A 57,671-nucleotide genomic window follows, 5' to 3' on the forward strand; every position below is an offset into this window, starting at 1 on the left:
TTTAAGCCGCCATCTGGTCAAACGGCTGGAATCGATGGGGTTCGAGGTGACGCTCCGGCCTTTCCAGGCAGCCTGAACGACGTCACGTCACCTAAACACAAATAATCCACAAGCCGATATTTAAGGCCTTGTCCATAAGAGCCATCGCTATCGGTCTGCCCGCACCCAGCAAATTACCGGATGCCGTTTTCGGAGCAGCGTAGCTACAGGGCGTAAGTTTGCCTGCGGCAAGAGGTGTATGATGGACTTCCTCGTCCGTCAATGGTGTATTTCGACGGACGAGGACGTCCGTCGTACGACTTAATCAACAGCCCGTAAAGCATTTCTTCGTAGCTGTCGTTGTCAGAAGATGGTGATTCGTATTTGGGTGGCAACCTTCCACGCTCTGGCAAGCGTAGCTACAGGATGTAAGTTTCCTGCGGCAAGAGGTGTATGATGGACTTCCTAGTCCGTCAACGGTGTATTTCGACGGACGAGGACGTCCGTCGTACGACGCAATCAACAGTCCGTAAACCATTTCTTCGTAGCTGCCGTTGTCAGAAGATGGTGATTCGTATTTGGGTGGCAATCTTCCACGCTCTGGCGAGTGTAGCTACAGGGCGGCAATGCCATCATTTGAGACCTGGTTTTCCCGCTTGGTGCCGGTCGCCGAATCGGCTGGGAGAGGTTTTTGGGAACATTTGAAAATTTTGTGAAGTTTTCTCGAAACACTTGCTCGCCAAACTCGTTCTATAGAGTGCAGTGTATAAGGTCCCACCCTGGATCGTCCGATCCGCTTCTACATTGATGTCACATCGGAAGTGTAAATCCTGTTTGAGGTTTCGATGTCGCTTCTGAATCTCTAGCGTCCTGGACGTCATGCCTTCGCCTTCGTGATGGCGGTTTCTTCGTAAACGCCCCCGAGATCGCGGGCTAAAGGTCTGCGCAAAACGCGAGTCCCTTGACCGCAATCCGCCCCAAACGCCACCGGTCTGACACCGGAACGCTGCCGCCCTAGATCCGTATTCTTTCTGTCTTTCCCGTTACTCCCCAGCACAAGGACATTGTTAATGAAAACACGAATGCAAAACTCAGGTTTCACCTTGGTGGAACTGCTTGTTGTGATCGCCATTATTGGCGTGCTCGTCGGATTGCTGCTTCCCGCCGTGCAAGCGGCCCGTGAAGCCGCCCGGCGAATGAGTTGCAGCAACAACTTTAAGCAGCTTGGTTTGGCACTGCATAATTACCATGCGGCTTACAACAAGTTTCCGATGGACGGCACGGGGACTCAGCCTACTGTGCGGACCGACGCGTGGGCTGGCGTGGCCACCGGGAACAACCTGCGTTTGAGCATGCTGGTAGGATTGACCCCGTTTATGGAACAACAGGCGTTGTGGGAGCAGATTAGCAATCCATTGGCGTTCAATTCCGACGGTACCAGCAAATCGCCGCCTTGGCCGGCAATGGGACCGACCCCAGAGAATATCAATTACGGACCTTGGACGACGGAGATTGCGGGGCTGCGTTGTCCCAGTGATCCAGGGGTTGGACTGCCCGCACTGGGACGCTCAAACTACGTCGCCTGCTATGGCGATTCGGTCATCAATTCGATCACGAGCGTCTATAGCATTGGCTCGACCGTCACCTTCCCCTACGTGATCACCACGACGAACTCAGAGAATTGTCGCGGTGGCAATCGAGGCATGTTCAACCGCGGATTGCAGCTTGGCGTTCGTGATTGCTTGGACGGGACCGCCAACACGATCATCATGGGAGAAATCGCGACCTACCTTGGGGACAAGGACATTCGTACGATCTCGACGGCAGGCACCGCCAATGTGACCAGCCTGATTCGCGACAACCCCAGTTGGTGTCGTGACCAAACCGGCGGCACGGCAGCCCACATTGATCCAGCGCGTCCGCAATTCTGGAGCGGCAATACCGTGACGGCTGGAGTGGGGCGTGGTTTTCGCTGGGCCGATTCAATGCCTAGCTTTGGTATGTGCTCGACCATTCTGCCACCCAACAAAGAGTATTGCGGACACGGCAGCGACACTCGTCCGAACGTCACTGTGATGTCCAGCCAGCATCAGGGCGGTTGTCACGTGCTGATGACCGACGGAGCGGTGAAGTTCGTCACCGATTCGATCGAAGCCGGTGATTCGCACGCGGGAATGGTTTACAACGGCGGTACGGGAGCACAGGCGCCCGGCAGCAAGAGTCCTTATGGGCTTTGGGGGTCGCTGGGGACGCGGGCATCCAAGGAAACCGTTCAAGACTTCTAATCGGCTGGCCGCCAATGGCGGCTTCGCATGCGAAGGTATCAAACGCCTCAGGCCGAATTCGGCCTGAGGTTTTTTGATTGGCGAACCATGGATCGAACCGGTGATCAAAACATTAATCGATGCATTGATCGGTACGTTCGATGTTGCTCGTCAATCGAGTGAAACGGCTGCGTCGTGTACGACACGGCCCGTTGCAAAGGGCTACTTCTTTGCGGCGGCTTTCATGGCAGCCGTTTCGGCTTCTTCGATCGCCTTTTGCTGAGCTTCGTATTCCTGAATCGCGGTGGGATCAGCATCCTTGACCACATTTCCATCGCCCGCTTTGTCGCCACAGCCGGCGACCACCAGAACCATCAGCATCCACAATACATTCAGTAATCGATTCATTATGTTACCATGTTACAAAGAGAGACGGATCACACTGCTCGGCTTCGGTTTGCTTGCACCTAATAGGCTAGCACGCCCAGCGTTAGAATACGAGCAAAACGAGCAGGTCGGTAGATGACAACGACTCATTTGGTAAATCAATAGATTCGGTTTCCCTGTCATGGCTTCCCGCAGCACTAGCTTGGTTTCTTCAAGCAAGGTTCCCCGCAAGAGAATTTGGATGTCCCATCGTCGCTACGATTGCTTGCAGCTCTGGATTGCGTCGTGCGGTTTGGCGATTGTGTTGCTTTGCGTTTCGGCGGGGTGCAGCGATGTGTCGTCAACGGTGCCGTCAACCAAGCCGGCATTAAGTTCCACGACGGCAGACGTTAATTTATCTGATTCGAAATCGACCGCTGCCGCAGCACTAGTGACGCAAGATGCAGCCGAGCAACAGGCGTTTCTGACGCGAATGCGGCCTCAGGTCGAAGCGTTCTGTGGCGATTGCCACGTGATGCCCAAGTTCGCAAATGTGGACCGCGAGCATTGGCCGCGAGAAGTCGCCAAAGGCTTTGAGTTTTATCGGATTTCAGGGCGTACGGATTTGCATGTCCCCGATGTCCAAGAGGTCACCGACTACTTCGTCTCGCTGGCTCCTGAAAAACTGGTGATGCCCGCCACCATTGCGGGGAATCCCTTTTCGGTGGTTGATTTCCAGCCGACGCCGATTCACAAGTCGGTGGGCCGCAGCGTTGCAGCACAGCCGCCGTGCATCAGTTCGCTAAAATGGGTTGATTTGGATTCAAACGGTCGCCGGTCGCTTGTGTATTGTGACCTTGGGACGGCGACGCTCTACAAATATCAACCGGATCAAACGAACAGCGCACCGCAAACGTTGGCCGTGCTGTATCAGCCAGTGCAATTTGAACTGTGTGATCTGAACGAAGACGAACGGATGGATCTGCTGGTCGCCGACCTCGGCGAGTTCTTGCCAGCGGACAGCGATCTGGGGCGTGTCGTCTGGTTAAAGCGACAGGAATCCGGCGAGCGTTTCGAGTCGATTGTTTTGCAAGAGGGTCTCGGGCGAGTGACCGATGTGAAGCCTGGCGACTTTGACGCCGACGGAGATACGGACATCCTGGTTGCTGAGTTTGGTTGGCGAAAAACCGGTCGAATTTTGATGCTGGAAAACACCGGCGTGGACGAACAGGGGCAACCCACATTTGAGATGCGGGTGATCGACGAACGACATGGAACCATCGAAACGCCGGTCGTTGATCTCAATGGCGATGGGCATCTCGACTTTGTCGCGTTGATCAGCCAAGAGTTCGAAATTGTCGAGGCATTCATCAATCAAGGGAACGGTCAGTTTGAAACGCAAACCATTTGGCGAGCCGATGATCCGATGTACGGGTCGGCCCGAATTGAATTGGCGGATGTGGACGGCGACGGCGATACCGATGTCGTCTACGCAAATGGTGATTCCTTTGACACTGGTTCGAAACCCTATCACTCGGTGCAGTGGCTAGAGAATCAGGGCGTCTTTCCGTTCCAGCATCATCACATCACGTTCATGCCGGGAGTGCTGGCAATCAAGCTGGCAGACTTTGATCAGGATGGCGATTTGGACATTGTCGCCGGCGCGTTGGTGCCCGAGCGATTCGATGCGTCATTGGAAGCTGCCGGCGTTGAATCGTTGGTTCTGCTCGAACAAGTTTCCTCGGGTGAATTTAAACGCACCAAGATCGAGGTGGCGTCGAATTACCATGGTGCCATCGAAGTGGGGGATTTCGATGGCGACGGACGCACCGATATCGCGGTTGGGAATTTCTTGCATTTCCATCCCCATTTGCCTTCACGCCAGGACTTTACCCTGTGGATGAACCAGGGTAAACGGTGACCTTGTTTTAGTTGCGATGTGCGACCGCTGGTAACGCCAAATGCGAAAGATCGATTTGCAGTTCAGGGTGCCCTTGCTGGACTTGCCACGGGGTCTGTTTGCTCATTTTCGAGACCACTGCGTCGCGGGCCGCTGTGACGTCCGTGCTTGGGTCTTCGGGTAATGTCAACGCGACGGTCAGCCATGCTTCCGCTTCCCAAAGTCTGCCGAGCTCCGACAGGATCAAGGCAATCTCCACCGCGGTCGCACGCGATATGCTTCTTGATCTTACAAACCGATGGCGTGCTTGGCGAAGTCGTTTGAGTCGTTCAATGCAGCGGTCAATCGACTCGAGCGTTTCCGAAGTGACGTTCGCATCACAATTCTGCAATTGATTGAGTGCGGTACGAAGCCCAGTCCAGGCATCCAAGACGTACGAGTCACGTTGGGTTGCTTCCCAATAGCAGCGGGCGGCGCCGCAGTGGTCATTCTGGTGCGAAGCCCAGTCGCCTACGGTCTGCCAATAGCCGACCTCCTCTTTGTAGGCACCCTGCAGCCGAGCTGCCCAAGAATCGAGCGAGTCGTATTTGCCCGCTTCCACGATGGCTTCGCCTAGCAAGATTTGCGACTGGACTGATTCGGGATGAGCATCCAAGATCTCTTCGAGTTTCATGATCGCGTCGGCGTACAGTCCTTGATCCATCGCAATCATGGCCTGTGGGATGAGTGGCCTTTTGTCATTTGGGTTGCGGGCGACAATCTTCGCCAACGAATCGGGTTCCGGTGGATTTCGGCCGGTGTTGCATAGTGACGTAAGTAATTCGACGTCGAACCGACGATTCAGGACTAAGTAACGGCCATGGGGTTCGGCCAGCGTGCGATTTTCCATTCCCATCAACAGGTCAAAAATCAGTCGCCGCGTTTGCAGCTGTTCCGGCTGGGCCGTGACCGCGGCGGTCAGAAAATCGATTGCGTCAAACAGTCGTCCGACAAAGATCGCTGCGACGACCGCTTGCTGTATTCGCGTTTCATTCTTAAACGCTTCGGCTCGACATGCTGCCATCAACAGGTCAGCTGATTCATTCGGGTGATCGCTTTCGAAAGCCACGCGAGCGAGTTTGGCGAGGACTTGATGATCGTCGCGGTGGTCGGTTAGGACGGCATCGGATAAACGCCATGCCTGGTCCCATCGACCTTGTCGTATTTCCTCATTCATTGCCGTCAACGGCGATGTTGGTTCGTCGTCTTGCGGTGCGTGATTCTGCTTGCACCCTGCACAACAGGCCGCCGCGACGCTGAGAATCAGGAGGCCTAACGCAATCGACGTTCGCATGTTTTGAATGCTCGATGCAAATTGGAATGGAGGGTGAGATAAGACAATCTCGTCTGCCTCATTTTATCACGAACCGTCGCATTGTAAGTCGGCACTGTGCGGTGGCTAAGTCAGAATCCCATTTTGCAACGCCACCGGACAATCGAGCCTTTGACTCGCTAGGGTTTACACCCCGGTGATCCCTCGTCGCTTAAGTTCTGTCTCCATTCGTTTGATGCTCAGCGCGTCGTAGACGACCATTTCGATACGCTCATCGCCTTGCAGGAATGTCCATTTTCCCGGATTGACGTGCTCGCAACGAAGGTCGCTGGACCACCACACGATGCGTCCGTCGGGCAGTCTCATGCCGTGTTCACCGACGGTGATGGTGGGAAACCAGTACCAAGCCGAGGTCAGCCCCGCCGCCATCGCCAGCAGCACTGCGATCACGAAACGGTAACCCCAAATAAAGTTGCCAGCGGACAAGCGTCCCACGTGACGAACGTAGATGGTGCCGCTGGATTCCAGATCCCAAACACACCAGATCCCAAACGCCAACATCATCATGCCGACGATTCCAGCGATCCATTTGGCGGCCGCAACGGGCGTGGACCAGAGGACTGGCCCGATGTCATTCGAATTTTGCGGCTTCAATGGATTCCTCGTGGTAAAAGGCGGGTATGACGCTGAGCCCCATCGTCAACGCTGTAAAGCAACTTTTCTTATCGAGTTTGGCTAATTTAGCGTAGCGGAAGTCGTCAACGGCTTGTTGGTTTAGTCGTACGATGGACTTCCTAGTCCGTCGAATCCACTATTGACGGACTAGGAAGTCCATCCTGCACCCCTTGCCGCAGGAAACTTCATTAAATCAACAAGCCGTCAAGACTTTCGTTCGATCGGCGTATGCCCCCCGAAACTCTTGACGAGTTCCGCTACAGAATATGCTTCACAGTGCTGCCACATCATCGATGGCGACCTTCTAGCTGGACATCGCCACGTCGGCGTGAAAGTCGCGTTGCTTCGGGTTGTGATGATCATGCCAAGATATCGTGAATCACGTTGCCATGGACATCGGTCAAGCGAAAATCACGGCCGGCATACCGATAGGTCAAACGCTCGTGATCGAGCCCCAAGCAATGCAGCATCGTGGCATGCAAATCATGCACACTGGTGCGATTCTGTTCTGCTCGGAAGCCAAATTCGTCCGTTGCGCCGTAGACCGTTCCCCCTTTGATTCCACCTCCAGCCATCCAGACGCTGAATCCCCAGTGATTGTGGTCACGACCTAGCAGCGAGGCGCCGCCGGAGCCCAATTCCACCGTCGGCGTGCGTCCAAATTCGCCGCCCCACAGCACCAGCGTGTCGTCCAACATGCCTCGCTGCTTCAAATCGGTAAGCAGTCCCGCAATCGGCTGGTCCAACTCGCCAGCCAGTTTGCGGTGGTTGTCTTCAATCTTATCGTGGTTGTCCCAAGGTTGACCCGCGCCGTGCCACAATTGCACATACCGCACTCCGCGTTCGAGCAATCGCCGCGCGATCAGCGTTTGACGCCCGTGGACGCCAGAGCCATAAAGATCCAAAATATGCTGCGGTTCGTCCGCCAGCTCAAACGCTTCTCGGGCATCCTGCTGCATGCGAAACGCCAGCTCATACGACTGAATCCTGGCTTGCAATTGAGCGTCGTGGCGGGGCTGTAGGTGTTGGTGGTTCCAGCGGCGAAGTAGATCCAATTGCCGTCGCTGGACATCGTTTGACACCTGAGGATGTTCAATGTTTTCAATGAGCTTGCGAAACTCACGATGCTGCGAATCGATGTAGGTGCCCTGAAACGCGCCCGGCAGAAACGCGGACTGCCAGTTCTCGTTGTCTTTGATGGGCAAACCTCCGGGGCACATCGAAATAAATCCGGGTAGGTTCTGGTTTTCGGTCCCCAGGCCATACATCAGCCACGATCCCATACTGGGTCGCGTTTGAACGGAGTCGCCACAATTCATCAGCATCAGCGACGGTTCGTGATTGGGGACCTGGGCGTACATCGAGCGGATGACGGCGATATCATCAATATGTTGCGCGGTTCGCGAGAACAATTCGCTCACTTCGATCCCCGATTCTCCATATCGTTTAAACGAAAAGGGGGATGGAAACGCGGCACCGGTTTTGCGTTCGGTCGTCAGCGTGTTAGCGAGCGGTTGGCCGGCGTACTTCGCCAACGCGGGTTTCGGGTCAAACGTGTCGACATGCGACGGCCCTCCATTAAGAAAAAAGTGAATAACACGCTTTGCACGACCAGGAAAATGAGGCGATCGCGCAGCCAGCGACCCCGGCGTGCCTGTTTCGGATGCCAGCAATTGATCGTCGCCCAACACGCCCGCCAGCGCCAATGAGCCCAGGCCAAGTGCGGACCGCGACAGTAAATCACGGCGGTTGATATGCGGGTTTGTCATCAAATTAATCCACAAATAAAAATTCGTTGGTGCACAACAACACCTGAGCAAGCTGCTCGAGTTCGTCGAGTTGTCCGGTGGTGTCTTTCGTGAAGTCGGACGTGGCATTCCAACTTTCGCCTGACGAAGCTTCGAGCGTGATCTCCCAGAGGTACTGATCGCTATTGAGTACCTTGTTGATATCCACGATGAAGTCGATTGTTTCGCCTGGTTGCACGGCCAACGTGTCAACATTCATATCGACGACGTCCTTGTGGAGGCTGGCCGATGCGAGCAGTCCGCCAGACGAGCTGAAGATACTGGCGCGAATTCCATCACCGGGGGTTGCTTGATGGGTTACTTTAGATCGAATCGAAACCGTCATCGCACGCGGGGCGGTCCAGCGACGAACCGCGGCATGCTGAACATCGTTTCCCGGATGGCCGCCGGTCGCGGTGAGTTGAACCCAGCCGAGTTTGGCATCAGGCCAAGCGGGGCCGCCCTGCCAAGCTAGGCCAGTAAAATGTGGCAATTGCGTGAATCCCTCAAGCCGCTTTGTTGCGGAATCGTAGTGCCCGAAACCATAGCTCCACTCGAGTTCTCCGGTTTCGATTTTAGTCACCTCTTTGGAAATCGGATGGGCTAACAACGTCATCGCGTCGGCCAGCTCAATTTCACTCGGCGGTCGCTGGTAGGCAAGATCGAACATTCGGGTGACCGCTTGCTGTGGCGATTCATGCCGAAAAAGATTCGCCAGCGCTCGAGCACGCTCGAGCACCAACGGATGATTCATGAAGAACAATGCTTGTTGAGGAACCGTCGTTTGGTTTCGCTTGGGGACATGTAAGTCCGGGTTCGCAAAATCGAACATCCGCAAAGCTGTCGGAAAGTATTGTCGATCGATTTGTCCATAGAGGCTGCGGCGGTTCGGAAAAGGAGCCGCAAACATATCGACGGGTTTGCCTCCGACGCTTCGATCCAGCGACTCGGAAGCTTGCAGTAGCGAATCGCGAAGTTCTTCAAACGAAACCCGCCGCGGATTCATTCGTGACAGCAAGCGGTTTTCGGGATCCACTCGGGTCATACGTTGCCGATGTTCGGCGTTTTCAGGCATCGTCGAGCTTTGTCGATACGTCGCGGATAACACGATCAAACGATGCAGCGACTTGAGGCTCCAGTCTTTCCGTATCCACTCTGCGGCCAGCCAATCGAGCAATTGCGGATGCGAGGGGGGATCCGCTCGCACACCAAAATCGCTGGGTGTCAACACCAAGCCGGTGCCAAAATGATGCATCCAAACGCGGTTGACCATCACTCGTGCGGTTAGCGGATTTTGCGGATCGATGATGGCTTGGGCTAGTTCCAATCGTCCGCTGCCAATTTGGAAGGGTTGCTGCGTTGGCCCGCGAATCACGCTCAGAAACTGACGCGGCACATCGTCGCCCAGCTTCAATGGATTGCCGCGCAGAAAGACCCGTGGTTCGACCGGCGTCGCCAAGTCCACGAGCGAAACGGCGACAGGAATCGGTTCGGCGGCATTGATCAACCAGCGGTCGATTTCACCTTGAAGCTTCCACAGCGTGGTCACACTGCTACTGTCGAAGAACGTTTCACAGTGCGAGATCGGGGTCTCTGGAACGCGGCACACCGGCGAATTTAACACTGCCCGCAGGGCTTCGGTATCGGCATCGTCCGACACGACCTCTGGATTGATTTGGGCAAAGACTTCACCGTATCGATCACAGACCTCGCGGAATGTTAGCGGCGGAGTACCAAAGGCTGCGGCAATTTTTGAGTTGACGTTTTGATTCCTGGCGGACGACTCGTGCCAACGTCGAGTCGCTTCGACTGCCTCGCTGGCAAACGTGGCCGGTTCGAGATCCGCGTATGCATGCCACAGCGCGAAGATTGGATCATGATTTTGTTTCGCAGCACGCAAATAGCCTTTCCACTGCCGCACGAACGCCGGCAGCAGATCGGATTTCTGGAAAATCTGATCAAAACCATCAGCCGGATATTTGTGCAATTCGGTTTGCGCAAACAAGTAATCGGCAATGCGTTCACGGGCTCGTTGTGAAGATTCGCTGGCTAGTTTCTGCATCGTTTCCTGCAGCGCCAGTTGTCGCTTTGCCAATTCGGCTTGAAACGCTTCGTCCCCAGGATGGTCGGTCAGCACGGTTTGTTTTTCGTAACAGCTGTCGAAAACGCCGTATAACGAATAGTAGTCGGCTGTCGGAATCGAGTCATATTTGTGGTTGTGACAGCGAGAGCAAGCGACTGTCAAACCCATCGTTCCACGGGTGACGACATCGATGCGATCATCAATCACATCACGTCGCACACCCAGAAAGCGACGTCCCAATGTCAGTAGCCCCATCGCCGCCAAGTCCTCCGGTTGGCTATCGGCGACCTGATCCGCCGCGATTTGTAGCAACAGAAAACGATCGTAAGGCATGTCGTCGCGAATCGCTTTGACAACCCAATCCCGATACGTCCAGGCCTGGGTCCAAAATCGTTCTTCACGCGCATACACGTAGCCTTTGGTATCCGAATAGCGAGCGACGTCGAGCCAGTGTCGACCCCAATGTTCGGCATAGTGCGGCGACTGCAGTAATCGTTCCACAAGTTTCTCATACGCCAACGGATCGTCGTCATGAATGAACGCAGCAACCTCGTCGGGCGTCGGTGGCAAACCGGTCAATGAATACGTCACGCGGCGGATCAACGTGCGACGATCCGCAGGGGGCGATGGCGGTAATCCATACTCGTTCCGTCGGGCCGCGATAAACGCATCAAGCGGTGTCTGAATCCATTCGGCGTCGGCAAGGTTTTGGGCGTCAGGAATCGCTGTTTGCTTAACCGCTTGAAACGCCCAGTGATCCTCGCGGTGGCGGGGTGTTTGCTCAACGGGCTGCATCGAATCCGCAGGCCACCGAGCACCACTATCGATCCAGGTCTCGATGGAGCGTATTTCGTGTTCCGGCAGTTCTTTGTTGGGCGGCATTTCCAGGCCACCGTCACGACGGATCGCCGAAACGAGCAAGCTGGCAGCGGCATCCCCTGGCACGATGGCCGCGTCGCTATCACCACCGGTTAGTAGCGATTGCAGAGAATCGACTCGCAAACCTCCTTGCTGCTTTTTGGGGCCGTGACATTGACCGCAGCGTTCCAGCAGAACCGGCCGCACTTGTTGCTCGAAAAAATGTTCTTCTTGGTCCGTCATCGCAACTGTGTTTTCACCGCCACACGCAGTGGCAACAAATAGCAATGCCGACAGAGCCACGAATCCGGTTAAACAGATGGCATCCGCGGAGCGCAGGTTCCCAGACAAAAGTCTCGAGGGGGTCACGAGAAACATGATTCGTAGGTGGGGCGAGAGGCGGGGCTGGCAAATCGCAAGCAGGCTTCAAATGTACCCGATGTGAGGGGGCAATGCTAAGATTTAATCTCCTCCCCCAACTGTAGTGGCACTAAATAGACTTTGCGATTCGCTCTGTATACACTGGTGCGTCCCACTCTGTGTCTCCTGCCCGTGTGGTGCTTCCCCCTCCCTTTTCCTCCACTATCCCAGCAGATTTTCGATGCTACTGCGCTCCTTCGTTCCCTCTTTACTATCTCTTTTCCTTGCCGCCACAGCCTGTTTGGCAGATAATCCCTCGGACAAGAATGCCTCCGACAGCGAGAAATTCCAAATCCTATTCAATGGGAATGATCTTTCGGGGTGGAAAGGTGTCGATGGCTTCTGGTCGGTCTCGCAAGGCGCGATCGTAGGTCAAACGACCGAGGACAACCCCACCAAAGGCAACACGTTTTTGGTGTGGCAAGACGGCGAAGTTGCCGATTTCGAATTCCGCTGTAAAGTTCGTTTCGAAGGCAACAACTCGGGCGTCCAGTACCGTAGCGACATCGTCGATTCCGAAGGCTTTGTGTTGGCGGGCTACCAAGCGGACCTGCACCCCAGCCCCAACTACTTTGGCATGATGTACGGCGAAAAGTTTGCTGGTCGCGGCATCATCGCTACTCGTGGCCAGAAGATTCACATTCTGGCCGACGGCGAAAAGAAAGTGCTCGCCAAGTTACCCACCACGGAGCAACTTACTGACACGCAGTGGAACGATTTGCGGATCGTTGCTGTCGGCAATCGCATGATCCATCAAGTCAACGGCGTGACCACGGTCGATGTCACCGACGATCATCCCAAGGCCATGCAGAAAGGCGTGCTCGGATTGCAGTTGCATGCCGGTCCGGCGATGAAGGTCGAGTTCCGCAATCTGCTATTGCGAAATTTGGATGCTGAATCGGGCCAGCAGCTTGTTCGCCAAATCACGGAGTCCGCTGCGGCGCCAAGCAGCGACGACGCAGCGGCGGATCCGCAATCACCCGACGCAAAGAAGAAGTGGTTGACGGGGGCCCCGGAAGCTCAGTGGATTTGGAGCAAGCAATCGACGAGAAACCAAAAGCTATACTTTCGCAAAACGTTTTCGCTCGCGGCGGCCGCAAAATCGGCTCGCTTGTACACCACTTGTGACAACCATGTGAAAATTTGGATCAACGGGCATTTGGTCGGTCAAAGTGATGCGTGGCAAGAGCCGGTGGAAGCGGAGGTCGCAAAACATTTGAAGGCCGGCGAGAACGTGATCGCAGTCGAGGGCCAGAACGACGAAGGGGTTGCGGCATTGGTGCTGAAAATGACCGCAGAATTGGCGAACAATACCAATGCAACGATCGTTTCGGACAAATCATGGAAGATCGCCGATAGTGTCAGCGAAGGCTGGCAGACCGGCGCGGCCAACGCGGCAGCTTGGACCAGCGGCACGGTGCATGTGGCCGGTAAATTGGGCGTCGGTCCTTGGAACGTTCCGAACTATGGCAATGCAGCCGGCGGCAGCAACGATCCGCTAAACCCACGCCACATCATCACACAGCCTGGGTTCGTGATCGAGCGTTTGTACGAAGTCCCCAAATCCGAAGGGAGCTGGGTGTGTTTGACCACCGATGCAAATGGTGGTTTCTTTGCCAGCGATCAAGGCGACAAGGGGCTGTTTCACATCACCATCGTCGATGGCCAAACCAAGGTCGAGCCGATCGTTGTCAAAGATCCTGAAAGCGGACAAGTCCTCTCGGGAGCTCAAGGTTTGCTGTGGGCGTTTGATTCATTGTGGGTGCACCGCAATGGCGGTCATCTGTATCGTGTGACCGATAGCGATCAAGATGGCAAACTCGACACTGCCGAGCGTTACCCGAGCCGAACCGGCGGTGGTGAGCATGGCAATCATGCTCTGATTTTGACCGAAGACGGCAAGGGCATTTACATGGTCGGCGGGAACCATGCTCCGATGGGTGACGTCGCGTCCAAGCGAGTTCAGTCATGGGACGAAGACTTCTTGTTGCCACGGATGTGGGACGCTCGCGGTCACGCACGCGGACTGTTGGCTCCCGGCGGCTGGGTCACGCGGTTGGATCCTGAAACCAAAGAACAAGAATTGATCTGTATCGGATTCCGCAACGAGTACGACGTCGCGCTGAACCGATTCGGTGACATGTTCACGTTTGATGCGGACATGGAATGGGACATGGGCATGCCGTGGTACCGCCCCACTCGGATTTGCCAAGTCGTCAGCGGTGGCGACTACGGTTGGCGAAGCGGCAGCGGAAAATGGCGTCCTTATTTCGAAGACAGCCTGCCACCGGTCGTCGATATCGGTCCCGGTTCGCCCACCGGCGTTGCTTCGGGAATCGGAGCCGCGTTTCCGACGAAGTACCAAGACGCACTGTATGCACTGGATTGGACCTTCGGAACGATTTACGCCATTCACATGACACCAAACGGTGCGGGGTACATTGGCGAAAGCGAACCGTTTGTCTACGGCACGCCGCTTCCGGTAACCGATGCGATCGTCGGAGCGGATGGGCATTTTTACTTTACCGTCGGCGGACGTGGCACCGCTTCGGCCTTCTTTCGGGTGCGTTATGTCGGTGACCAATCGACGGCGGCTCCCGAAGCCATTGCGAATGATGCCGCGGCAAAAGCACGTCAAACGCGGCGGATGCTCGAAGCGTTTCACGGCCGCGTTGATGCCAAAGCAGTCGAGACCGCTTGGCCCTATTTGGCGAGCGAAGACCGTTTCATTCGCAATGCGGCACGTGTCGCGATCGAATCGCAACCGGTTTCCCAGTGGGCGGATCGGGCGCTGAGCGAATCGGATTTGCAAAGCAAAATCACCGCGGCCGTGGCGCTGGCACGACTGGGCGATTCCACTCACCAAGGACCGCTGCTAAACAGCTTGTCGGCAATGGAACCTGCCGAGCTTTCGGAAATGCAGCTATTGGGTTTGCTGCGAGCTTACCAATTGACCTTCATCCGCTTGGGTAAACCGAGCGAAGAACAGCGAAAACAGGTCATCGCAGAACTGGATGGTTTGTTGCCCCATGAATCTTCGGACGTGAACCGCGAACTCGTCACCATCCTGGTTTACTTGCGTTCGCCAACCGTGATCAGCAAGGCGATGAAGTTGATCACCGAAGGATCCGAACCCGTGATTCCGGATTGGGAAGAGTTGGCGAGCCGCAACCGTGGCTACGGAGCGAGCATCGACAAGATGCGTGAAAATCCACCGCCATCGCAAGAGATTGCATTGGCGTTCGAGTTGCGGAATTTGGCAACCGGTTGGACGTTGGATCAACGACGAGCCTATTTCGAATTTCTGAACCGCGCGGCAAAAGGTTCCGGTGGCGCCAGCTATCCAGGGTTCTTGGAGAACATGCGAACCGAGGCGTTGCAGACCTGTTCCAACGAAGAGCGTGAAGCCCTGCAAGACATCACCGGCGAGGACTTCAATCCTGTACCCGACTTTGAAATCACTCCGCCCAAGGGTCCTGGGAAAAAATGGACGCTTGACGAAGCGTTGGCTGCGACCGCTGGCAAGCCGGATTTCGAGCGAGGCCGAAGTTTGTTCTTTGCGGCGGAGTGTGGCAAGTGTCATCGCTTGGCCGGTTTGGGCGGCGGTGTCGGTCCCGATTTGACCAGCATCCCCAATAAGTTTGACCAGCGGTATGTGGTCGAAGCGATTGTGCACCCCAGCAAGGACATTTCGGACCAATACGGTTCGACCAATGTGCTGGTCGACAGTGGTCAAGTGGTCACGGGCATCGTGGTCGACAAGGGCGACAAGATCGAGGTCTATCCGGTCAAAGCGACGGACAAACCCGTCGTGGTCTCAAAAGACGAGATCGAAGCGATGGAGCCATCGACCGTGTCGCAAATGCCCGAGGGTCTGCTGGATGCACTCAGCAAGGAAGAGATTCGCGATTTGATCGCCTATCTGATGGCCGCTGGTAACCCCGAGGACCGTCGCTACCAAAAGTAGCGTCAAAGACATTCGCTGTAGCGGAAGTCGTCAACGGCTTGTTGGTTTATTCGTACGATGGACTTCCTAGTCCGTCGAATACACCATTGACGGACTAGGAAATCCATCATACACCCTCGCCGCAGGAAACTGCACTAAATCAACAAGCCGTCAAGACTTTCGACGTCGCGATGGTTCGGTGTCACAACATGACCCATGCAATCAGAATTCTGATTGCATGGGTAAAACGTTAACGGCTAGTTGATTTAGTGAGCCGCGACGCGTCAGCGGCCGGGTCCCACACGCGACCCGGTGTCTTACGGCCCACGGCTCACCATTGCGATTTCCATCCGGATTAAATCAACATGCCGTTGGAATTCCGCTGTCTCGGAATCATGCTTGCTGACCGACTGGCAGCCTGTGCTACGTTAGCGGACGGTAGCAGTGCCGCTAGCGTTTGCATTGACGGCGGCGTTGGTCGATGCCGCACTTTGGGCTGCGGCTTCGGCCGTTCCTTGAGCCTGAGCGATCGCTTGTTGCTGTGCCGATGCAAACGCAGCGAGCTGTGTTTCCATCGCGTCGGCGTGGGCCATCAATTCCGCGTTGGCCGATGCGATCGCTTGATCACGCATCTGCGAAATCTCGGCACGTCGTTGGCGTGCAGCAACGGCAATCATCGCCGACAAATCGACATTCGCGTCCAAGATTCCTGCGACACCAAATTCCCCGCTCGCTTGGCTTTGCGTTTGCGACGATGCTGAACCGTGCCCTTCGATGGCGGCTTCGCCCGAGGTCAACAAGGTTCCGCTGGTCGCTGCGGTGGTGCTTGCAGCTGCATCCGCGTGACTTTGGCCTTCGGCGGCAATGCCCGATGCCATGCCCGTTGCGGTGTGAGCGTGCTCTTGTGCGTTGGCCTTGATCACCGCTGCGGTGCGAAGTGGATTGAATTGACCAAAGATCGAATCGTAAACCGCCACGTCGCTGTGGGTGATTTGGATCGAGGTGGCCGAGACACCGATACGGGCTTGCGAGTTGCTTGACGTCGCGATCTGGTTTTGACCGACGCGAGCGTTGCCGTTGACATTGGCTTGCACACCGGCGTCAACGTTGGCGTTGGTGGCGGCCGAAAGGGCTGCCGAGGAGGCTGCTTTGCCAGTCGCTTGAGCACGGGCGGCCAAACGGGCTGCTTGGCGTGCGGTCGCTTCGATTTGGTTGTTCACTCGCGCGGTCACGTTGCCCGCGATTTGAGCTTGCACACGCTGCTGGACCTGAGCTTGGACTTGAGCCTGGACCTGCGATTGAATTTGATTTTGTACCTGTCCCTGCACTCGCTGCTGAACTTGTGCCTGGACCTGTTGTTGGACACGTTGCTGCGTTTGAGCTTGGGCTCCTGAAAGTGCACCGCCAAGGCCCTGAGCCTGTGCCGTGGTTGAGATCGCAGCCCCTGCGACGACGACTGCGATGATTCGTCTGATTCGTTTTTGATCGTTCATCCGTAAAACAAGCTCCATGCGAGGGAATAGAGAAGCGATTGAAAGTTTGTTGGCGATGAGATTCACGACCATCGTGAATCGGGGTGGTAATTCGCGGGGACCGCGTGTTACTAAGTGTTTGGAACGCCAAGCTTCGTTCACTTCACCGGCACACTACCTCATCCCGGTCGCAATACGCCAGACAGATTCGTTGGCCATTGCGATTTTTTGATCGTTGCATCGATTTAATGCTTTCAAATTCTTCACTCTCGACCGGCTCGCGATTCGCCTTTGGCGTCACATGGTGGTGCGTTTGTTGGTGCGCATGGTTGGGTGGCACCTTGGCGAGTTGTCTGTCGGCCCAAGATCAACCCACCGCTTTTGCCGCGTTTCCGCCGCAGAACCAGGTCAGCCCCAGTCAGAATCAAGTCGGCCCCAGTGACGCACAGGCCAGTGCAGCACCGCCCAGAGAGGGGCAGCTCGCTATGTTGTCAATGTTGCAACAGCGGGTCGCCAAAACCCCCAATCATTCCGATTCATGGCGGTCGCTCGGGCGATTGCAAAATACGCTCGGCGATCCCGATGCGGCTCTTGTTTCGATTCGCCACGCGATCCAGCTGGACCCCTATAACGCGGCAGCCCACTTCGATTTGGGGCAAATGCTTCGGACCGCGGGACAGCGTGACGAAGCTCAAACTCATTTCGACCGCGTCTATCAGATCGCTCCCGCCAGCTTGTATTCGGACCAATTGCGACAGCAAGGCGTGGTGAATCGTGGATCGAGCCAAGTTCAGCTGGGGGTACCTCGTGTGCAGCCATCCGCGGTGATGCCGGCGAATTCCACAGCGGCAAACGGTGAACTCGTTCCTGCCGCATCTGCCCTGCCCTCGCCTGCGGCAGCGCCAACGGTCCAGCCTGCGAGCTATTCGATTCAGTCGTTTGACGGATCGGATGATTTGGAGCGGAGATTCGACGAACTGGAAAGCGAGGTCGAGGCACCGCTTCATCGTCTGCGAGTCTTTTTCGAGACGGGCGTCTTGTACAACTCGAACATCACCTTGACGCCCATCAGTCGTGAATTGGCCCAAAGCGATGGTTCAAGTTTTCAAGCCTTTGCCAACCCCGATCTTGATTGGAAGTGGATTCGCACCGAAACGATGCGGATGGGGCCAATGTTCCGCGGCTACTTTACGGCGAACGAACAGCAGTTCGAACAGTTCAATCTGGCGAGCTTTCAGCCGGGAGCGTTTTTGGAACGTGATTTTCAGCTCGGAGCCAATGAGGCGATTGGGCGATTGGAATACATTTTCGCGAATGATTTTTTTGATGGTGACCAGGTCGGGGACCGTCATTCGGCAACCGCCTCGCTGACCTTGATTCGGCCTGATTTGGATGCCATCTATGGTTATTTGACGGTGGCTCAATCGAATTTCAATGACGATGGTATCGACCCTGCGACCACGTCCTTGGATGGCACGACGGTGACCGCGGGGATCAGCCGTTTCTTTCAAAGCGGTTGGGAGCGTTTGCCGATGTATTCGCTTGGGATCGATCTGGAATCCGCCGATACCAAGGGAGCCGATTACCGTTACCATTCGGTCAACTTGCATGGTTCGACGGAATGGGCGATCAGCGATCGATGGAAATTCATTCCGACGTGGGGAGTTGGCTATCGCGACTACGGCGACTTCACGGGCCCGGTGGCGCGCGATGAGTTCTTTTGGCGACTGCATGGCCGAGTCGAATACGCAATCACTGAATCGATGGCCATTGGGTTGGTGGCCGGGCACGACCGTTTCGCTTCGGACAATCAAGACTATGACACCGAGCGGACCGAAGGCGGCGTCGTGTTGACGTTCACTCGCTAACGAGCTTAGCGGCCGCTCAACCAGGGTGCCGCAAGTCCCGCGACGCCCATCACAAACAAGATGCCCAGTGTGATCCGTCGCAGCCGCGCACGTCCAAGCCAATTGCCAAAACGCAGGCCTGCAAACGTGACCAGCAACAACAGCGGCGTCATTGCGGCGGCCAGCAATCCAGGCTGAATGATCCGCGTGCCGAACGTGTAATACAGCAGCCCGATCGCCGGGAACATGCTGATCAAAAACATGCCAAACAGAAATCCGCGAATCCGTCGGGTGTCCCAATCATGAGCCTGCACCCAAAACACAATCGCCGGGCCGCCCATTCCTACAAGTCCCTGTAAGAAACCAGAAAGGGGAAAGGCAAGCCAAGCCCAGCCGCGATGCAGCGAGGTTTGCGGGCGAGGGTTCAATACCATCATGGCAATCGTCACGCTCAACACGACCCCGCCCACGACTTGCCGAAGCGTGATCACCGAATAGGACTCGAGCGTTTGCAGCACCGCGATGCCGATCGGCAGGAACAGAATCCGGGTAAAGCCAGGCACCTTTAGTTTGGAAAAGGAAATCGCGTCACGCAGTGTCCAAACGCCCCACAGGTTTTGCGGAATCGTGGCGACCAACAACGATGTTTGAGCTTCGGGAATCGAATAGCCACACCACATCAGCGAAGGGACAATGAATAGCCCCGCGGCAAAGCCGGCAGCCGATTGGACGAAGATTCCAATACATAGAATCAACGCGAACGGAAGGAGGGAAACGAGTTCGTTCATGATGATTCGCAGTGTAACCAGCCCGAGGCTGGTCCAGAAGGAGCGAAATCGAAAACGACTCGGAACCCGTCCGCTGGCTTCCCATCGAGGCTAACGCGGTCAAAATCGTCGTAGCGAAACTCGTCAACGGCTTGTTGTTTTAGTCGTACGATGGACTTCCTAGTCCGTCGAATCCACCATTGACGGACTAGGAAGTCCATCCTACACCCCTTGCCGCAGGAACCTTCACTAAATCAACAAGCCGCCACGCGTTTTGGGGGATGCGTCAATCGAACGAAAGTCTTGACGACTTCCGCTACGCTTAACTCGGACAAGCTCGATGGAAAGAAAAAACGCCAACGGGAATGATCTCCCATTGGCGTTTCCGTTTGATAACGATCCGAGCGAAGCGGCTTATTCGTGTTGCATCAAAACACAAATCGCCGAAGGGGCATGCACCACGTTTTGGTTGTACGTCAATTCGCCGGTCGTTGGGTTGACCGCAAACGAGGCCAGCGTGTGCGAGTTTTGACCGGCAGCCAACAACCATCGCCCGCTTGGGTCGAGGTTAAAGTTGCGAGGCGTCGCCCCACGCACGTGTTCATGCTCGATCACCGATAACTCACCCGTTTGTGGATTCACTTTGAAAACGGTGATGGTGTCGTGACCACGGTTGGCGCTGTATACAAATTTGCCGTTGGGATGGACGCGAATTTCCGAGGCACTTTTGAACAGCTCTTTGGCAAGTTCGGACTTGGAAACGGTCGGAATCGTTTGCTTGGGCGTCATCGTTCCGTTTTCGGCATCGTAATCAAACACGGTAACGCTGAGATCAAGTTCGTTCAGCAAAAAGATCCACTTCCCGTTGGGGTGGAATTTCATGTGTCGCGGTCCGCCGCCCAGCGGAGCTTGGCCGAACCCGTGAGAGGTCAAGGTGGCGGTGTCGGTGTCGACTTTGTAAATCATCACCTTGTCCAATCCGAGATCGGGAACAAAGGCGAATCGCTCGTCGGGCGAAAAACCGGCCCAGTGGGCATGGGGTGCTTCTTGACGGTTTGGCACGATGCGAGAACCCCCTTCGTGTTTCATCAGCGACGTGCGTTGGTTAACCGAACCATCAGCGTTTAGCGAAAACGCAGCAACCGATCCGCTGCCGTATTGCGCGGTCATCAACATCTTGCCTTTCGAATCGACTGCGACATGCGCGGCGCCGCCGTCACCGATGGCGACCGAGTTGAGCAGCGTCAACTTTGCGTCTTTACCACTGCCGTCGATCTTAAACGCCGCCACCGATGCGGTGCCGCCTACATCGCCCACGGCGTACAGCACCGATCCATTGGGATGCATCGCAAGGAACCCGGGGCCGCCCATTTCAGCGGCCAGCGTGGGGTCGGACAATTTGCCATTTTGAGTGTTCAGAGTGCAGTGATAGATCCCTTTGCTGGGTTTGGCGTTGCTGGTGCCGATCCAAACGCTAATGACAGCATTTTCGCCAGGTTGGGCTGCAAATGAGGGTGTAGCAGAACTCATGATTTGCCCTGTGATAAAAAAGCCAAGCAACAGGGGCCAATAGAATGCGCGACGCGTCACGATGTTAGTTTCCTGGGTAAGTTTTTAGGTGGGTGGGGGCGGATTGAGTTTGATGGGGTGAACTGAATTGCTACTAATCTAACCGACTTGATTGCCGTTGGGGTGTGGCCGATGTGAGACTGGGCAAGCTGCGACAACCTTTGCGAATCTTCTTTTTTGATTAAAGATTGGCCGCTAGCAGGCCGATTCATGATAAAGCTAAGTTGAAAATTCGAGGGGGGATTCCTCGAAATAACGCGATCACGCGGCGGCGTTGCCAGCTCTTGTCCGCTCGTACTTTTAGACCTCGCTGACCTATGGGAACTCCACAAGCCCACAGGGGGCGCGATGCGGAAGTCGAGCGGCAATCGGAAACGCATCGCACACGATCGCGAGTTTTGCCATGTTGCGATCCGCACCGACAAAAACACTCTTTCTCGTGCTCGGCCTTGGATTGATCTCGATCCAAGCAGGTTGTGTCGCACTGAATATCCCCAGCGAGCGTCTGGCGGATCCCGAGGACGGCGGCGGCGTGCTGGGCGATTGGAAACACAATCGTTCCAAACGCATTGCTTCTAAATTGCATCATGCATTTTCGGACCCGGTCGACATCGAATCGACCGCCGTGTTCTCAGGGGCCGACGAATTTGATCCCGCTTGCTCTCCCGCGTTCCCAGGGCACGCCCAACCGCTGGATGCATCCGGTTTTCCGATTGAGCAAGGATTTGACGGGGGCGCGTTGACGGTGGATCCGTTCGATTCGTCCGTCGGGCAAGATGGATCGATCAAGCCGCCCGAGATTCCTTGGCCGCGATTCCATCCCGTTCCCACGCGTCCCGTTTTCGGTGGCAGCACGCACTAGCGGTCTTTCGCAGCTGTGGTGGCCGGAAGCAGCCGCCCCCCCAATCTCGACCGCCGACTCGGAATGCATATTGCGACTGCAGCCGTTTGGAATGTGATCCAATCTTTTGGCTAGCGTGCCGGCCCGCCACGTGGTTGCAAATGCTCGAGAAACTCGAGTTTTCTGCCGAGAATCGCTCACTTTTTCGCAGCTTCGGATCGGGGAAGAACCGGTTTCGCTTTCCAGATGTTAAGCCTGGTAAACCTTGCGGCGCGCCTTCAAAACGCATCAAGCGAATGAGCGGATTGTTCCGATGCAAACAGCCATACCGGTGATACCGGTGTTTGGGCAGCGGGCGTTGTGGAGTCCGCTGATGATTGTGCATCCGAAAGATTCGGGTCTAGGGATATATGCTACCAACAACCCTACGTTGTCCGGCTGTCGGCCGCTTGATGTTTGCCAGCTTTGCTTTTTCGCTGGCCACTTCGACGCTGTCGCTGCCAGCTCAAACACCGAGTGATTCGGACAAAACCAGCAACCGTGCTCAGGTCTCAACCACGCGTCAAACGCCAACGGTTTTGGCGATTCGCCGCGCCGCTCCGGCGGTGGTGAACATTCATGGTCAAAAGACGGTGCGTGCAACAGCCGCCGGAATGGCTGGGGCCAGTGGTCCCGATTCGTTCCGTCAAGTCAACGGGATGGGAACCGGAGTGGTCATTGATCCACGCGGTTACGTGATCACCAACTTTCATGTTGTCGAAGATGTCGACGACATCTTGGTGACGCTCGATGATGGCCAAACCACGACAGCCGAGTTGATCGCAGCTCGAGTTCGCAACGATTTGGCTTTGATCAAAGTCAACGTGGACCGTCCATTGCCGACGATCCCACGTGGCACCAGCAGCGACTTGATGGTCGGTGAGAGTGTGATTGCGATCGGCAATGCATTCGGATACGTGCACACCAGCACGCAAGGGATTATCAGTGCGTTGCATCGCGATGTGCCTGTGAATGAGTCCCAAGAGTATCACGATCTGATTCAAATCAGTGCCGGGATCAACCCTGGAAACTCGGGTGGTCCGCTGTTGAACATTGACGGAGAGATGATCGGTGTCAACGTTGCCGTTCGCGTCGGAGCTCAGCAGATCGCGTTTGCGATCCCGATGGATCAGGTGGTTGATATCGTGACCGAGATGATCGACGAGCATAACGAGAAGCGTTTATTGACAGGTCTGCGAACAAACGGCGGACCCCGCGACGGCGACGGCGTGACTGTTGCCAATGTCTCCGCTAGCAGCCCCGCCGCACGGGATGGGCTGAAGCCGGGTGACCGCGTGGTCCGCGTTGGTTCTCAGCCGGTGGATGACCGACTCGATTTTGCTTTGGCGATGTTGAACGTCAGCCCCGGAGAGCAGTTGGAGTTTGCAGTCGAGCGTGGCGGACGTCAAATCGATTTGGCGATGCGTACCGAACAACCGCCTGCGTCGTCGACCGCATCGACAGTCGAAGAAATGGCTTGGTCGCGAATTGGTATCCAAGTGCGTCCGGTTGCCGAATCCACGATTCGCCGGCTGAACACTCGGATGCGTACGAAGTACCGCGGCGGTTTGTACATTGCAGGCGTTCGCCCTGGATCACCCGCTGATCAACAGGGGATCACCACCGGGGATGTGTTGTTAGGGATTCACGGGTGGCAAACGTCGAACATGGCCGATTTGGCCGGGATCCTCGAACACCCCGACATGCAACGCGGTCCCAAAGCAAAGTTCTACATCGTGCGTCGTGAACAAACCTTGTTCGGACACCTGCAAATCGCAGCTCAAGCGGACAGCTCGGCTCGCCGTTAAACGTAGATCAAAAAAAGCAGAATCACTCGCATCGATTTTCGATGCGAGAGCCCGACGTGAACGTCCCGGGGCGAACTTGAGCTAGGTGACCCGCATCGCACTTCAAGTTTGCCGACCCAGCTGGGACGCGTGCGTCGGGCTTTTGTCGTAATGCTCTACCAGGTACGAGCGGTTTCGTAGGCCGAGATCTTGTCTTCGTGCTGAAGTGTCAACGCGATGTCGTCCAGCCCGTTCAGCATGTTGTGCCGACGGCTGGCGTCCACTTCAAAGCTACGCTCAAAACCAAGCTTGTCCGACACGGTTTGCTTTTCCAAGTCGACGGTCAGTTCGTAATTCGGATTCTCTGCGGCGCGTTTGAACAATTCGTCGACATCGGCTTCGGACAACGCGATCGGCAACAAGCCGTTTTTGAAGCAGTTGTTGAAAAAAATGTCGGCAAACGAAGGAGCGATGACCGCGCGAAAACCGTAGTCGTCCAACGCCCACACAGCATGTTCACGACTGCTGCCGCTGCCAAAGTTTTGGCGAGCCAACAAAATCGAAGCTCCGGCGGCTTCCGGTTTGTTCAGTTCAAACTCAGGATTCGGAGTCGTTCCGTCGTCCAAAAAACGCCAATCGAAAAATAAGAACTGGCCAAACCCCGTTCGCTCGATCCGCTTCAGGAACTGCTTGGGGATGATTTGGTCGGTATCGACGTTGGCGCGGTCCAGCGTAACGGCTTTTCCGGTGTGTACGGTGAAGTTTTGCATGGGTGAGGTCGGAAATCAAAAGCGGGGGTGAGGTGTTTTACTGTTTGCAGTGACGATGGCGATCGGCGGTGAGCAGAAGTCTATAGCGACTTGAAGTCCCACTCGCGGATGTCCGTAAAGCGTCCGGTGATTGCGGCGGCCGCTGCCATCGCGGGGCTCACCAAGTGCGTTCGCCCCCCTTTGCCTTGGCGTCCTTCGAAGTTGCGGTTGCTGGTGCTGGCACATCGTTCACCCGGTGCCAATTTGTCGGGGTTCATCGCCAAGCACATGCTGCAGCCTGCTTCACGCCAATCGAATCCCGCTTCCTTAAAGACCTTGTCGAGACCTTCTTTTTCAGCTTGCAATTTGACTTGGCCGCTGCCCGGTACCACCATCGCGCTGACGTTGCCCGAAACATGATGGCCTTTGACCACTTCGGCGGCCGCTCGCAAATCTTCGATTCGGGCGTTGGTGCACGATCCGATGAAGACTCGATCAAGGGAGACATCTTGGATCTTGGTCTTTGCGGTCAAACCCATGTACTCGAGTGCTTGAGCGGTCGATTTTTGCTCGGTGGCATCAGCGAAATCAGCGGGGTCGGGAACCGACGCACTGACGCTGAGCACTTGGCCGGGGTTGGTTCCCCAGGTCACTTGCGGTTCGATGTCCTTGCCTTGGTAGACGTTGGATCGATCGTAGGTGGCACCGGCGTCGGTGGGCAATGATTTCCAGCGAGCGACGGCGGCGTCAAAGTCGCTAGGGACTTCGGGCAATCCACGCAGGTAATCGAAGGTGACTTGGTCCGGAGCGATCATGCCGGCTCGGGCGCCCGCTTCGATCGACATGTTGCATACCGTCATCCGTTCTTCCATGGTCAGATTGCGAACGCAATCCCCGGTGAACTCCAACACATAGCCGGTCCCGCCTGCGGTGCCGATCTGGCCGATCAAGTACAGGATCATGTCCTTGGCCGTGACGCCTCGCGAGAGCGATCCGTCGACACGAAGTTCGAATGTCTTGGGTTTGAATTGCAGCAACGTTTGCGTCGCCAACACATGCTCGACCTCGCTGGTGCCGATGCCGAAGGCCAACGCACCAAACGCACCGTGAGTCGCAGTGTGGCTGTCGCCGCAGACGATCGTCATGCCAGGTTGGGTGTAGCCGTTTTCGGGGCCGATGACGTGCACGATGCCTTGGCGGACATCATCGATGTCGAACAGCGTCACGCCGAATTCTTTGCAGTTTTCTCGTAGCGTCTCGATCTGTTTGCGGCTGATCGGGTCGGCGATAGGCAAACTGCGGTCGCTGGTCGGGACGTTATGGTCCGGGGTCGCGATCGTTCGCTCGGGGCGACGGATCGGGCGATTCGCCAAACGCAGCCCCTCAAAGGCCTGCGGGCTGGTGACCTCGTGAACCAAGTGCAAATCGACGTACAGGATCGCGGGGCCCGCTTCGTTTTGATAGACGACGTGCTCGTCCCAGATTTTGTCGAGCATAGTCCGGGGGGTGGACGATTTTCCCGTAGACGATTGAGATTGAGACATTTTGGGCGTGAGAAAGCAGATGGAAGGGGAGCAGAATTACTACGATTACTGTCAACTGTAAACACAAAACTGTCAACGCCCAGCGAATTTTCGCCCTTCATCGGCCCCCTGCCTAAAACTGCCTATTCCCCCAGCAAGGTGTCTGGCAGCTCTTTTGAGCCCAGCCACTCGAATACAGCTTGCGAGGCGAGGCGCTCGCGGCGGTGACGCTCGGCCGCGTCGTCGCTGAGGATCATCGAGGCGAAGTTCAGCGATTGCGGGGTGATCGCGATCGGTTCGTATTGCTCGAATGCCTGCATCCGCTCGAATCCGCGTGCGATCCGTGTCGTCCCGTCGCTGCCTGTCCACTGCAAACGGTCGCTCGTTTGGTCCCATTGGCTGTTGGCGTCGTCGGCGTAAATGTTCACCGTGTCGTGTCCCGCGCCGCTGGCGTAGGCGTCGACCGAATCGAAACCTCGAGCACTGACTTGGTAACCCGGCCCGCTGATGATCGATCGGTTGGACGAAACACTCATCGTGTCGTCGCCGTCCGAGTCGTACAGCGTCGCGGTGTCGTTGCCTCCGGCGGTGGCGTAGGCGTACACCCGCTCGAAACCATAGGCGGCATGGAACGATGTTTCGCTGCGAAGGCTGGTGAATTGAGGCCGCACTGCGAGCGTGTCGTCGCCCGCCGAATCGTTTAAAAACGCTTGGTCTTCGCCACCGGCGGTGGCGTGGGCATAGATTCGTGAAACCTGGTTGATTTCGAATTGAAAACCGACTCCCGACAACACGGTTTTACCGGGGCCAGTTCGAAGGGTGTCGTTGCCGCTCGAATCATACAGCGTCGCTCGATCTGATCCCCCGCCACCATCAAACACCACCGATTCGACACCGCGCAGTTCGATCGCAAACGTGTTGGTCGACAATCGGCTCGCTTCGCCGTGGCTAGACGGATACATCACCAATCGCTCGGCTTCGCTTGAGCCAATGATGTGCAGCGAATCCGCTCCCGCACCGACATCAATCACGATCGGAGTGGTCAGCGAATCGGTTGCATCAAAACGGTAGATGTTCCCGCCGCTGCGAAGTTCGATGCCGTCGGTCAAATCGAGCACAAACGATTCATTGTCACTCGTTCCGGTAAAGTGAGTGATCTCGAAGTCGGTCTGTTCGCCCAACTCCGCTGGGGCGTCGGGCTCAATTGGATCGTCGGGCTGGATCGGGTCGGTCGGCTGGATTGGGTCGGGCACAGGGTCGGTTGCCGCGGTCTGGATTGCCGCTTGCAAATCGATGACGTTGTACGAAGCGCCAGTGACGGAATCGATTCGGGATACGGTGGATTCTCGCAATCGCGACAAAATGGCGTCGGGCGTTGGCTCGATGCCTTCGTCGATCATCGCTTGACGCACCAGCATCGATGCCGCGGCGACTTGTGGTGTTGCCATGCTGGTTCCGTTCAGCGAGGCGAAATCGTTGACCTTTCCGTCCCAACCATAGACGTGATCAGGGACCGAGCTGCGGACCGATTCCCCGCTGGTCGCTAGCAAACCATCTTCTCGCTGCGAGAACGAACTGAGTTCGCCGAGATCGTTCACCGAGCCGACGGCGACCACCGCGTCGCTGGCTGCCGGGTACATCAGACTGGTGTCAGTGACGGAGTTACCAAAAAAGTTGCCCGCCGCGGCAAACACCAAGATGCCGTCGTCGCGAAGCAGTTGTAATTCGTCTTCGAGCATCGACATCGCGTCGGCAAGATTCTCGTCATTCAGCGCTGCTCCGACCGACAGATTGACGGTCGTGATCGGCGATTCGAATGCGTTTCGATTGTCGTGGACCCACTGCAGCGAGTCTTCGATCCAGCTCAGTTGTCCTAGTCCGTTGTCGTCAAAGACACGCAGTGCGACGATATCGGCACCGGGAGCGACTCCGGAAAACGAGCCCGATTCGCCCGCCAGCAGTCCGGCAACATGCGTCCCATGGTAGCCAGCCGGTCCGTCGTCGTAAGGATTGGCGTCGTTTTCGGCAAAGTCCCAGCCGCCGACGACGCGGTATCCAGGACCAAATCCGCCGCCCAACGCGACATGGTCCCACGCGACGCCGCTATCAATCACGGCGACCGTTTGGCCGCTGCCGTTTAGCACAGCGTCTGCGGTGCCCGATTGGTTGCGGATCGCTGCCGCTTGTTCGATCAAGTTGGGGGTGGCCGGATCAGCGTCGGTCGGCTGCGACGCACTGGCGGGTTCCGGTGATGAGGATAAGTCCGAGTTTGTCGCTGAAAGCGTCTCGAGAGAATCGTCCGACCAACCGATGCTGAGCGCTTCGAGCAACAGATCACTGGGCAAACTCGCTGACAACGCCAACCGCTCTTCGCATCGTTCGATGACGTCCCCTTCACCGATATCTTGATTGGAATCCGAAATTTTCATGGAGTTTGGTGATGAAAGGGGCGGATGAAGCAAAAGGATTTGCGGATAGCTGCTAGTACAGAAACCCTAGGACGCAAACTCGCCCACCATCGGCGCAACCGGACTTCTTGTCTCGCAGATCGACTTCGTAGGTCGATTTCGCCGACACAATAAGAGAAGTCGTTACATCTGCACTCCGCGAACGCTCGATCCTTCACGAGGCTGTCGTCCGATGCCACTGCGCAAACTATGGAATTCCATCTGTGGGCGAACCCACGGAGCTACCGAAAACACCGACGCTGCGGATTCCGCTGTCCCTAAACAGGGCGAAACCCCACAGCGTAGTGCCGCAGTAAGCAAGCCGCCCCGGCCGGCAACGGTCGCGGCATCCCCCGCCGCTGCGCCCCGCAGCGCTGCGAAGCAGAGCGAGGCCCAGGCCAGTGAATCCGCCAAGCCGGCGGCGGTTCCATCGCCTACGGCAAAACCCTCGCGCGGGATCCTTGGCTTTGGAAACCGCAGCGTCGAACCTGCGCTCTGCAAGCTGCTGAAACCACTAAAAATCGGCTCGCTATTGGAAGTCGGGGTCGATGACGGCGCCCGCGCCTTGGCAATCGTCGCGACGGTCCAGGCGTCCAATCCCGAGACCAAGTTGCGATATTGCGCGATCGATGCCTTCGAGATGGGCGACGGGCCGGTGACGCTGATGCAGTTCCATCAACGCGTTCGCGGCGAAGGGGTTAGCCCGCAAATTTTCCCCGATTCGATCGACAAGGGGCTGATTCGCGTGTGTCACACGATCGGCCGCGTTGACGTCGTGGTGATCGGGGCGGCTACCGATAAATGGCAAAATCCAAACACGATCGCGATGCTCCGCCGTGTCTGTCATCCTGAAACGATCGTGTTTTACAGCGACAATGGCAAATGGGAGCGGTTTACCGATACGACCGCACCAGCGATTCGCAAGGCCGCGTAGCAAATCGAGTCGGATGGGCTTCCAGCGTTTCGTCACCGCCGCGACACGCTGGAGGCCTTTCCCGCGTCTCGAATCCGAAACTCTTGACGAGTTTCGCTACGGTAAAACGTTCGTGCGGCGATCGGCTGGAACCTACTCTCTGACAACTTCCTGGACACCAACATGGGGGCAGTTGATTTCGCCATGGTGGGGTGCTAAGTTGCCTTGTGGTTGCCTAAAGGTTGTCAGCGGCACCTTTCGCCTCATTGCTACATTTTGACTTTTCATTTCGTACCACCCGAACTATTTTTAGACTGCGTTTCAGTTCGGCCATTTGATTCCATTTTCCTTGCGAAGCCGCTGCGAACTTAGGCTCGACTTGGAGCGGATTTTTAAATTAAGTTCAGGAAACAAATCAGGATTTGCGTGTCATTGTTAGCGAACTTGGAATGCATGCGAGTCCATTTATCCCATTCTCAATCACTCGAATTTTCGAGTGCCATGGGACTGCCCTTCGCCAATAGGCAAACGTATGTGTGGAATTGTCGGTTACGTTGGAAGCGAAAACGCAGGTAGCTTCCTAGTCGACGGTTTGCGTCGACTGGAGTATCGCGGTTACGACAGTGCAGGTGTCGCAATTTTGGGCGGCAACACGTTTAGTGTGACTCGTTCGGTCGGACGGATCGATGCACTTGCCTCGCAATTGGGTACGGTGCCTCCGGCAGGCACGCTCGGTCTCGGACACACGCGTTGGGCGACGCACGGGCCGGCAACGGTCGAAAATGCTCACCCTCACTTGGGCGGCGACGGCGAAGTCGCGTTGGTTCACAACGGCGTGATCGAGAACTTTCAAGTTCTCAAGGACGAGTTGATCGCCAAGGGGTATCAGTTTGCCTCGGCCACCGACAGCGAAGTGATTGCTCATTTGGTCGCCGAGGGGCTAAAGAATACGCCGGAAACCCCAGGCCAACCCAACATTCGTTATCTCAGTGCGGTTCAGTGGGCCGTGTCGCGGCTTCGCGGCACCTATGGTTTGGCGATCGCGTTTCGCGACCATCCTAACTTTATGATCGCCGCCCGTTTCGGCAGCCCGCTGGTGATTGGCGTCGGCAAAGGCGAGTACTTTGTCGCTAGCGACGCGTCGCCGTTGGTGGGCCGCACGGACCGGATTGTCTATTTGGCGGATCACCAGATTGCCGTGCTGACGCCCGAAGGATTTTCGGTCCTGCACCGAGATCAAGGCAAAGTCCGTGTTGACATTCGTCCGCTGGAAACCGATTCGGGCGAGGCCTCGCTGGAAGGCTTTGACCACTACATGCTCAAGGAAATCTATGAGCAACCCGAGGCGCTTCGCAACGCGATGCGAGGCCGGTTGGACGAAGAGAACGCGACGGCTGTGTTTGGCGGTTTGAATTTGACGCCGCAGCAATTGCGCACCGTCGAACGCATTATTTTGACCGGCTGTGGAACCAGTTGGCACTCGGCGCTGGTGGGCGAATACTTGATCGAAGACCTCGCACGTATTCCGGTCAACGTCGAATACGCCAGCGAGTTGCGTTATCGAAACCCGCCCATCGAAAACAACACCTTGGTGTTTGGGATCACTCAAAGTGGTGAGACTGCTGATACGCTTGCAGCACTGCGAGAAACCAAACGAAAAGGTCACCGCGCGCTAGCGGTTTGTAACGTGGTCGGCAGTTCAATTGCCCAGGCGGCCGATGGCGGTGTTTACCTGCACGCCGGTCCTGAGATCGGAGTCGCTAGCACCAAGGCGTTCACGTCGCAGTGCTGTGTGTTGGCGATGTTGGCATTGTACTTTGGTCGACTGCGTCATCTCAGTTTCGAAAGCGGCCAATCGATTATCGAAAGTTTGCGTCAACTGCCCAACGCGGTCCAGCAAGCGTTGACGTGTAACGAACAAGTGCGTGATGTCGCCAAGAAGTATCAAAACGCATCGACGGTTTTGTATCTTGGTCGTCAATACAATTTCCCCACCGCTTTGGAAGGGGCGCTGAAGTTAAAAGAAATCAGCTACATTCACGCCGAAGGTTATCCTGCGGCAGAAATGAAGCATGGTCCAATCGCCCTTGTCGACGAAGAAACGCCGAGTGTGTTCATCATCCCTCGCGGTACGACGTACGACAAAGTGATGTCGAACATGGAAGAGGTCAAAGCTCGCGGCGGTCCCGTGATCGCGTTGGCAAGTGAGGATGATCCGCAAGTCCAAGCGGTCGCCGACGATGTGATTGCGGTGCCTCAAGTCGCCGAGTTTCTGCAACCGATTGTCAACGTTGTACCGTTGCAATTGTTGTCTTATCACATCGCGCTTTTGCGTGGATGTGACGTTGATAAACCGCGGAATTTGGCCAAAAGTGTGACGGTAGAGTAATTCTCACCCTCGATTTTCCTGCAAAGTTAAAAACTCTTCTCAGACTCTCTATTTCAAAAGAATGCAACCATGAAAAAGAATCGACTCAGCGACAATTCACGCAAAGCATTGATGATCAACATTGGCGAATCCGCTGGCAAAGAAGTCGCGGATCTGATCGCTCAAATGGCCGCCGAGATTGAAGAGCTGCGGCAGACCAAAGTCAGCGTGACTCGGATCGTACCGGGAGTTCAAGATTCGGTGTCGCTGATCGAAGAACCTGTCTAAGCAACATCCGCTGGGTAGCGCACGGCCCTTCTTTTTGGGCCTCGGGTCTGTCGAACCGGGTAGACAGGTGTTCTTCAGTGATTGACCGCTTTGACACTCGCCACGGTTCCGGCGTTCCAGCGAGCCAAACGCCAAATCCGCCAACAGGATTTCAGCCAAGGATTCCTGCCAAACGGCTTGGGGCGCTTGGCAATCGCGTTTCGACTTGCGAGGCTATTGAGCCCTGTTTTTGAACCCTGTTCATAAGCCCCGTTGATAAACCCTATTCGGCGGTTTTGACCCGACTTCCTCGCCTTCATCCGGGCTCGTTTTATGCGGGCTCGTTCATCCGAGCTATATCGTAGGCTCGCCTCAAGTTCCCTCTATCAATTGATCCGTGAATCCGATTCATCCATGAGCACTTACCTTGTTACCGGTACGGCCGGATTCATTGGCTATCATCTCGCACTGCGACTTTTGAAACAGGGCGTCGATGTGGTCGGCGTGGACATCGTCAACGATTACTACGACGTCCAACTGAAGCGTGACCGGCTCGCCCAACTGCTCGATTTCGATAACTTCACCCCCATCGAATCGGACCTTGCAGACACCGATGCGGTGATGGACGTGTTTCGCAAACATGACTTCAGCCGCGTCGTGCACTTGGCCGCACAAGCCGGAGTGCGCTACTCGCTCGAGAATCCGCATGCCTACGTGACAAGCAATGTGGTCGCGTTCATGAACGTGCTCGAAGCTTGCCGTCATGCCAAGACGCCGCACTTGACTTACGCCAGCAGCAGTAGCGTGTATGGCGGGTGTACGCAGATGCCGTTTTCGGTACATGACCGAGTCGACCATCCACTGAGCCTGTACGCTGCAACCAAAAAAGGCAACGAGCTAACCGCACACACCTACAGCCATCTTTATGGTTTGCCAACGACGGGGCTGCGGTTCTTTACCGTCTATGGACCGTGGGGACGCCCCGATATGGCGTTGTTCTTGTTCACCAAGGCGATCCTTGAAGGCAAGCCGATCAACGTGTTCAACCACGGCAAGATGCAGCGAGATTTTACCTACATCGACGATATCGTCGAAGGCGTCCATCGGGTGTCAGAGCAGATTGCTCAGCCCAACCCGAACTGGGACAGCGATAACCCCGATCCGGCGACCAGCAAGGCACCGTATCGCGTGTTCAACATCGGAAACAATCAACCTGTCCAACTCGCTCATTTCATCGAAGTGATCGAGGACTCGCTTGGCATCAAGGCGGTCAAGAACATGATGCCGATGCAGCCGGGCGACGTTCCGGCAACCTATGCCGATGTCGACGCACTGGAAGAAGCGGTCGGGTTCCGACCCAAGACGTCGATCGAAACCGGGATCAAGGCGTTCGTCGATTGGTACCGCGGATATTACAAAGTCTAATGTGGGATAGGTTTCCAGCCGGTCATCCGTCGTTGGCTTCGAAGCTGCGCGTTTTGACTAGGCCGATTTACGAGGCCGAAAATGCAATGGCGCCCGCCACCCGCCAACTTTTCTCGGGCTTCTCTTCTGATTGGGCTTAGGATTTGTAACGGTTATGCCGATCTTGTTGATTAGACGCATTGCCCTGCTCGGTCATTTTTGGTTCTAAGAGGGTAGTGTGTCACAAAGAAGCTGTTAAAGCTGCGGTACTAGCAAATCGCAAACGCTTCAACGCCCCCTCGAAACAAGAAGTTCTCGACCCATGCAACGCCCCGATCCACAATACGTGACTCCACCGTTTCCAGCATTCCCAAGTGTTTCACGGTACGTTCCGCTTGGTTCGATTGCCGACGCGATGACTCGCGTTTGCCGCAGTGTGGATGCTCGCGAGGGCGTCTCGTTGGTCGTGGGGCCTCCAGGCACGGGCAAGTCGTTGCTTTGTTCGCTATTGGTTGATCGTTATCGTCAGACTCATGACGTCGTGATCTTGGGTGAAACCCCGATCGATACGCGATCGGCTTATTTGCGTCACCTGCTGCATCATCTCGGTGCCGATTACCGCGGGATCGCCGATGCCGATCTGCAGTTGGCTTTGGTCGACCGTGTTTGCGACAACGATCCACCCAACGATGGGTTGTTGATCATCGTCGATGAAGCTCAAGCACTCAGCGCCGAAGTGCTCGAGGCGATCCGCATGTCGACCAACATTCATAGCGGCGGACAGCCTCGCGTGTTCGCCGTCGTCGTGGGCGGAGTCCGGCTTGATGACACGCTTGCCGCGCCATCGATGGAACCGTTCTCGCAGCGTATCGCCGCTCGATGTTACCTGCACCCGATGAACGCGGACGAAACGCGTCATTACGTTACCGAAACGATTCAGTGCTGTGGAGCGGATCCTGCGTCGACGATTACCGACGATGCCCTCGCCGCAGTCCATCATGCATGTTGTGGTGTGCCGCGACTGGTCAACCAAATCATGACCGAAGCGATCGACATTGCCGAAGCCGCTGACGAGTCGTTAATCACCGAACACACCATCGATCGCGCTTGGGCTCAACTGCAGCAATTGCCTAGCCCGATGATCGAATCGCCATCGGTCAAACAGGATGGTGCTCCGGTTGAATTTGGTGAGCTTGACGAACTGGATTCGAACCCGCTGACGAACATCGCTTCGCGAGGCGCCGTCAACGAAGCGGATGGATTGGACGCAGACGATTGCGATGTTGTCTGCGAAGACACCGATGCGGTCGCTGGCGACACGGATGTGTCGGAGGATCGGCAAGACTTGGTCGCTTCGACGATGCGAGAAAACATGCTCAGTGCCGAGACGTTTGCCGATGGCGAGAGCAAGGTGAAGGGCGAGACACAATACCATTCGCTCGTATCGTTCCCGGTATCGAAAGTAAACAGCCTTGCCGAACGTCGCGTCACGGTCAAAGACCCCAGCGTGATCTTTGGCGAATTTGATGACGAAGAAGAGGTCAGTCTGAAAGGCACCGCGAACACCGTCGCTCCGATCGTGAACCAGCCGCCGGCAACTCAACCGGTCGGGTCGCAGTCGATCGCATCGGAATCGATCGAGATTCAGCGTGAACAGGAAGACGCGGTCGAAAGCGATGCCCTGGGATCTCATGCGGGCGATTCGTTCTGCTCGGACAATCGTTGCGATGACCTCGAATCGATGTTGCATCAAGAGATCATTGGCATCGCCGACATGGCGTCCAGTGCAAACTACCTGGCACTGCATGAAGCTTCCGACCCACAGTGGACGGAATCGCAACACGACGAAGAGGCTGAGTTGGAATTGGTCGCAGACGAAGTCGGCGAGTCGCCTGCGACGCTGCAGCTGAACCGCGATGACAACGCGGGTGAAGACGATTCGTGTGAGCCTGAAAACTATATCCGCAAGGATCTTTCGGAAGGCTCGCTGCGATTGACCGTTTGTGACGACAGCGATTTGTTGGTCATCGAAGAGGACGTCGATCTTTCTCGTTCGTCCAAATCGACGTACTTGGATCGCAACGAGAGCGAAGTTTCGGTCGACTTTCACAGCATGCTGCAGCGGATGCGAACCGGCGGCGAAGTTTAAACAGGTGCTGCCATGTCGCTCTCTCAAATCGCTCAGTGGATGATTCAGATTCGTCAGCAGGACCAGCGGACACCGGCTTTGATCCTGCCTGAGTGTTTTGGATTGCAAGCGGCGTTCTATGACTCGCTTGGCACGGCTTTGGTTGACGCAGGAGTGCGTCACGTGCGATTTGACGTCCTGCGTCCGATCGGTGGCCTTTGGCAAGCGACGTCCAACCGTCTGTTTGCGTTCCAGGCGAACCGGATCAACCGGGTGCTTTCGCGTGGCAATCACGAGGGGCGTCATCTTCATTTGGCCTGGACTGCCGCGATCGCCCGTCCGGTGACCGATGACCGGCTAGCGGAGACCGCGTTTGTGGTGGGAATCGCAGCCGCATCGGACGCATTGCCAGCCTGGATTACTCCGATCGGAATTTCAGAATCCGCAGCCTAGCAGGGTCGCAAATTGCACCAGCAGCGCTACAATCTGTGTTGGAAATTTCGCGGCTGACCGGTCCCCAAGCATTGATTCGAGGGATGTTTGTTTGCCTGATTCGTCCCTTTTTGCCCCCTGCCATTGCCGTTGTCCCAAGCTGCTAACCCTTCACCGAAGCCTGCTGTGGATCCTCGCTGCCGCGTGATGGTCGGGGTGTGCACGTACAACGAAGCGGCCAATATTCGGGCGATGATCGAGCAGTTGCGGGCGTCGCTGCCCGAAGCGGATTTGTTGATCGTCGACGACAATTCGCCTGACGGCACCGCCACGATTGCGTCCGAATTGGCGGATGCCGATCCGCAGGTGCGCGTTACCGTTCGCAAGCATGAACGGGGGCTCGGCAGTGCGATTCGCTGTGCGATGTCCGATGCCATCGAACACTCGTACGATTATTTTTTGAATCTCGATGGCGATCTCAGCCATGATCCCGCCCAGTTGCCAACGCTGCTTGACCGCGCGATTGCGAACCCCGAAACCGATGTCGTCGTCGGGTCACGCTACGTCGCAGGAGGGACGATCGTCGGTTGGCCACTGCGTCGGCGGATCATGAGCCGGATGGTCAACGCGTTTGCGACGCTCTGTTTGCGTTTGCCGGTCAAAGATTGCAGCGGTTCGATGCGGTGCTACCGGGTTGAATCGCTTCGTCAATTGAATCTTGGCGATTGGAATTGTCGAGGTTACGCGTTGCTCGAAGAGCTGCTTGTGCTGTTGGATCGCCGTGGTGCGGTGATGACCGAAGTGCCGATCACGTTTACCGAGCGACAACAAGGGCAAAGCAAGTTGACGCTCGGCGAAGCTGCACGCTCGGCGTTTCAAATCGTGCGCTTAGCGTTCAAGTGATCCGGATTCACCTTGGATGATCGCTTCGAACGCCGCGATCGTGTTGGCGTCGCCCAGCCGAGTTAGATTTTCTCGCAGGATCACATCTTCGGCGGTGCGAATGAAGCGTTCGTATTTCACCAATTTCTCGCGATCGTTCAAGCTGCTTTGATTTGCATCGGCAAGCTCGCGATACTTGGCATAGTCGGGATGCGATTCAATTGCATGGATGAAATCGTCGCTGCGATCGGTCATCAATTCAATCCCGATCGGGTTTAGAGGGTTAGCCAGCCCCGGCCATTTACCACGCAGGTCGTTGGCAATTTTGCGACGCAGCGAAGCGCTGTTGTCGGTCGTCGTCACTCGCGACCGGCCGCGTCCGCGAGGGCGACGTTCGTTCTTTTTGCGTTCCGCAGCCTCCAAGCGGTTTTCGCCGTCGAGTTCCAGTTGCGCCGACAAACCCTCGAGCACCGCACGGTCCGACGGCGTGGCAAACTTTAGTAGCTCGCTGTAATCCAGATCCCGCGGAAGCAAGTCGGGATGTTGGTCGTCTTGAAAGCCACTTTCTTCGCCCAGGAATTCTCCTGAGGTTTTGATCGGCAAATCGATCGTGTCGCTTTTCAGAATGGTGTAAGCATGAGCTTCTTCGAACGACACGCGTCCATCGTTGTCATAGTCAGGCGGTTCGATCGGTTGGTTCAACCGCGTACGTCCCGCGATCGCTTCCCAGAAATAGGTGCTGTATTCGACATACGAGGCTTCATCGATATCCGGGGTGCAACCGGCGGCCGGGCGATCGTGGACGGTCGCAAAAAAACCGCTTCGTTTCTGTGACGAACGTCCTTTGTCAGGATCCCCTTCGTTGTACACCAGCCGAGCAAAACCGCCGGCTTGACACTGCACCATGATCGTCACCACACTGACCCCTTCGGGCAGTTGGTCCAACATTTTGGACAGCTCGCTGACCGTGATCTTTGTGTGATTCCAGAGCGAGATTGATGTGTTGTAGGGTTGGCTGCGAGTTTGGCTTTCGCTGCCGTGGGCGGTGACGTACAGCAACAACCGGTCGCCCTTGTGCATCGTCGAACCGACATCATCAAACCAAGCTTGGATGTTTTTCGGCGACGTCGAGCCGCGGACGTTATCGATTTGGTGGTTGCGATAGGACAGCCCGAGGTCGCGTTGGCTGCCAAAAAATTCGGCCATCAATTGATTGGCCTTGGGGATCGACGTTCGATCGATCACTTGCAGGTCGTCGTCTGGATTTTCGCCATCGGAAAAGTAGATGTCGTTTTCGTTTTCATCGAGTCCACACTCTTTCAGCAATCGCTGGAAAAACAGCACGTTGCGTTCGAGTGACGCTTGGTTCCCCGAGGGCGAGTAGCCGCCACCAATGGTCAAAAAGTAATCGGCTGCGGTCACGGAATGTGACGTGGCAAACGAAGAGGTGGCGAGGATCAAAGCAGCCAAGGCAGCACGACGCAGACATCTCATTCAATGGATTCCAATTGGGGGAATGGTCGTAGCGGATCTTGCTAAAGATCCTTTATGCGCGGGATCTTTGGCAAGCTCCATGACGGAGAAGCGTGAGTTCCCGTATCAAGGTTTCGCCAAGTCGATGGCGACCAATTCTTTGTCGTTACGCACGTAGGCGGTTTGGTTGGCGTATGCCGGGTGGCTCCAAACCACTTTGCGTCCAAACGCGGTTTGGGTTGGCTCGATCACCTTCATTTGGCCTCGCGAATGGTATCCGTCTGCGTCCATGTCCGCGATCGACAAATGGCCCTCTTCGCCAAACAAAAAATAGTGACCACTTGGCGTATGCCGCGTGACGAAGGTGGTGCCGGCGGGCAAGCGTCGTTTTTGGCCCGGACGAACCGGTTCGTAGGTTTGCCAAACTCGCTCGCCATCTTCGACCTTAGCTGCAACCAACGCCCCGAGCGTTTCATCGGTCCCAAACATCAACCCATCGTGGATCAGGGGCGTCATCGTGGAAACACTCAGCGACATTTTGGGTTCCCCGGCCCAAAGTTCCGTCACGCCAGGTTTATCAGCGTCGAGTTTCAGCATCAGCGATTTGTCTTTGATTCCGCTGGCAAACAAGTAATCGCCACTGCGTTGAGGTTGGCTGATCGACATGCCGTAATCGGGCACCAAGGGTACGGTCCAGTAGGTTTCACCCGTTTTCGGATTCAGTGACGCAACCGCATGGGGATGCCATGCAATCAATTGAGTCGTGCCGCCGGCTTGGATCAACGATGCCGGACAATAACCTGCATCGGTGCTCGACAGCGCTTTCCATTTCACTTTTCCGGTGTTTCGCTCAAACGCGACAACGGCTTGGCCCTCACCGCCGACCATCGTGACGACCATGTCGTCCGTAACAAGGGGATGTGCAGCGAAGCCCCACGTGGGTACGGGGGCCGCGAACTTTTCAGGCAAATTGATATGCCATTTGAGCTTACCGCTCTCTGCATCCAAAACCGCCAAGTCGCCCTGTGCTCCCAAGATCGCGACGACTCCATCGACGACCGTCGGGGTTGCACGTGGGCCCGCGGGGTAGCTGATTCGGTAGCTGCGTGGATATTCGTAGGTCCAGATCGACTTTCCGGTGTTGGCATCAAGGCACTGCAGTCGCTCGGTCCCTTCGAGTTCCGGTCTTGCGTCGGGTTCTTCGACCAGCGTTCCCTTGGTGCGTTTGTAATCCATCACATAGATGCGGTTGCCGACTACGGCAGGACCTGCATAGCCGCCTTCGACCGGGACACGCCATTTGATGGGAAGTCCGCCAGCGGGGATCGAATCGACCACGCCGGTTTCGTTGTAGTTGCCATCGCGAGTCGGCCCCATCCATTGCGGCCAATCATCGGCCGTCGCCATCGTTTGAGCCAACAGACTAGCTGCGGCAAGCATCAACAGGGATCGAATCGTTGTCGAGACAGTGTCCAGGATCATCGCGTCAGGTCCGGGGGGTGCAGAGCAGGAAGGGGGCATGCATGCCAGTCGCGGGATGTGTGGGCGACTCGCTAAATTCTCAGCGATATTCTAAGCGAAATAACGCATGAAGGGCTGAGGTCAATAACACAGAATCGAGAATCTTCGACAACCGAGTCCATCGCCATAAATAAAAAACGGAACTCCTTGCCTCGTCCACTACTGGATGCGCTAGATAAACGCTGCATTAGCGGGCGTAACGAGGGTCGGTTTTTCGGATGATTTCGTTGATTCCGGTTTGGTTGAATCCTTTGTAGCCATCATCACGCTGCAGGATTTCCAAATGCGAACCGATGCTGCCCGATTTGCGGAACCGCTCGGCTTGCTCGGTCGTGATCACCCCTTCCTCGACCGCTTGTTCGATTCGGCCCTCTGCGACCGGCCAAATCTCTCCCTGCGTAAAGGCCTGTTTTAGGAAATCGAAGTCGGTAAACGGAGCCATCGTTTGAATGCCTCGCTCGGCCAATTGAGTCCGAGCGGCATCAAAATCGAATTGGCATTCCAAGTGATGCATGCCGGCCTGCAAGATCGCTTCGCCATGCAGTTTGCACCACAGTCCGACGGTGCCAAGCTGATCTCGATGCGACAGCGGTTCGTGAGCAAAGTCCCCCGAGACTTCTTCGGCGGTCAAATCGACATCAGCAAAAATGACCACTCCGGTTGCGGGCTGCTCTAACACCTGAGCCCCCCAGCCCGCTTCGGCACCGCCGTAAAACCGTTCGCGACACTGGAATCCGAGTTGTTCCAGCAATGCGATTAAGCGTGTGAAGTGTTTGCGGCTGCTGCGGTAGGTGTGGTGGTCGTGGTTGGCCCAGCCGAGTCCGAGTTCGTCTTGGCGTGACTTTTGAACGCGAGCTGCCCGATTGCGACTTTCCCAATACCGGCGTTCGGCCGCAAAGAACAAGTCGCAAGTGCGATCTTGGCCCAAGTCCTCTTTCGCCGCAGCGACCAAGGCACTTGCATGATCAAATCCCTCTTCGTCCGAGGCAAAGTTTCGCTTTCGCAGTAAGAACGCCTCTTGATGTTGCAGGATGACCGGCAGATGAGTCCAAGCCGATTCACTTGGTTTGAAACCGACGTTTCCATGTCGCTCGATGACCCAAAGTTCCGTCGACTCGGTTTCCGAAACGCAAGCAAGCCGGAGTGCTGATCCGGGCATTCCTTGAATCGGAGTCGTGATGCGATGAGCGACCAAAAAATCGGTTACCGATTCAACTCGGAGGGTCATTCGCCGCCTGGGGATATCTCGCAAGACGACATCAGGAAACAGTCCATCGGGGTGCTGCCAAACTGGATCTCCCGATTCCTCGCGGCACTGAAAACCCGACTGAGAAAGCTGCGATTCGAGTTCCGCTGAAAACGGCAGCGAAAAGTGATCAAGCCAATCGCTCAGCCGCGTCCCGGTTACCGCTAACATCTGTGTCCGCAAATTGGCAACAAAGTAATTCTCGCGAACAAAATCTTCGGTCCACTGATTGATCAGCGTGGCCGCCTGGGGCTGACATTTCCAATCAAATTGCGTCAATGACGATTCGGACATGACCATCGGGCTCCACACGATCACGAGAAAGGAACACCGCGAACCGCTTCGCGATCGTCCATCCCATATTGTAGCAACGCCGAAATGTGGGATAGGCATCCTGCCTGTCATTAGGATCCCAAACATGCAGCCTTTCGTCTTCAGATAAAGGCTGTTTGCTGAGCGTCATTTTGCGGAGCGAAAGGCGACTTTGTTCGATTGACAGGCTAGGAGCCTATCCCACATCGCCTGGAGCGAAAGGCGACTTTTTACGATTGACAGACTGGAAGCCTATCCCGCATTGCTTGTCGGCTTAGCGCAACACGCTAGCGTAGAATCGCCTGGGCGACTCGCAGACCGCTATTCATTGCCCCTTGGATGCTGGGCGTTTCGCGATGATCGCCACACACAAACACGCCTTCACGATCCGTCGTCACGGGCTGGGTCACAGGATCAAGCGTTACTTTCGGCAGCCCAAATGGTACGTGATAGATCTGTAATCGTCGCCATTCACCGGCCTGTTCACCAAACCAATGGATCAATTGCGGACGTAGCGATTGGTCCAGCGAATCGGGATCGATGTCTTGGCTTAGCTCGGTGCTAACCGAGATCAGGTGCTGGTCACTCGGTGCGTAACGCGGCGCCACATTGGACATGACCGCGGCGGTTTGGATTGGACCCGACTCGTCACCTCGCAGCAGCAAGCGTCGGCGTTTCAGCGGTGCTTCGTTTGCGGCGTAGTAAACGGTGGTGGTTCCCGACCACTCGGTATCCAACGATTCGTCACCGAGCAGACTTGCTGCGGCGCTACTCTCGGTAGCGACCACAACCTGTTTGGCCCGCAGCGTACGTCCATCGGTCAATTCGACGGTCGGTTCGGTGGAATCACTCTGCAGTCCGGCGACAGGGGTTCTCAGTTGCAACGTACCGCGTGGCAATCGGTCGGTCAGTTGTCGTGGGATCTCGGCCATCCCGCCCGCCGGCACCGACACATGCCCTTGGCTGAACATGCGAAAGACGAACTCGAGCATCCGGCTGGGCATTTCGAGCGATTCGTCCAAGTACACTCCGCCGAGAAAGGGGCGAAAGAATTGTTCGATGATCCGTTCTGAAAATCCCTCATCTCGAAGTCGCTGGACCGTCGTTGTCTGCGCTCGGGTGTAAACGTCCTCGAGCGAGCCCGCGTGGCTGGTGCTACGAAGTTTTGAGATGCGGCATTTGTCGGCTAGCGATCCGACGGTGTTCTTCGCGGTGGCGGCGATATCCAAAGGGCGACGCCATGGATCGCTCAGCAGTGCGAATTCGCCATCTTGTCGAATCATCGCGCCGGGTGAGAAATGGCATAATTCCAGTTGTTTGTAGTCCAACAGTTCGCGGCAAGCAGGATAGGCGGTCAGCAACACCTGGAACCCATGGTCCAGCGTGAAGCCGTCGATGTGGTCCGTGCGAACTCGGCCTCCGGCACGATCGCTGGCCTCCAGTACTGTGACGTTGCGACCAGCCTCGGCAAGTTTGACCGCGCAAGAGAGTCCGGCCAGCCCCGCACCGATAATGATGACATCAAACGAGTCGCCGGTCGTTGCGTTGGACATGGAGTTGCTCTTGGAAAATGGTGATTCGACAGGCGGGAGGCCTAGCCCACATTTTTGAACATTTTATTGCGTTTTGACCTAACGTGTCACTGCGGATGCGATGAAGTAAGTAGCCGAAAGCGGCTGTTCTTCAAAAACAACACAAAATCACATCCCATCACGCGGAGTTTGATCATGGCTAAGTTTTACGTTCAATCAGGAAATTTGCGAACCGTCGTCCAAGCAGAATCGAGCCGCAAGGCTGCGATTTGGGCAGTTCACGAAGCGATGCAGCAAGTGTTACCCGTCGATGACGAACTTTCGTACTCGAAGTCGGATCGAGAGAGCACGGAAACGGGCACTGTGATCATGTTGACCAAACGGATCACGATCAGCGAACGAGGGTTTGATCGCGCCGATGCAATGGTGATGTCGACGCTCGAGGTGATGAACCAGTGGAACCAAATGGTCAGCACGCTCGATCGACTCGAGCAAATGATGCATCATGCGGCGTAATCCCGCTGACGTTTTCCGTGCCGGCAACCCGCGGATGCTTGGGAAGGTAATTGCGAGGAGTAGTGCCCTCGCTATTCTTTTCGCAGGTAGCCGGCACTGGTTTGAAAGAAGCGACTGCGGCGGACGACCGGTTGAACCTGATCTTGGGCCGCTTCCTGCAAATCCAATAAATTGGCTTGGCAGTACCGACAACCCACGTCCTCGAGATGAAAGCGAATGTAATCACTTGGCTCGGCATCCAGCGTGCCGAGGATATATTGGCCAAGTTCCGAGCGGGAGGGGCACGACAATCGTTCGCGTCGCCAAATTCCCGCGATCGTATGCAGCCCGGCTGCATCGCGGCCCTGGATTTCCGTCAACCGCTTGCGTAGCGAAGCGTCGCTGCGTAGTGCTTGCTCGAGTTCCGAGCTGCGGTTTGCCGGTAACGCCTCGTCCAGAAAAGCCGCCAATTCCGAATCGGTGAACGCGTTCATGGTTGGATGCTCGCTGTGGGGAATAAGGTCGTAGCGAAAGTGGTCAAAACTTTCGACGATTCGGGCGTGAACGAAACTTTTGGCGAGTTTCGTTACCCCAAGTCCTACCCTGGACGCAGCTCTAACCGTCGAATCGGCTCAGACACAGCGTGACGTTTTGTCCGCCGAAACCAAAGCTGTTATTTAAAGCGTAACGGATGTCGGCTTCGCGAGCGACATTGGGAACGTAATCCAGATCGCAATCGGGATCGGGGTTCTCTTGGTTGATCGTCGGTGGCAACACGCCATCGCGAATCGCCATCAAACAGACGATCATTTCGGTCACACCCGCGGCGGCAATCAGGTGTCCCATCATGCTCTTGGTGCTGCTAACCGGAGTGTTGATGGCGTTTTCGCCGAACACTTCTTTGCACGCTTTGGTTTCAACTTTGTCGTTCACCGTGGTGCTGGTTCCGTGCGCGTTGACGTAGCCGATGTCATCGGGGGTCAGCCCGGCGTCGGCGATCGCCATTCGCATCGCCGCGATCCCGCCATGGCCATCCGGTGGGATATCGGTGATTCGGTACGCATCCGCGGTGGTTCCGTAACCGGCGACTTCGCCATAGATCGTGGCGCCGCGGCGTTTGGCGGATTCGAGTTCTTCGAGCACGACCATGGCGGAACCTTCGCCCAGCACGAATCCGTTTCGCAGACGATCAAACGGACGGCTTGCCTTGGTCGGTTCGTCGTTGCTTTCGCTCAGTGCGGTCAACAGGTTGAATCCGGTCACCCCCAGCGGATGAATCATGCTGTGGGTTCCACCAGCGAGCATCACGTCGGCATCGCCTCGGCGGATGATTTCGGTCGCTTCGCCAACGGCTTGACTGCTGGCGGCACAAGCGGTCAAGCAGTTCAGGTTCGGGCCTTGAGCATTGAACATCGTGGCCAAGTGCGCCGCAGGCATGTTCGGTTCTTGCTCGAGTTCTTTGGCAGGATCGAGCAACTCGAGGCCTTTGCCGACAAACTTGGCTGCGTCATAGGTGCCGTTGGCCAACGCAGCGGACATCATCCGGCTGAACGTTTGAAAGTCCTGGTTGCCTTCGCCGCTGCCCATATAGACACCGAAGCGAACCGGATCGGTGATTGAATCCATCACGCCGCTGTCCTGCATCGCTTGCTTGGCCGCACCGATGGCAAAACGGGTGTGTCGACCGCGGTTTTCCCACTGCTCGATCGATTCGCCTACTTTCGAGACGTCCCAATTTTTGACTTCCGCACTGATTTTTGTGGGAAAGCCGCTGGCATCAAACAGCGTTGTTTTGGCAACGCCGCTTTTGCCTTCTTTCAGCCCCGACCATACGGTCGCAGCGTCATGGCCCATCGGGTTAATCATTCCGATACCAGTGACGACGACTCGGCGACGCATGGGGAAACCTTGGGTGAGATGAGTGAAAAAGGAAAAATCAAACAGTAAAAAATAAGACAGGCTAAGGACTTAGAGGTTCTTGTAGATGGGAACCGGAGTCCCGTCGGGCCGGACCGCGACATGGAAAAAATTCATCAATCGCAGCATCGATTCTAAGTCGCCTGGTCCGAAAAGCGGACCCGAGGTAAAGCGATCTTGGTCCAAGAACGCAAACATCAAATCGATCTCGGCATGCAGCGTCTCGCCAATGTGGCTAACGCCGGTCACGGTCGCGCCGGTGTCCTGCAGCGATTCCACTTTGACGTGGTATTGCAATTGGTCTCCGGTTCGAGCCGGATGATGGAAGATCGCCTTGCCGACTTTGGCTAGAACACATCGCTTTTCAAAGCCATAGTACTCGGAAACCAAGATGCCGCCGAGCTGCGCCATGCCTTCGATCACGAGGGTCGGGGGCAGCACGGGGTAGCCGGGACAGTATTCGTCCACGGCTTCCTCATCGAGCGACACATTTTTAATGCCGCGGGTGTGGCTGCCGCTTACAAACTCAGTAAAACGATCGATCCAAAACCAACGCATCGACAACTACGCTCCGACTTTGGTTTCGACGTAGTTGCACAAATCGCCAACGGTCAACAGGTTACCGAAGTCTTGAACGCGTGGGTTCTTTTCGAATTCCGACAGATCGGCCCAAGGCATACGTCGCTTCAGTTCGGCCATGCCTTCGGCGGTGACCACGCCATCGTTGACGTATTCCGAGTTGGTCAGAACGTCTTCGGGCGAAAGTTCTTCACGAGGGATCGTGATGTCGAATGCTTTTTCAAGCTTGAACACGATATCGAGAAAGTCGATCGACTCGGCACCGAGGTCGCCGACCAAGGTCGCTTCACGAGTCACTTCGTCATCATCGACACCCAAAGCGTCGATCAAGGCTTCTTGTACTTTTTCGAAAATCTCTTCTTGGGAAAGTGCCATCGAGTGGATCCTTTAAGGGCTGTTCACATAAACGGAGCGATAGGGATGCGTCATTTCGAGACGCGTAATGATTGTTTTTGGAGTCTCTCGGGGGGGCCGGCGTTGGACACCGAGCCTCGTCGCGACTCGTTCAAGCCTAGCTCGCAGCTTCGGCCGGAATCAGATCAATCGAGCCAAACAGTTCGTCAAATTGCTTTTTTGCACGCTGGCGAACGTCATCGTCGGTTTTTAATCGTTCAGGATCATTGCAAGAACGACGCTGAAGCACCAGACGAGCCGAAACCGTCGTGCGGCCCTCTTTCTGCGCCGTCGCCTTGACCGTGGTCAAATCGCCTTCGGTTTTGACCACTTCCGCGTTGATTTGTAGCGTTTCCCCAGGCGAAAGGAAGTCGCCAAATTTGACGCCGCGGACCTCTTTCAGCGTGACCAACGCGCTCTCAAAACCGTCACCGGTGCGGATCATCCAAATCGCCGCTTGGTGCAGGGCTTCGAGCATCATTACCCCCGGCATGACCGGAAATCGGGGGAAATGGTCCAGCAAATATTCTTCATCGGCGCCGAGGGTTCGCTCTGCCGTGATTCGGACTCCAGGTTCAATGGAGGTGATTTTGTCGAGTTGTCGGTACTTCATTTTCCGGTCATTGGCGGGTGTGGGTTCGCCATAAAATAGTTTTCGGGCTGTTTTGCCTCAACCTTAATTCCCGCGGTTTAGACTCTGTTTACTCGGAATTCGTCGATTCGACGACCGGGGATGAACGCGGATTAGTCGAAATTGGCGACGCTGGGTCGCCAACCTTCGCGGTCTGTTCAGCGTTTTGTTCACTGCGTTGGGCAGCCAACTCACTGCGTTTGGCTGCCTGTTCACTGCGTTTGGCTTGGGCAATCACCAAAACGCCGGCCACCAGCAATCCGACGCCCAGCATCCGCAGCGGCGACGCCGACGCCTGCGGATTGCCCAGCCATCCGTAGTGGTCCAGTAAAATAGCCGCCAACGTTTGTCCTGTCATGATGGCAGCAAACCATGGAACCGAGCCAACGCGGGGGACAAAGAACAGCGACGTCGTGACGACCACCACTCCGATCGCCCCGCCCGACCAGATCCACCATGGTAATTGCCCAGGCGACGATTGAAATGAGGGAGGGAAAACACCGGTGAAAAGACACAGAATCAACAACAGCCCGGTGCCGACCGCGAACGAGATCAATGCCGCTTGATAGGGGTGCGAGACCGCTTTGCCCAGCGATCCATTGACGCTCGGTTGCACCCCAAGCACACAACCTGCGGCGAGACCGACGAGAATCGCGACCCAAAGCATGCCCGAAGCGTGTTGCACCTAGCAGCCCTTTGCGGTTTGCACCGCTTTGGTGTTTTCCGGCGTTGGGCTGGTGGCAGCTTCGTCACGTCGCTGGGGGCCAGCGACTTCGGGCCCCAAATGCTTGATTTGGTTCTCGGCGTCGACGAACACCAACCGTGGACGATGCTCCGCCACCTTGTCTTCGGGGACCATGGTGTAGGTCGCCAAGATGACTCGGTCACCCGGGTGCACCAAATGGGCCGCCGCGCCGTTCATGCACACGTCGCTTGACCCTGGGATGCCGGGGATCGCGTAGGTTTCCAGCCGAGTGCCGCGGGTCACGTTCCATACGTGCACCGATTCATAGGCACAAATGCCGGAGGCCTCCAACAATTCCGGAGGGATCGTCACGCTGCCCTCGTAATCGACATCGGCGCCCGTCACGGTCGCGCGATGGATTTTGGCGGAAAGCAGTTTGCGAAAAGGACCTGTCATCGTTTTACTCGCTCAGATACGGCTCAAGCAATTCACGTGTCTTCTTGTCATCGATTGATAACTTTCCGAAACCGAGCACGCCCCCGGCATCGACGGATGCTTGTTGATGTTCTTCGTAATTGGTCACCAACATGACGGGGACCGAACCCACTTCGGGATCCGCCTTGATTGCCTTTAGGACTTCGAGTCCATCGGAATAATCGCGGTCGAGTTTGCGATTGACCGTAACAAGATCGACTTTGCGGGTGCGAAGCGTCTCGAGGGTGTCTTCGAGGCCATGGGTTTGAACCACCGAGGCTTTGAAGTTCGAAGAGACCATTCGCCGAATCGAATTGAAGTCTGGACCGCAATTTCCGCAATCCACGAGCAACTTAGACATCATCAAACCAATTTTATGCACTTCGGGGTCCCGCGTCCTGCCCCCCGAACAAATGGGGCGATGCGAACGAGGTTGCCGATACTGAGAAACTTTAGAGATTAGCCATGTCGCAGAGTACGACAAGGCGGTTGCAAAATGGAACAGTCGCAGGACCCCCGATTTTCGAGGGGCTGCGACTTGCATTAGGGCACCGGTTTTTACCGCTCAAGCGAGCTTTGGCCGAAGTTCACTTCCTACGTCGGTTATTCGTCGGTCTTGCCGATCGCGAATAATTTGTCCTTCGTGCTGATGTAAATCGTGCCATTGGCGGCTACTGGGGTGCTGTAAACACTGGTTCCCATGTTGATTTCTTCGACAGGTTCCTTGTTGTCGGGACCAAATTCAAAGATTGCAACGTCGCCGTCTTCGTCCCCAATGAACACGCGTCCGTCGGCGATCAGCGGGCTGCCCCAGCTTTGGGCGAACATGTCGTAGGTAAAGTAAACCGTCGGCGTTCCGTCCTCTTTGGGCTTGGCGTTCAAACAGTGCACCAATCCCGAGAAGTCGGCGATGTAAAGGATGTCATCTTTGATGGCCACGGTGCCGCAGCTGCGATGCATCTTTTCTTCGAAGTCGAATTCGCCGTCACCGTTCTGGTCGGCCATGCTGTAGTGCCACACCACGGCGGAATTGGAGTTGTCCACTGCCGCTTCGCCATTCTTGGGATCGACTGCTTGAATACGACGGTGAGGAATTGGGGTTCGTTTTCCATCGGCTTCGATCTTGACCGCCAACTGAGGCGAAACGTCGCCACGTTTGGTCGGGTCGATGCACCACAAATGGCCTTCGCCTTCACCGTGTTCGGGGTCTTGCCCGACCGCGATGTAGACCAATCCGTCATAGGCAACCGGAGTGGCGATCAAGTTGTTGCGAGTGCCTTCGCCGCCAAGAATCCACTTGGTTTCTTTGGGGTTGGCGTCAAATTCCCACAGTAGCTCGGGCTTGCCATCTTTGCCTTGGTCGGCTCGGTAGCTACGCAAGTAGCCGTCGCCGCCGGCGAACAAGACCTGAGGGACTCCGTCAAATTCCGCCACCATCGGGCTGGACCATTGTCCGTGCAAGATGTTGGTGCCCGGCGCGTTGTCGGTCCAATAGAGTTCGCCGGTGTTCTTGTTCAAACAGATAAAGCTGGCCGCGTCGGGAGCAGGCAAATTGATGTGCGATTCGTCCAACCCGTTGCTGGTGTTGACGAACAACAAATCGCCGTAGGAGGTCACGCTGCACGAGCACATGTTGTGCTGGCTCGAACCGAGTTCGCTCATCATGTTGTAAACCCAGATCGTGTCGGCATCGCGTTTGTCGTGGACGCCAAGCGTTTTGGTGAACATCAATTTCGGGCCAATCGCTTTGACGGTGATCGTGCGATCGACGCCGCCGAATTTGCCGGTGACGCTCCAAACTTTGCCTTCGGTGACGGTTTTGACTGTCGCGTCGCCCTCGAGACCCTCGCCTGCGGTTTCAAGCGATTCTTTGGCAGCGTCGGACAATTTGCCTTCGCCCAATGCAGCCAACGTGTCGGCGTACGGTTTCGCGCCAGGACCAGCGTTCATGATTTCGGTGACGTTCGCGACTTCGTCCTTGACCGGACCGTCGTCCTCGCCATCGTGAAAGCCTTCGGTGTCAACACAGCGGACTTCGCCACGGCTGGTGACGAACCACAACCGGTCGCCTTCGACCATGGATGCACAACAGATGCCTTGCAGCGGCCAGTCGTGGACGCGGCCGGTGATCAGTTTCTCGCTGCTGTGTTGCCACAGGAATTCGCCGTTGGATTCGTTGAATGCCAACAAACAACCAAGGTCGACGTTGGACGGATAGCGTTTCAGGTACCCCGCTCCGTTATTGGTCCCGACGAACACCTTGCCGCCCGAAACGACGGGGTTGCCGTAGGTTTGGCTACCCAAATTGGCGTACCAGCGGATGTTCTCGGATTTCTCTTTGTCCCATTCGCCCGTTTTACGGTCGAACTTGCCGATGTCCCACGACTCGGGAAGGTTTTTGACGTTGGGCGTGTTGTTACGCAAACGGGTGCCGCCCCACTGTGGCCAGTCGCCGCCGGCGTTGAGGACCTTTTCAGGCGAAATCTTTTCGCTGGTGTCCGCTTTGGTGCTGACCAGCATTTTCGCCGCCGGTTTGGCCGCTTCGGATTTGGCACTGTCTTCAGGTTTAGCGTCTTCGGGTTTAGCCTTTTCCGCTTTCGCTTCGGCTGGCTCGGTTACAGTCGTTTCTTCGACGACGGGGGATTTCGCTTTGGGCGACTCTGCCTTGGGCATTTCCACTTCGGGGGTTTCCACCGTTGCGGCAGTCGTATTGCTCGACTCGACAGCACCTTCGTCGATATCCAGATCCAAGTCGTCTGCTTCGATTTCGATCGAACCGGGAGCTTCAGGCGGCTTACAGCCACTGAGGGCGACCGCCGTAATGCTGCCAAAAACGGTAGCACCGAAAATCAGCGTCCAAGCGGACAATTCATTCTTTTTCATATTGGAAGCGTTTTGGAGCGAGAGGTTTTTATTTTGGGAGGGAGGGGAGCAAGGCAGATCGAATCGCTTCGAAACGGCCTTGCTGATGCGTTGTTCCTTGCCGAGCATTCGTTCGAATGATGTCCTCATTCTAGTGACGTTCGGCAAACGTGCTATTCGTTCGCTGTGACTTCGACGTTGTCGATGTAAATTTCAGCGTCCTTGGCGTTCCCGTAAAGACCTGGGCTCGCATTCAGATTGGGGGACTCGTCACGGGCCGTGATGGTCCATTCTTTGGGCTCGGGTTCGTCACGAGGCCAAACCTTGCCCTTCAACACGGTGACCGATGCCGGTGGTTCGCTTTCGATTTCCGCACGGAATTTCATGCGGTACCAGGTGTCTTCTTTCCATGGAAAGTCGATCGTTTCCGCCATGCGAAGCTGAGCCGACCAGGTTCGGATTTGAAGCTGTTGGCTCTGGCCCATCAAGTCCAGTACATAGCCGTGAGCGGTCAATCCGATGTCAGGCAGCTTGTCGTTGTCGCGAGCCCCGCGAACGTCCGCCGCGATCGTGTATTCCGACAGATCGCTCGGCCCCATCCACGCTCGGCTACGTGCTCCCTTGGGAATGGTCGAGATTTTTACGAGCGCTGGCGATCCATCGACGTCACGAATCACGTGACGATAACGGGCCCCGACCCACGACACCGGTGGGTCTTTCAAACCATCGAACGTGAATTTCCATGGCAATGGGGGAACGATGCGAATACGGGCGGTTCCCGTCGCATCGCCAGCACTGGCGGTAATCACGACGCCAGTGTGCGAGGCGTCAGCGTCAGCGGTAAAGGTCGAACCTTCGATTTTGCCCGCCCCCTGTTTGCCTGCCCCTTGGACTTCGAAGGTCACGTCGGCATCCACGTCCAACGGTTGACCGAGCCGATTGAAGAAACGAGTGCTCAATTGGACCGTTTCACCCGGCTGGACAATCGATTCGGCAGGAACGACCAAGATTTGAGCGAGATCGGGATTCTCGGAAACCGGCGTCTCATCACCCATCGTGCTGGCCATGTCGACGCTCTCTTGGCTGCCATTTTCGGTGGCGACACAGTACAGCGTCTTGGAGCTGGGGAAATACAATCGTCCATCGGCCACGATTGGCGATCCTGCGAAGTCTGCGTCATCGACACGTCCCTTGCTCAGCACCTCGAATCCGTCTTCGGTCGGTTTGACGACCGCCCAGCGGCCGTTTTCGGTCAAGACATAGATTTTGTCGTCGGCGTACAGCAGGGCACTGCGTTGGCGGCTGCCTACAAAGGCTTTACGTTCGACGACCGTTTCGCCGGTTTCCGCATCAAAGATCCACATTTTACAGCGGTCGTCGACTAGGTAGACGCGGCCATCGACAAACACGGGTTCGCTGTAACCGGCGACGACTTCTTCGCGACGCCACAGTTCTTCGACCTTGGTTTCATCCCCGGTGCCCGAGACTTTCATGGCGACGATGGCCCCCATCGAGCTACCCGAGACGTTTTCTTCGCTATGGGCGGCGAAAACTTTGTCGCCCACCACCAGCGGCGTGGCGTAAATTCCGCGGCGGGAAATCTGTTTGTTCCACAGCGGTTTGCCTGTGCGGGGTTGGAAGCCCCAAATCGCACCGTCGCCTGCCCCCAGAATCAGTTGGCGTTGGCCTTCGATCGTGACCAAACTCGGAGCCGAGTAGGTGGTGTCGTACGGCAAGTCGCGGGTGCCGCTGAACCAGACGATTTCGCCGGTTCGTTTGTCCAATCCCAGCAATCGATGGTTTGGTTTGGCAAATTCGCCCCAATTGATGATGATCCCGCTGATAATCACCAAATCTTCGTGGATGATCGGGAAATTGGTTCGCCCGCCGTAGGTGCTGAGCATTCCGAATTGTTCGTGCAGCGGAATCTGCCATACCGTTTCACCGGTTTCGCCGTTGATGCACAGGAAAATATCGCAAGCGCCTAGCACATAGACGTTGCCGGTTTCCTGGTCGCCGACGACGCTGCTCCATCCGATTCGCTCGGCAGGAACATCGGAAAGCCAAACGTTGTATTGGTTTTCCCAAAGCGTCTCGCCGGTTTTGGCATCCAAGCAGACCACTTTTTCGGATTCACGCTCGGTTCCTGGCAACGCTCGCTGGATCGTGTAGAGCCGCTGGTTCATCACGATTGGCGTGCAGGGGCCGCCGATGTCTTCGCGTTTCCACAGCACATTGCTGCCGTCGCCCCCATCGGGATCCCAGTCTTCGGCCAAATTGGTTGCTTTGGCGGAACCGTCGTAGTGAGGTCCTCGCCAATAAGGCCAATCGGCGTTTTCCGCCTGGGCCGACTGCGGAACACTGATCGCGGCAATGGCAACGATCAGCAGGGCTAGCATCGAACTGGCTAACCAGCTCTCGCGCTTTCGGAAAAGCGACGGCGTTTGAAACAGAGATGGCATCGAAACTCTCTTGAGGGAAAGGTCGTTGTGGTTGTTCGTGTTCTGCGACAAATCGCTTGGGCGTTTTACGGGGGCGGTTCAGCCGTGCCGTACTCGGCGTGTCGAGCCACCGGGACATCGGTCCGCGTCAATTACCCGTCATTTACGGGGAATTGACCGATCCGATTCTTCACTGCGGGTCAAAGTGTTCGTCGCTCGCGTCAAAGTTAGGAGTACTGATAATGACCGTTTTCATCTCGCCAACCGCCCGATGACGTACGCCCGTCGGGATCAGGATAGCAGTTAAAGGGCGAACCGGGTGGAGGACTCCATCGAGTTCGATCGCTGCATCGCTTTCGCATTCCAGTACGATGTAAACCTCAACATGTTCATTATGGTAGTGCGTGCGAGCGGATTGGGTGATCTGCGTTAAATGGACTGTGCCGGGAAACTCGGGGCGATCGGCGAATGCGCGACGCGCGGTGCCACACGGGCACGGCACCGCAGGCAATGCTGTCAAATCAACGAGTTGTGGGGCCGTTTTCGCTCGGTTCACTGCGACTATCGTAGGGATGGCGGTTCGTTTGGGGGGGATGGCTCGCTGATGGTCGAGCACAACGGCGAATCGTCGGGGGGTAATTGCTTGCCACTAAGTTCATTCGAACCAAAGTGGCGTCGTGGGGGGATTCAAAAGTTCGGGCAGAGGGCGTTGCACCGGGGGGAAAGCGGAAATGGGGCTTAGCCAATCTGGAAAAATGGCGGCAAAACCTCGTATTCCCATTAGTTTATACCGATCTTACTTAAGATGCCATGCGCAGAATGGTCACAGTCGGATTTGCTGGAATATGGAGTCGGGTTTACCTAGCCGTCAAACCCTTCCAAGCGGCTGAAAATCGCTCGGATCACTGATTCTCGAGGCACCGAGCGCCGATATCGTTATTGTCCCGCTAACGAAGGCTTCACATCAACGAAGGTGACGTCGGATTTGGCGAGGCAAAATAGAAGGCTTTGATATCGGATGTCGAAGCGACCAGGTATTTCGACCCAAAAAGAACTCGATCGTTCGAGTGCATCCCTGCCACGATCAGATTCATCTCGGATCGCGGCGGTGATGGTTTCAGGTTCACAACAAGCTAACGAAGTCGGCGGGCCGGGTGCTCGCACCCGAAACCGTTAGGGTTTGTTGAAACAGTAATAAGGTGTGATCGTCGGCGACTTCGTTCGACGACTGGATCTTCTGCTTACCTGAAAAACGAACGATCAGACCTCTTTAAAGAAATGCCGACCAACACCCCGCAGAAAATGGCATAAAGGGAGACGTGGCTCCAATGAAGCGGACAATCTTAACTTTGACCCTCGTATTGGGTAGTTCAATTTGTAGCCAAAGCTTTGGATTCGATCTGTTGGATCGAATGCTTGGCATTAAAGGCTGTGGCAGCACTGCAAGCTGCTGCGATGCACCAACATATGACTGTGACAGCCCTTGTGGCTGTGACGTAGAACCAGCATGCGGCTGCGAAGCTCCTGCATGCGGTTGCGAAAAATCGGGCTGCGGCCTGCTTTCGGGCGGCCACAAGCTGCTCGGCGGCCACTGCGGCGAGCCAGCATGCGGTTGCGAAGCACCCGTGTGTGACTCCGGTTGCGAAACGCCTGCTTGCGGATGTGCAGAACCCGCTTGCGGTTGCGAAGCACCATGCAGCAAGAAGCTGGGTTGCGGCCTGTTCGGTCACAACAAATCGGCTTGCGGATGTGCTGAGCCCGCTTGCGGTTGCGAAGCACCCGTCTGTGGCGGATGTGAACCAGCACCTGCTTGTGGTTGCGAAGTTGCACCGGAATGTGGCTGCGAAGTCAACGCATGTGACTCGGCTTGTGGCAAGAAGAGCTGCGGCGGTTTGCTGTCGAAGCTGTTCTCGCACAAGAAGAGCTGCGGATGTGACTCGGGCTGCGAAGTTGCACCCGCTTGTGGCTGCGAAGCTCCTACCTGTGGCTGCGAAGTTGCTACCTGCGACAGCGGATGTGACAGCGGTTGCAAACGACCTGGTCTGTTGACCAAGTTGTTCGGAAACCTCGGCTGCAACAAAGGTTGTGACAGCGGCTGCGACGTCGGATGCGACAGCGGCTGCGGATGCGGAGCTCCTGCTCCCTACCAATCGGCTCCTTATCAATCGGCTCCTGCTCCAGCAATGGACGCAGCTCCGATGCCACCAGCACCGATCGTTGATCCAAGTGCCAGCGTGACCACCAAGCGTCGCGTCATTCAAGCTAGTGCAAGCTACGTTCGCTGAAAAATGCTTACAAAGGTAGCCCACTAAGCTATTAGACGTGACCTAAACGACCCGGTCGGGGAATTTCCCTGACCGGGTCGTTTTTTTTTGCTTTCATCGATTGTTTGCTATCAATCAATTTCAATCGGGACGCAACTATTCGCATTGACGCGGACTCGCGAATTTTCTAGCTATGTCTATCGAAAAATTGCACGCGTTCCGATCCCCTCCGGTCGCCTCGTTTCACCAACCCGATCCCGCGAAGACATGTCCAAACGCATCTTCTTTTCTGTTGGTGAACCCAGTGGCGATCAACATGCCGCTCGGTTGATCACGCATTTGAAGCAATCGTATCCCGAAATCGAAACGACCGGTTTCGGTGGCGAAGCGATGCAGGCCGCCGGTTGCGAGATCGAATTGGATCTGACCAAACACGCCGTGGTGGGAATCCTCGAAGTCCTGCCAAAACTTCGCGAGTTTTTTGGCTTCGCCGATCAAGCCGAGGCGATTTTCAGATCAGGCGAAATTGATGCGGTCGTGTTGGTCGATTTTCCTGGGTTCAATTGGCACATCGCCAAACGCGCCAAACGCTACGGCATTCCAGTCTACTATTACTGCCCGCCCCAATTGTGGGCTTGGGGCGGTTGGCGAGTACGCAAGATGCGTCGGTTAGTCGATCATGTATTGACCGTCCTGCCGATCGAACAGACCTACTTTACCCAACACAACATCCCTGCCACCTACGTCGGGCACCCGTTCTTTGACGCGGTCGCATTGGCGGAACTCGACGAACAATTGCTATCGCGATTTGCCAAGCAGAGCGAGTCGGGCGATCAACTGGTCGCCGTTCTGCCTGGTTCACGGACTCATGAAGTTCATCGCACATGGCCCGTGATGCTCGAGTCGATTCGTCAATTGGCCAAGTCCGAGCCGTCCGCAAAATTTCTGGTCGCAGCCTATCGCGATCGTCACTGTTTATGGTGCCGCAATCAATTGACCGCTGCGGACGCCGATCTGCCGATCGAATTTTATGTCGATCGCACCAGCGAAGTGATCGAAGCGGCACGGTGTGCGATGATGGTTAGCGGTTCGGTCAGTTTAGAGTTGATGGCGCGGCGAACTCCCGCCGCGGTCACCTACCGGATCGGCCGGTTTCTGTACGCATTTGCCAAAATGGTGGTCAAGCTGGACTCGATCACGCTGCCGAACTTGATGAGTCCTCGCAAAGTGTTCCCCGAGTTCATCTCGGTCGGATCCACTCAGCCGGCGGTTGATTTTCTGACGCAATCGGTTGGCGCGATGCTGCACGACGAATTCTATTATCGTCAAACACTCAAAACGATTGACGAACTGTGTCAACAGCACGCTGGCGGCGGTGCCACCGCAAAAGCAACCACTTGGATCGGAGAGAACGTGCTAGGCCACCGCGACGAAGCCATTCGCCGCGCCGCCTAACCGCCCCGCAATCCCCGTAGCGGAAGTCGTCAAGACTTTCGTCCCGCAATCCCCGTAGCGGAAGTCGTCAAGACTTTCGGCCCGCAATCCCTGTAGCGGAAGTCGTCAAGACTTTCGACCCGCAATCCCTGTAGCGGAAGTCGTCAAGACTTTCGACCCGCATCGGAAACCGTGAACGGCTTGTTGACTTAGTGCAGTTTCCTGCAGCGAGGGGTGTATGATGGACTTCCTAGTCCGTCGTACGACCAAATCAACAAGCCGCCAAAACTTTCCTGAATCGCCAAGCAAATCGAAACTCTTGACTCGCTTCGCGATGACCCAAGACGTCGTTTCTAAAGTCGACGTCCTTAGCGGTCCAAGCCGTCG

Annotated in this window: 44 protein-coding genes (1 of these 44 running past the window's edge); 16 read left to right on the plus strand and 28 right to left on the minus strand. The window is 56.0% G+C overall.

The window, feature by feature from the left end:
* Window positions 1-1,049 precede the first annotated feature (1,049 nt).
* A complete protein-coding gene (locus ABEA92_RS15085) occupies window positions 1,050-2,264 on the plus strand; it encodes a DUF1559 family PulG-like putative transporter (RefSeq protein ID WP_345684678.1) in 1,215 nt (404 codons plus the stop codon).
* 201 nt (window positions 2,265-2,465) lie between these two features.
* On the opposite strand, the gene ABEA92_RS15090 is transcribed toward ABEA92_RS15085, so the two are convergent.
* Window positions 2,466-2,651 carry a hypothetical protein gene (locus tag ABEA92_RS15090; protein ID WP_345684679.1) on the minus strand — a complete coding sequence of 62 codons (186 nt, stop codon included), beginning with the start codon at window positions 2,649-2,651 and terminating at the stop codon, window positions 2,466-2,468.
* 220 nt (window positions 2,652-2,871) lie between these two features.
* On the opposite strand from ABEA92_RS15090, the gene ABEA92_RS15095 reads away from it, so the two are divergent.
* Window positions 2,872-4,530, plus strand: coding sequence for an FG-GAP repeat domain-containing protein (locus ABEA92_RS15095; protein WP_345684680.1), 1,659 nt, complete (start codon window positions 2,872-2,874; stop codon window positions 4,528-4,530).
* 7 nt (window positions 4,531-4,537) lie between these two features.
* On the opposite strand, the gene ABEA92_RS15100 is transcribed toward ABEA92_RS15095, so the two are convergent.
* The 4 genes from ABEA92_RS15100 to ABEA92_RS15115 all read right to left on the minus strand — a co-directional run bounded on the left by ABEA92_RS15100 (window position 4,538) and on the right by ABEA92_RS15115 (window position 11,575).
* Window positions 4,538-5,842 (minus strand): tetratricopeptide repeat protein, encoded by a 1,305-nt coding sequence (locus ABEA92_RS15100; protein ID WP_345684681.1) that lies wholly within the window; start codon window positions 5,840-5,842, stop codon window positions 4,538-4,540.
* A gap of 165 nt (window positions 5,843-6,007) precedes the next feature.
* On the minus strand, window positions 6,008-6,475 hold the full coding sequence (locus ABEA92_RS15105; protein ID WP_345684682.1) for a hypothetical protein: 468 nt from the start codon (window positions 6,473-6,475) through the stop codon (window positions 6,008-6,010).
* A 380-nt stretch (window positions 6,476-6,855) separates the two neighbouring features.
* Window positions 6,856-8,265: a DUF1501 domain-containing protein gene (locus tag ABEA92_RS15110; protein ID WP_345684683.1), complete on the minus strand. Its 1,410-nt coding sequence runs from the start codon at window positions 8,263-8,265 to the stop codon at window positions 6,856-6,858.
* Window positions 8,266-8,269: 4 nt separating this feature from the next.
* Window positions 8,270-11,575, minus strand: a complete 3,306-nt coding sequence (locus ABEA92_RS15115) for a PSD1 and planctomycete cytochrome C domain-containing protein (protein ID WP_345684684.1) — start codon at window positions 11,573-11,575, stop codon at window positions 8,270-8,272.
* A gap of 250 nt (window positions 11,576-11,825) precedes the next feature.
* Between ABEA92_RS15115 and ABEA92_RS15120 the strand changes: the two genes are divergently transcribed.
* Window positions 11,826-15,611, plus strand: a complete 3,786-nt coding sequence (locus tag ABEA92_RS15120; protein WP_345684685.1) for a 3-keto-alpha-glucoside-1,2-lyase-like domain-containing protein — start codon at window positions 11,826-11,828, stop codon at window positions 15,609-15,611.
* A gap of 407 nt (window positions 15,612-16,018) precedes the next feature.
* Here ABEA92_RS15120 and ABEA92_RS15125 read toward each other — a convergent pair whose 3' ends face one another.
* Window positions 16,019-17,083 carry a hypothetical protein gene (locus tag ABEA92_RS15125; protein ID WP_345684686.1) on the minus strand — a complete coding sequence of 355 codons (1,065 nt, stop codon included), beginning with the start codon at window positions 17,081-17,083 and terminating at the stop codon, window positions 16,019-16,021.
* A 227-nt stretch (window positions 17,084-17,310) separates the two neighbouring features.
* Here ABEA92_RS15125 and ABEA92_RS15130 point away from each other — a divergent pair, with 227 nt between their 5' ends.
* Window positions 17,311-18,930 (plus strand): tetratricopeptide repeat protein, encoded by a 1,620-nt coding sequence (locus tag ABEA92_RS15130; protein ID WP_345684687.1) that lies wholly within the window; start codon window positions 17,311-17,313, stop codon window positions 18,928-18,930.
* A 5-nt stretch (window positions 18,931-18,935) separates the two neighbouring features.
* Here ABEA92_RS15130 and ABEA92_RS15135 read toward each other — a convergent pair whose 3' ends face one another.
* Window positions 18,936-19,697, minus strand: coding sequence for a TSUP family transporter (locus ABEA92_RS15135; RefSeq protein WP_345684688.1), 762 nt, complete (start codon window positions 19,695-19,697; stop codon window positions 18,936-18,938).
* 393 nt (window positions 19,698-20,090) lie between these two features.
* The gene (locus tag ABEA92_RS15140; protein ID WP_345684689.1) at window positions 20,091-21,206 is read right to left on the minus strand and encodes a lactonase family protein; all 1,116 of its coding nucleotides are present in this window, start codon (window positions 21,204-21,206) and stop codon (window positions 20,091-20,093) included.
* A gap of 442 nt (window positions 21,207-21,648) precedes the next feature.
* Here ABEA92_RS15140 and ABEA92_RS15145 point away from each other — a divergent pair, with 442 nt between their 5' ends.
* Together ABEA92_RS15145 and ABEA92_RS15150 are read left to right on the plus strand one after the other, a co-directional pair.
* On the plus strand, window positions 21,649-22,107 hold the full coding sequence (locus ABEA92_RS15145; RefSeq protein ID WP_345684690.1) for a hypothetical protein: 459 nt from the start codon (window positions 21,649-21,651) through the stop codon (window positions 22,105-22,107).
* Window positions 22,108-22,496: 389 nt separating this feature from the next.
* Complete coding sequence (locus ABEA92_RS15150; RefSeq protein WP_345684691.1) at window positions 22,497-23,933, plus strand: trypsin-like peptidase domain-containing protein; 1,437 nt, start codon at window positions 22,497-22,499, stop codon at window positions 23,931-23,933.
* Between the two features lie 155 nt (window positions 23,934-24,088).
* Here ABEA92_RS15150 and leuD read toward each other — a convergent pair whose 3' ends face one another.
* From leuD to ABEA92_RS15165, 3 genes are all read right to left on the minus strand, one after another.
* Complete coding sequence (leuD, locus tag ABEA92_RS15155; protein ID WP_345684692.1) at window positions 24,089-24,682, minus strand: 3-isopropylmalate dehydratase small subunit; 594 nt, start codon at window positions 24,680-24,682, stop codon at window positions 24,089-24,091.
* Window positions 24,683-24,762: 80 nt separating this feature from the next.
* Window positions 24,763-26,205, minus strand: a complete 1,443-nt coding sequence (gene leuC / locus ABEA92_RS15160; RefSeq protein ID WP_425572442.1) for a 3-isopropylmalate dehydratase large subunit — start codon at window positions 26,203-26,205, stop codon at window positions 24,763-24,765.
* Window positions 26,206-26,327: 122 nt separating this feature from the next.
* A complete protein-coding gene (locus ABEA92_RS15165; protein WP_345684694.1) occupies window positions 26,328-28,613 on the minus strand; it encodes a S8 family peptidase in 2,286 nt (761 codons plus the stop codon).
* Between the two features lie 211 nt (window positions 28,614-28,824).
* Between ABEA92_RS15165 and ABEA92_RS15170 the strand changes: the two genes are divergently transcribed.
* From ABEA92_RS15170 to ABEA92_RS15200, 7 genes are all read left to right on the plus strand, one after another.
* The gene (locus ABEA92_RS15170) at window positions 28,825-29,565 is read left to right on the plus strand and encodes a hypothetical protein (protein WP_345684695.1); all 741 of its coding nucleotides are present in this window, start codon (window positions 28,825-28,827) and stop codon (window positions 29,563-29,565) included.
* A gap of 511 nt (window positions 29,566-30,076) precedes the next feature.
* A complete protein-coding gene (glmS, locus tag ABEA92_RS15175; protein WP_345684696.1) occupies window positions 30,077-31,933 on the plus strand; it encodes a glutamine--fructose-6-phosphate transaminase (isomerizing) in 1,857 nt (618 codons plus the stop codon).
* A gap of 69 nt (window positions 31,934-32,002) precedes the next feature.
* Complete coding sequence (locus ABEA92_RS15180; protein ID WP_345684697.1) at window positions 32,003-32,200, plus strand: hypothetical protein; 198 nt, start codon at window positions 32,003-32,005, stop codon at window positions 32,198-32,200.
* Window positions 32,201-32,593: 393 nt separating this feature from the next.
* A complete protein-coding gene (locus ABEA92_RS15185) occupies window positions 32,594-33,604 on the plus strand; it encodes an NAD-dependent epimerase (RefSeq protein WP_345684698.1) in 1,011 nt (336 codons plus the stop codon).
* A gap of 301 nt (window positions 33,605-33,905) precedes the next feature.
* The gene (locus ABEA92_RS15190) at window positions 33,906-35,732 is read left to right on the plus strand and encodes an ExeA family protein (protein ID WP_345684699.1); all 1,827 of its coding nucleotides are present in this window, start codon (window positions 33,906-33,908) and stop codon (window positions 35,730-35,732) included.
* A 12-nt stretch (window positions 35,733-35,744) separates the two neighbouring features.
* On the plus strand, window positions 35,745-36,164 hold the full coding sequence (locus tag ABEA92_RS15195; protein ID WP_345684700.1) for a hypothetical protein: 420 nt from the start codon (window positions 35,745-35,747) through the stop codon (window positions 36,162-36,164).
* A 165-nt stretch (window positions 36,165-36,329) separates the two neighbouring features.
* Window positions 36,330-37,046, plus strand: coding sequence for a polyprenol monophosphomannose synthase (locus tag ABEA92_RS15200; protein ID WP_345684701.1), 717 nt, complete (start codon window positions 36,330-36,332; stop codon window positions 37,044-37,046).
* Here ABEA92_RS15200 and ABEA92_RS15205 read toward each other — a convergent pair.
* From ABEA92_RS15205 to ABEA92_RS15220, 4 genes are all read right to left on the minus strand, one after another.
* Window positions 37,032-38,519: a hypothetical protein gene (locus ABEA92_RS15205; protein WP_345684702.1), complete on the minus strand. Its 1,488-nt coding sequence runs from the start codon at window positions 38,517-38,519 to the stop codon at window positions 37,032-37,034. The genes ABEA92_RS15200 and ABEA92_RS15205 overlap by 15 nt on opposite strands.
* A gap of 105 nt (window positions 38,520-38,624) precedes the next feature.
* Window positions 38,625-39,980: a PQQ-binding-like beta-propeller repeat protein gene (locus ABEA92_RS15210; RefSeq protein ID WP_345684703.1), complete on the minus strand. Its 1,356-nt coding sequence runs from the start codon at window positions 39,978-39,980 to the stop codon at window positions 38,625-38,627.
* Window positions 39,981-40,206: 226 nt separating this feature from the next.
* The gene (locus ABEA92_RS15215; RefSeq protein WP_345684704.1) at window positions 40,207-41,559 is read right to left on the minus strand and encodes a hypothetical protein; all 1,353 of its coding nucleotides are present in this window, start codon (window positions 41,557-41,559) and stop codon (window positions 40,207-40,209) included.
* Between the two features lie 305 nt (window positions 41,560-41,864).
* The gene (locus ABEA92_RS15220; protein WP_345684705.1) at window positions 41,865-43,130 is read right to left on the minus strand and encodes an NAD(P)/FAD-dependent oxidoreductase; all 1,266 of its coding nucleotides are present in this window, start codon (window positions 43,128-43,130) and stop codon (window positions 41,865-41,867) included.
* 174 nt (window positions 43,131-43,304) lie between these two features.
* Here ABEA92_RS15220 and ABEA92_RS15225 point away from each other — a divergent pair, with 174 nt between their 5' ends.
* Window positions 43,305-43,625 (plus strand): hypothetical protein, encoded by a 321-nt coding sequence (locus ABEA92_RS15225; protein WP_345684706.1) that lies wholly within the window; start codon window positions 43,305-43,307, stop codon window positions 43,623-43,625.
* Between the two features lie 71 nt (window positions 43,626-43,696).
* On the opposite strand, the gene ABEA92_RS15230 is transcribed toward ABEA92_RS15225, so the two are convergent.
* The 12 genes from ABEA92_RS15230 to ABEA92_RS15285 form a co-directional block, all read right to left on the minus strand.
* Window positions 43,697-44,098 carry a hypothetical protein gene (locus ABEA92_RS15230; RefSeq protein ID WP_345684707.1) on the minus strand — a complete coding sequence of 134 codons (402 nt, stop codon included), beginning with the start codon at window positions 44,096-44,098 and terminating at the stop codon, window positions 43,697-43,699.
* A 121-nt stretch (window positions 44,099-44,219) separates the two neighbouring features.
* On the minus strand, window positions 44,220-45,503 hold the full coding sequence (locus ABEA92_RS15235; protein ID WP_345684708.1) for a beta-ketoacyl-[acyl-carrier-protein] synthase family protein: 1,284 nt from the start codon (window positions 45,501-45,503) through the stop codon (window positions 44,220-44,222).
* A gap of 69 nt (window positions 45,504-45,572) precedes the next feature.
* On the minus strand, window positions 45,573-46,079 hold the full coding sequence (locus ABEA92_RS15240; protein ID WP_345684709.1) for a 3-hydroxyacyl-ACP dehydratase FabZ family protein: 507 nt from the start codon (window positions 46,077-46,079) through the stop codon (window positions 45,573-45,575).
* Between the two features lie 6 nt (window positions 46,080-46,085).
* Window positions 46,086-46,475 carry an acyl carrier protein gene (locus ABEA92_RS15245; protein ID WP_345684710.1) on the minus strand — a complete coding sequence of 130 codons (390 nt, stop codon included), beginning with the start codon at window positions 46,473-46,475 and terminating at the stop codon, window positions 46,086-46,088.
* 136 nt (window positions 46,476-46,611) lie between these two features.
* On the minus strand, window positions 46,612-47,106 hold the full coding sequence (locus ABEA92_RS15250; protein WP_345684711.1) for a 3-hydroxyacyl-ACP dehydratase FabZ family protein: 495 nt from the start codon (window positions 47,104-47,106) through the stop codon (window positions 46,612-46,614).
* A gap of 88 nt (window positions 47,107-47,194) precedes the next feature.
* On the minus strand, window positions 47,195-47,809 hold the full coding sequence (locus ABEA92_RS15255; RefSeq protein WP_345684712.1) for a DMT family transporter: 615 nt from the start codon (window positions 47,807-47,809) through the stop codon (window positions 47,195-47,197).
* Window positions 47,810-48,265 (minus strand): aspartate 1-decarboxylase, encoded by a 456-nt coding sequence (gene panD / locus ABEA92_RS15260; RefSeq protein ID WP_345684713.1) that lies wholly within the window; start codon window positions 48,263-48,265, stop codon window positions 47,810-47,812.
* A 4-nt stretch (window positions 48,266-48,269) separates the two neighbouring features.
* Window positions 48,270-48,584 carry a PleD family two-component system response regulator gene (locus ABEA92_RS15265; RefSeq protein WP_345684714.1) on the minus strand — a complete coding sequence of 105 codons (315 nt, stop codon included), beginning with the start codon at window positions 48,582-48,584 and terminating at the stop codon, window positions 48,270-48,272.
* A gap of 302 nt (window positions 48,585-48,886) precedes the next feature.
* A complete protein-coding gene (locus tag ABEA92_RS15270) occupies window positions 48,887-51,166 on the minus strand; it encodes an outer membrane protein assembly factor BamB family protein (protein WP_345684715.1) in 2,280 nt (759 codons plus the stop codon).
* A gap of 152 nt (window positions 51,167-51,318) precedes the next feature.
* Window positions 51,319-53,607: an outer membrane protein assembly factor BamB family protein gene (locus ABEA92_RS15275; protein WP_345684716.1), complete on the minus strand. Its 2,289-nt coding sequence runs from the start codon at window positions 53,605-53,607 to the stop codon at window positions 51,319-51,321.
* A gap of 169 nt (window positions 53,608-53,776) precedes the next feature.
* Window positions 53,777-54,142 carry a cupin domain-containing protein gene (locus tag ABEA92_RS15280; protein ID WP_345684717.1) on the minus strand — a complete coding sequence of 122 codons (366 nt, stop codon included), beginning with the start codon at window positions 54,140-54,142 and terminating at the stop codon, window positions 53,777-53,779.
* 866 nt (window positions 54,143-55,008) lie between these two features.
* A complete protein-coding gene (locus ABEA92_RS15285; protein WP_345684718.1) occupies window positions 55,009-55,416 on the minus strand; it encodes a hypothetical protein in 408 nt (135 codons plus the stop codon).
* Window positions 55,417-55,631: 215 nt separating this feature from the next.
* Between ABEA92_RS15285 and ABEA92_RS15290 the strand changes: the two genes are divergently transcribed.
* Window positions 55,632-55,871, plus strand: coding sequence for a hypothetical protein (locus ABEA92_RS15290; protein ID WP_345684719.1), 240 nt, complete (start codon window positions 55,632-55,634; stop codon window positions 55,869-55,871).
* Between the two features lie 246 nt (window positions 55,872-56,117).
* The gene (gene lpxB, locus ABEA92_RS15295; RefSeq protein ID WP_345684720.1) at window positions 56,118-57,305 is read left to right on the plus strand and encodes a lipid-A-disaccharide synthase; all 1,188 of its coding nucleotides are present in this window, start codon (window positions 56,118-56,120) and stop codon (window positions 57,303-57,305) included.
* A gap of 347 nt (window positions 57,306-57,652) precedes the next feature.
* Here lpxB and ABEA92_RS15300 read toward each other — a convergent pair whose 3' ends face one another.
* Window positions 57,653-57,671, minus strand: partial view of an esterase-like activity of phytase family protein gene (locus ABEA92_RS15300; protein ID WP_345684721.1) — the final stretch only. 1,187 nt of this gene lie beyond the right edge of the window; only the last 19 of its 1,206 coding nucleotides appear in the window; its start codon lies beyond the right edge, outside the window — the gene reads right to left on this strand; its stop codon occupies window positions 57,653-57,655.

The sequence above is a fragment of the Novipirellula caenicola genome, from assembly GCF_039545035.1.
Lineage (GTDB): Bacteria > Planctomycetota > Planctomycetia > Pirellulales > Pirellulaceae > Novipirellula > Novipirellula caenicola.

Bases quoted from the DNA above. Each gene is read 5' to 3' on its own strand.
- ABEA92_RS15210 (WP_345684703.1), bottom strand. From the start codon at position 39,980: ATGATCCTGGACACTGTCTCGACAACGATTCGATCCCTGTTGATGCTT.
- glmS (WP_345684696.1), top strand. From the start codon at position 30,077: ATGTGTGGAATTGTCGGTTACGTTGGAAGCGAAAACGCAGGTAGCTTC.
- leuD (WP_345684692.1), bottom strand. From the start codon at position 24,682: ATGCAAAACTTCACCGTACACACCGGAAAAGCCGTTACGCTGGACCGC.
- ABEA92_RS15225 (WP_345684706.1), top strand. From the start codon at position 43,305: ATGGCTAAGTTTTACGTTCAATCAGGAAATTTGCGAACCGTCGTCCAA.
- ABEA92_RS15240 (WP_345684709.1), bottom strand. From the start codon at position 46,079: ATGCGTTGGTTTTGGATCGATCGTTTTACTGAGTTTGTAAGCGGCAGC.
- ABEA92_RS15265 (WP_345684714.1), bottom strand. From the start codon at position 48,584: ATGGTCTCTTCGAACTTCAAAGCCTCGGTGGTTCAAACCCATGGCCTC.
- ABEA92_RS15235 (WP_345684708.1), bottom strand. From the start codon at position 45,503: ATGCGTCGCCGAGTCGTCGTCACTGGTATCGGAATGATTAACCCGATG.
- ABEA92_RS15140 (WP_345684689.1), bottom strand. From the start codon at position 21,206: ATGAGTTCTGCTACACCCTCATTTGCAGCCCAACCTGGCGAAAATGCT.
- leuC (WP_425572442.1), bottom strand. From the start codon at position 26,205: ATGTCTCAATCTCAATCGTCTACGGGAAAATCGTCCACCCCCCGGACT.
- panD (WP_345684713.1), bottom strand. From the start codon at position 48,265: ATGACAGGTCCTTTTCGCAAACTGCTTTCCGCCAAAATCCATCGCGCG.
- ABEA92_RS15150 (WP_345684691.1), top strand. From the start codon at position 22,497: ATGCTACCAACAACCCTACGTTGTCCGGCTGTCGGCCGCTTGATGTTT.
- ABEA92_RS15270 (WP_345684715.1), bottom strand. From the start codon at position 51,166: ATGAAAAAGAATGAATTGTCCGCTTGGACGCTGATTTTCGGTGCTACC.
- ABEA92_RS15165 (WP_345684694.1), bottom strand. From the start codon at position 28,613: ATGAAAATTTCGGATTCCAATCAAGATATCGGTGAAGGGGACGTCATC.
- ABEA92_RS15195 (WP_345684700.1), top strand. From the start codon at position 35,745: ATGTCGCTCTCTCAAATCGCTCAGTGGATGATTCAGATTCGTCAGCAG.
- ABEA92_RS15095 (WP_345684680.1), top strand. From the start codon at position 2,872: ATGTCCCATCGTCGCTACGATTGCTTGCAGCTCTGGATTGCGTCGTGC.
- ABEA92_RS15230 (WP_345684707.1), bottom strand. From the start codon at position 44,098: ATGAACGCGTTCACCGATTCGGAATTGGCGGCTTTTCTGGACGAGGCG.
- ABEA92_RS15250 (WP_345684711.1), bottom strand. From the start codon at position 47,106: ATGAAGTACCGACAACTCGACAAAATCACCTCCATTGAACCTGGAGTC.
- ABEA92_RS15180 (WP_345684697.1), top strand. From the start codon at position 32,003: ATGAAAAAGAATCGACTCAGCGACAATTCACGCAAAGCATTGATGATC.
- ABEA92_RS15110 (WP_345684683.1), bottom strand. From the start codon at position 8,265: ATGACAAACCCGCATATCAACCGCCGTGATTTACTGTCGCGGTCCGCA.
- ABEA92_RS15190 (WP_345684699.1), top strand. From the start codon at position 33,906: ATGCAACGCCCCGATCCACAATACGTGACTCCACCGTTTCCAGCATTC.
- ABEA92_RS15135 (WP_345684688.1), bottom strand. From the start codon at position 19,697: ATGAACGAACTCGTTTCCCTCCTTCCGTTCGCGTTGATTCTATGTATT.
- ABEA92_RS15125 (WP_345684686.1), bottom strand. From the start codon at position 17,083: ATGAACGATCAAAAACGAATCAGACGAATCATCGCAGTCGTCGTCGCA.
- ABEA92_RS15170 (WP_345684695.1), top strand. From the start codon at position 28,825: ATGCCACTGCGCAAACTATGGAATTCCATCTGTGGGCGAACCCACGGA.
- ABEA92_RS15120 (WP_345684685.1), top strand. From the start codon at position 11,826: ATGCTACTGCGCTCCTTCGTTCCCTCTTTACTATCTCTTTTCCTTGCC.
- lpxB (WP_345684720.1), top strand. From the start codon at position 56,118: ATGTCCAAACGCATCTTCTTTTCTGTTGGTGAACCCAGTGGCGATCAA.
- ABEA92_RS15245 (WP_345684710.1), bottom strand. From the start codon at position 46,475: ATGGCACTTTCCCAAGAAGAGATTTTCGAAAAAGTACAAGAAGCCTTG.
- ABEA92_RS15220 (WP_345684705.1), bottom strand. From the start codon at position 43,130: ATGTCCAACGCAACGACCGGCGACTCGTTTGATGTCATCATTATCGGT.
- ABEA92_RS15130 (WP_345684687.1), top strand. From the start codon at position 17,311: ATGCTTTCAAATTCTTCACTCTCGACCGGCTCGCGATTCGCCTTTGGC.
- ABEA92_RS15205 (WP_345684702.1), bottom strand. From the start codon at position 38,519: ATGAGATGTCTGCGTCGTGCTGCCTTGGCTGCTTTGATCCTCGCCACC.
- ABEA92_RS15185 (WP_345684698.1), top strand. From the start codon at position 32,594: ATGAGCACTTACCTTGTTACCGGTACGGCCGGATTCATTGGCTATCAT.
- ABEA92_RS15100 (WP_345684681.1), bottom strand. From the start codon at position 5,842: ATGCGAACGTCGATTGCGTTAGGCCTCCTGATTCTCAGCGTCGCGGCG.
- ABEA92_RS15145 (WP_345684690.1), top strand. From the start codon at position 21,649: ATGTTGCGATCCGCACCGACAAAAACACTCTTTCTCGTGCTCGGCCTT.
- ABEA92_RS15215 (WP_345684704.1), bottom strand. From the start codon at position 41,559: ATGTCCGAATCGTCATTGACGCAATTTGATTGGAAATGTCAGCCCCAG.
- ABEA92_RS15090 (WP_345684679.1), bottom strand. From the start codon at position 2,651: ATGAATCGATTACTGAATGTATTGTGGATGCTGATGGTTCTGGTGGTC.
- ABEA92_RS15085 (WP_345684678.1), top strand. From the start codon at position 1,050: ATGAAAACACGAATGCAAAACTCAGGTTTCACCTTGGTGGAACTGCTT.
- ABEA92_RS15275 (WP_345684716.1), bottom strand. From the start codon at position 53,607: ATGCCATCTCTGTTTCAAACGCCGTCGCTTTTCCGAAAGCGCGAGAGC.